At 46.3% G+C, this 56,719-nt stretch carries 53 protein-coding genes (2 of these 53 running past the window's edge); 24 read left to right on the forward strand and 29 right to left on the reverse strand.

Annotated features, from left to right (window positions below; genetic code table 11):
- From glnK to IEW88_RS06890, 3 genes are all read left to right on the forward strand, one after another.
- A protein-coding gene (gene glnK, locus IEW88_RS06880) for a P-II family nitrogen regulator (RefSeq protein WP_008899672.1) crosses the window boundary here: on the forward strand, positions 1-195 show its 3' portion. 144 nt of this gene lie to the left of the window's left edge; only the last 195 of its 339 coding nucleotides appear in the window; its start codon lies off the left edge, out of view; the stop codon is at positions 193-195.
- 11 nt (positions 196-206) lie between these two features.
- Entirely contained in the window at positions 207-1,478 is a 1,272-nt protein-coding gene (locus tag IEW88_RS06885; protein WP_147903598.1) for an ammonium transporter AmtB, read from the forward strand.
- Between the two features lie 1,035 nt (positions 1,479-2,513).
- A complete protein-coding gene (locus tag IEW88_RS06890) occupies positions 2,514-3,437 on the forward strand; it encodes a Dyp-type peroxidase (RefSeq protein WP_147903599.1) in 924 nt (307 codons plus the stop codon).
- On the opposite strand, the gene argR is transcribed toward IEW88_RS06890, so the two are convergent.
- Positions 3,420-3,890, reverse strand: coding sequence for a transcriptional regulator ArgR (argR, locus tag IEW88_RS06895; protein ID WP_008899669.1), 471 nt, complete (start codon positions 3,888-3,890; stop codon positions 3,420-3,422). The genes IEW88_RS06890 and argR overlap by 18 nt on opposite strands.
- Before the next feature lie 185 nt (positions 3,891-4,075).
- Between argR and mdh the strand changes: the two genes are divergently transcribed.
- Positions 4,076-5,017, forward strand: a complete 942-nt coding sequence (gene mdh, locus IEW88_RS06900; RefSeq protein ID WP_053424169.1) for a malate dehydrogenase — start codon at positions 4,076-4,078, stop codon at positions 5,015-5,017.
- 64 nt (positions 5,018-5,081) lie between these two features.
- Here the strand turns inward: mdh and ispB are convergent, their stop codons facing one another.
- Complete coding sequence (gene ispB, locus IEW88_RS06905; RefSeq protein ID WP_053424170.1) at positions 5,082-6,053, reverse strand: octaprenyl diphosphate synthase; 972 nt, start codon at positions 6,051-6,053, stop codon at positions 5,082-5,084.
- 207 nt (positions 6,054-6,260) lie between these two features.
- Here ispB and rplU point away from each other — a divergent pair, with 207 nt between their 5' ends.
- The 5 genes from rplU to IEW88_RS06930 all read left to right on the forward strand — a co-directional run bounded on the left by rplU (position 6,261) and on the right by IEW88_RS06930 (position 9,144).
- On the forward strand, positions 6,261-6,569 hold the full coding sequence (gene rplU, locus IEW88_RS06910) for a 50S ribosomal protein L21 (RefSeq protein ID WP_008899666.1): 309 nt from the start codon (positions 6,261-6,263) through the stop codon (positions 6,567-6,569).
- A gap of 18 nt (positions 6,570-6,587) precedes the next feature.
- Positions 6,588-6,845 (forward strand): 50S ribosomal protein L27, encoded by a 258-nt coding sequence (gene rpmA / locus IEW88_RS06915; protein ID WP_008899665.1) that lies wholly within the window; start codon positions 6,588-6,590, stop codon positions 6,843-6,845.
- Positions 6,846-7,035: 190 nt separating this feature from the next.
- A complete protein-coding gene (gene cgtA, locus IEW88_RS06920) occupies positions 7,036-8,190 on the forward strand; it encodes an Obg family GTPase CgtA (RefSeq protein WP_147903600.1) in 1,155 nt (384 codons plus the stop codon).
- Between the two features lie 7 nt (positions 8,191-8,197).
- Positions 8,198-8,686 (forward strand): type 3 dihydrofolate reductase, encoded by a 489-nt coding sequence (folA, locus tag IEW88_RS06925; RefSeq protein ID WP_147903601.1) that lies wholly within the window; start codon positions 8,198-8,200, stop codon positions 8,684-8,686.
- A 77-nt stretch (positions 8,687-8,763) separates the two neighbouring features.
- Entirely contained in the window at positions 8,764-9,144 is a 381-nt protein-coding gene (locus IEW88_RS06930) for a DUF3718 domain-containing protein (protein ID WP_053424172.1), read from the forward strand.
- 69 nt (positions 9,145-9,213) lie between these two features.
- Here the strand turns inward: IEW88_RS06930 and IEW88_RS06935 are convergent, their stop codons facing one another.
- The 7 genes from IEW88_RS06935 to IEW88_RS06965 all read right to left on the reverse strand — a co-directional run bounded on the left by IEW88_RS06935 (position 9,214) and on the right by IEW88_RS06965 (position 17,888).
- Positions 9,214-11,226, reverse strand: a complete 2,013-nt coding sequence (locus tag IEW88_RS06935; protein WP_147903602.1) for a HAMP domain-containing methyl-accepting chemotaxis protein — start codon at positions 11,224-11,226, stop codon at positions 9,214-9,216.
- A 108-nt stretch (positions 11,227-11,334) separates the two neighbouring features.
- Positions 11,335-12,132: a symmetrical bis(5'-nucleosyl)-tetraphosphatase gene (locus IEW88_RS06940; protein WP_147903603.1), complete on the reverse strand. Its 798-nt coding sequence runs from the start codon at positions 12,130-12,132 to the stop codon at positions 11,335-11,337.
- A 4-nt stretch (positions 12,133-12,136) separates the two neighbouring features.
- A complete protein-coding gene (apaG, locus tag IEW88_RS06945; RefSeq protein WP_147903604.1) occupies positions 12,137-12,514 on the reverse strand; it encodes a Co2+/Mg2+ efflux facilitator ApaG/CorD in 378 nt (125 codons plus the stop codon).
- Positions 12,511-13,326, reverse strand: coding sequence for a 16S rRNA (adenine(1518)-N(6)/adenine(1519)-N(6))-dimethyltransferase RsmA (gene rsmA, locus IEW88_RS06950; RefSeq protein WP_147903605.1), 816 nt, complete (start codon positions 13,324-13,326; stop codon positions 12,511-12,513). The genes apaG and rsmA overlap by 4 nt, the downstream gene beginning before the upstream one ends.
- The gene (gene pdxA, locus IEW88_RS06955) at positions 13,316-14,314 is read right to left on the reverse strand and encodes a 4-hydroxythreonine-4-phosphate dehydrogenase PdxA (protein ID WP_147903606.1); all 999 of its coding nucleotides are present in this window, start codon (positions 14,312-14,314) and stop codon (positions 13,316-13,318) included. The genes rsmA and pdxA overlap by 11 nt, the downstream gene beginning before the upstream one ends.
- Positions 14,311-15,603 carry a peptidylprolyl isomerase SurA gene (gene surA / locus IEW88_RS06960; RefSeq protein ID WP_053424178.1) on the reverse strand — a complete coding sequence of 431 codons (1,293 nt, stop codon included), beginning with the start codon at positions 15,601-15,603 and terminating at the stop codon, positions 14,311-14,313. Before surA ends, pdxA begins: the two co-directional genes overlap by 4 nt.
- An 11-nt stretch (positions 15,604-15,614) precedes the next feature.
- Positions 15,615-17,888, reverse strand: coding sequence for an LPS-assembly protein LptD (locus tag IEW88_RS06965; protein ID WP_147903607.1), 2,274 nt, complete (start codon positions 17,886-17,888; stop codon positions 15,615-15,617).
- 142 nt (positions 17,889-18,030) lie between these two features.
- On the opposite strand from IEW88_RS06965, the gene IEW88_RS06970 reads away from it, so the two are divergent.
- The 3 genes from IEW88_RS06970 to djlA are packed head-to-tail and all read left to right on the forward strand — an operon-like array spanning position 18,031 to position 20,495.
- The gene (locus tag IEW88_RS06970) at positions 18,031-19,020 is read left to right on the forward strand and encodes an aminoglycoside phosphotransferase family protein (protein WP_147903608.1); all 990 of its coding nucleotides are present in this window, start codon (positions 18,031-18,033) and stop codon (positions 19,018-19,020) included.
- A 1-nt stretch (position 19,021) separates the two neighbouring features.
- Complete coding sequence (gene murU, locus IEW88_RS06975) at positions 19,022-19,705, forward strand: N-acetylmuramate alpha-1-phosphate uridylyltransferase MurU (RefSeq protein ID WP_053424180.1); 684 nt, start codon at positions 19,022-19,024, stop codon at positions 19,703-19,705.
- A complete protein-coding gene (djlA, locus tag IEW88_RS06980; protein WP_147903609.1) occupies positions 19,695-20,495 on the forward strand; it encodes a co-chaperone DjlA in 801 nt (266 codons plus the stop codon). The genes murU and djlA overlap by 11 nt, the downstream gene beginning before the upstream one ends.
- Here djlA and IEW88_RS06985 read toward each other — a convergent pair.
- The 5 genes from IEW88_RS06985 to rapA all read right to left on the reverse strand — a co-directional run bounded on the left by IEW88_RS06985 (position 20,492) and on the right by rapA (position 26,643).
- The gene (locus IEW88_RS06985) at positions 20,492-20,836 is read right to left on the reverse strand and encodes a DMT family protein (protein ID WP_053424181.1); all 345 of its coding nucleotides are present in this window, start codon (positions 20,834-20,836) and stop codon (positions 20,492-20,494) included. The two genes, djlA and IEW88_RS06985, sit on opposite strands and share 4 nt — an antisense overlap.
- 81 nt (positions 20,837-20,917) lie before the next feature.
- Complete coding sequence (locus IEW88_RS06990) at positions 20,918-21,685, reverse strand: DUF3530 family protein (protein WP_147903610.1); 768 nt, start codon at positions 21,683-21,685, stop codon at positions 20,918-20,920.
- 127 nt (positions 21,686-21,812) lie between these two features.
- Entirely contained in the window at positions 21,813-22,877 is a 1,065-nt protein-coding gene (locus IEW88_RS06995; protein WP_147903611.1) for an OmpA family protein, read from the reverse strand.
- 185 nt (positions 22,878-23,062) lie between these two features.
- Complete coding sequence (locus IEW88_RS07000) at positions 23,063-23,716, reverse strand: RluA family pseudouridine synthase (RefSeq protein ID WP_147903612.1); 654 nt, start codon at positions 23,714-23,716, stop codon at positions 23,063-23,065.
- An 11-nt stretch (positions 23,717-23,727) separates the two neighbouring features.
- Positions 23,728-26,643: an RNA polymerase-associated protein RapA gene (rapA, locus tag IEW88_RS07005; protein WP_221411374.1), complete on the reverse strand. Its 2,916-nt coding sequence runs from the start codon at positions 26,641-26,643 to the stop codon at positions 23,728-23,730.
- A 291-nt stretch (positions 26,644-26,934) separates the two neighbouring features.
- Here rapA and IEW88_RS07010 point away from each other — a divergent pair, with 291 nt between their 5' ends.
- Positions 26,935-28,326: a PhoH family protein gene (locus tag IEW88_RS07010; protein ID WP_147903613.1), complete on the forward strand. Its 1,392-nt coding sequence runs from the start codon at positions 26,935-26,937 to the stop codon at positions 28,324-28,326.
- Between the two features lie 40 nt (positions 28,327-28,366).
- Here the strand turns inward: IEW88_RS07010 and IEW88_RS07015 are convergent, their stop codons facing one another.
- Positions 28,367-29,035, reverse strand: a complete 669-nt coding sequence (locus tag IEW88_RS07015; protein WP_053424186.1) for a choice-of-anchor H family protein — start codon at positions 29,033-29,035, stop codon at positions 28,367-28,369.
- Positions 29,036-29,119: 84 nt separating this feature from the next.
- Here IEW88_RS07015 and IEW88_RS07020 point away from each other — a divergent pair, with 84 nt between their 5' ends.
- The gene (locus IEW88_RS07020; protein WP_053424187.1) at positions 29,120-29,959 is read left to right on the forward strand and encodes an RluA family pseudouridine synthase; all 840 of its coding nucleotides are present in this window, start codon (positions 29,120-29,122) and stop codon (positions 29,957-29,959) included.
- On the opposite strand, the gene IEW88_RS07025 is transcribed toward IEW88_RS07020, so the two are convergent.
- Entirely contained in the window at positions 29,950-31,929 is a 1,980-nt protein-coding gene (locus tag IEW88_RS07025) for a tetratricopeptide repeat protein (protein ID WP_147903614.1), read from the reverse strand. The two genes, IEW88_RS07020 and IEW88_RS07025, sit on opposite strands and share 10 nt — an antisense overlap.
- A gap of 79 nt (positions 31,930-32,008) precedes the next feature.
- On the opposite strand from IEW88_RS07025, the gene IEW88_RS18670 reads away from it, so the two are divergent.
- Positions 32,009-32,596: a hypothetical protein gene (locus IEW88_RS18670; RefSeq protein ID WP_229670338.1), complete on the forward strand. Its 588-nt coding sequence runs from the start codon at positions 32,009-32,011 to the stop codon at positions 32,594-32,596.
- The gene (locus tag IEW88_RS18675; protein WP_229670339.1) at positions 32,560-32,832 is read left to right on the forward strand and encodes a hypothetical protein; all 273 of its coding nucleotides are present in this window, start codon (positions 32,560-32,562) and stop codon (positions 32,830-32,832) included. The genes IEW88_RS18670 and IEW88_RS18675 overlap by 37 nt, the downstream gene beginning before the upstream one ends.
- Here IEW88_RS18675 and IEW88_RS07035 read toward each other — a convergent pair.
- The 4 genes from IEW88_RS07035 to IEW88_RS07050 are packed head-to-tail and all read right to left on the reverse strand — an operon-like array spanning position 32,816 to position 37,333.
- Positions 32,816-33,769, reverse strand: a complete 954-nt coding sequence (locus IEW88_RS07035; RefSeq protein WP_147903615.1) for a D-2-hydroxyacid dehydrogenase — start codon at positions 33,767-33,769, stop codon at positions 32,816-32,818. The genes IEW88_RS18675 and IEW88_RS07035 overlap by 17 nt on opposite strands.
- Positions 33,769-34,185 carry a group I truncated hemoglobin gene (locus tag IEW88_RS07040; protein ID WP_147903616.1) on the reverse strand — a complete coding sequence of 139 codons (417 nt, stop codon included), beginning with the start codon at positions 34,183-34,185 and terminating at the stop codon, positions 33,769-33,771. The genes IEW88_RS07035 and IEW88_RS07040 overlap by 1 nt, the downstream gene beginning before the upstream one ends.
- Complete coding sequence (locus IEW88_RS07045) at positions 34,179-35,006, reverse strand: DUF3034 family protein (protein WP_147903617.1); 828 nt, start codon at positions 35,004-35,006, stop codon at positions 34,179-34,181. Before IEW88_RS07045 ends, IEW88_RS07040 begins: the two co-directional genes overlap by 7 nt.
- Entirely contained in the window at positions 35,003-37,333 is a 2,331-nt protein-coding gene (locus IEW88_RS07050) for an EAL domain-containing protein (RefSeq protein WP_147903618.1), read from the reverse strand. Before IEW88_RS07050 ends, IEW88_RS07045 begins: the two co-directional genes overlap by 4 nt.
- Before the next feature lie 240 nt (positions 37,334-37,573).
- Between IEW88_RS07050 and IEW88_RS07055 the strand changes: the two genes are divergently transcribed.
- Positions 37,574-39,850, forward strand: a complete 2,277-nt coding sequence (locus tag IEW88_RS07055; protein WP_147903619.1) for a patatin-like phospholipase family protein — start codon at positions 37,574-37,576, stop codon at positions 39,848-39,850.
- A 14-nt stretch (positions 39,851-39,864) separates the two neighbouring features.
- The gene (locus IEW88_RS07060) at positions 39,865-40,605 is read left to right on the forward strand and encodes a substrate-binding periplasmic protein (RefSeq protein ID WP_147903620.1); all 741 of its coding nucleotides are present in this window, start codon (positions 39,865-39,867) and stop codon (positions 40,603-40,605) included.
- Here IEW88_RS07060 and IEW88_RS07065 read toward each other — a convergent pair.
- Both IEW88_RS07065 and IEW88_RS07070 read right to left on the reverse strand, forming a co-directional pair.
- Positions 40,602-41,045, reverse strand: coding sequence for a hypothetical protein (locus IEW88_RS07065; RefSeq protein WP_147903621.1), 444 nt, complete (start codon positions 41,043-41,045; stop codon positions 40,602-40,604). The two genes, IEW88_RS07060 and IEW88_RS07065, sit on opposite strands and share 4 nt — an antisense overlap.
- A gap of 171 nt (positions 41,046-41,216) precedes the next feature.
- The gene (locus IEW88_RS07070; RefSeq protein ID WP_147903622.1) at positions 41,217-42,179 is read right to left on the reverse strand and encodes a helix-turn-helix domain-containing protein; all 963 of its coding nucleotides are present in this window, start codon (positions 42,177-42,179) and stop codon (positions 41,217-41,219) included.
- 149 nt (positions 42,180-42,328) lie between these two features.
- Here IEW88_RS07070 and IEW88_RS07075 point away from each other — a divergent pair, with 149 nt between their 5' ends.
- Positions 42,329-42,721, forward strand: a complete 393-nt coding sequence (locus IEW88_RS07075; RefSeq protein WP_147903623.1) for a rhodanese-like domain-containing protein — start codon at positions 42,329-42,331, stop codon at positions 42,719-42,721.
- On the opposite strand, the gene IEW88_RS07080 is transcribed toward IEW88_RS07075, so the two are convergent.
- Entirely contained in the window at positions 42,718-43,128 is a 411-nt protein-coding gene (locus IEW88_RS07080) for a DUF3429 domain-containing protein (RefSeq protein ID WP_147903624.1), read from the reverse strand. The two genes, IEW88_RS07075 and IEW88_RS07080, sit on opposite strands and share 4 nt — an antisense overlap.
- A gap of 405 nt (positions 43,129-43,533) precedes the next feature.
- Here IEW88_RS07080 and IEW88_RS07085 point away from each other — a divergent pair, with 405 nt between their 5' ends.
- From IEW88_RS07085 to IEW88_RS07095, 3 genes are all read left to right on the forward strand, one after another.
- Complete coding sequence (locus IEW88_RS07085) at positions 43,534-44,319, forward strand: hypothetical protein (protein WP_147903625.1); 786 nt, start codon at positions 43,534-43,536, stop codon at positions 44,317-44,319.
- 142 nt (positions 44,320-44,461) lie between these two features.
- On the forward strand, positions 44,462-44,821 hold the full coding sequence (locus IEW88_RS07090) for a DUF4189 domain-containing protein (protein WP_221411376.1): 360 nt from the start codon (positions 44,462-44,464) through the stop codon (positions 44,819-44,821).
- Positions 44,822-44,850: 29 nt separating this feature from the next.
- On the forward strand, positions 44,851-45,132 hold the full coding sequence (locus IEW88_RS07095) for a Ca2+-dependent phosphoinositide-specific phospholipase C (protein ID WP_147903626.1): 282 nt from the start codon (positions 44,851-44,853) through the stop codon (positions 45,130-45,132).
- A 56-nt stretch (positions 45,133-45,188) separates the two neighbouring features.
- Here IEW88_RS07095 and IEW88_RS07100 read toward each other — a convergent pair whose 3' ends face one another.
- Together IEW88_RS07100 and IEW88_RS07105 are read right to left on the reverse strand one after the other, a co-directional pair.
- Positions 45,189-47,762 (reverse strand): DUF2339 domain-containing protein, encoded by a 2,574-nt coding sequence (locus tag IEW88_RS07100; RefSeq protein WP_147903627.1) that lies wholly within the window; start codon positions 47,760-47,762, stop codon positions 45,189-45,191.
- Between the two features lie 134 nt (positions 47,763-47,896).
- A complete protein-coding gene (locus IEW88_RS07105) occupies positions 47,897-48,721 on the reverse strand; it encodes an ion transporter (protein WP_185148558.1) in 825 nt (274 codons plus the stop codon).
- A 149-nt stretch (positions 48,722-48,870) separates the two neighbouring features.
- Between IEW88_RS07105 and IEW88_RS07110 the strand changes: the two genes are divergently transcribed.
- Entirely contained in the window at positions 48,871-49,317 is a 447-nt protein-coding gene (locus IEW88_RS07110) for a hypothetical protein (protein WP_147903629.1), read from the forward strand.
- 29 nt (positions 49,318-49,346) lie between these two features.
- On the opposite strand, the gene IEW88_RS07115 is transcribed toward IEW88_RS07110, so the two are convergent.
- Genes IEW88_RS07115 through IEW88_RS07130 form a run of 4 tightly spaced genes read right to left on the reverse strand, consistent with a single transcriptional unit; the run spans position 49,347 to position 55,736 of the window.
- Positions 49,347-49,967, reverse strand: a complete 621-nt coding sequence (locus IEW88_RS07115; RefSeq protein ID WP_147903630.1) for a TetR/AcrR family transcriptional regulator — start codon at positions 49,965-49,967, stop codon at positions 49,347-49,349.
- A gap of 43 nt (positions 49,968-50,010) precedes the next feature.
- Positions 50,011-51,426, reverse strand: a complete 1,416-nt coding sequence (locus tag IEW88_RS07120) for an efflux transporter outer membrane subunit (protein WP_147903631.1) — start codon at positions 51,424-51,426, stop codon at positions 50,011-50,013.
- Entirely contained in the window at positions 51,423-54,554 is a 3,132-nt protein-coding gene (locus IEW88_RS07125; protein WP_147903632.1) for an efflux RND transporter permease subunit, read from the reverse strand. Before IEW88_RS07125 ends, IEW88_RS07120 begins: the two co-directional genes overlap by 4 nt.
- Positions 54,555-54,572: 18 nt before the next feature.
- The gene (locus tag IEW88_RS07130) at positions 54,573-55,736 is read right to left on the reverse strand and encodes an efflux RND transporter periplasmic adaptor subunit (RefSeq protein ID WP_053424210.1); all 1,164 of its coding nucleotides are present in this window, start codon (positions 55,734-55,736) and stop codon (positions 54,573-54,575) included.
- Between the two features lie 203 nt (positions 55,737-55,939).
- On the opposite strand from IEW88_RS07130, the gene hemN reads away from it, so the two are divergent.
- A protein-coding gene (hemN, locus tag IEW88_RS07135; RefSeq protein WP_147903633.1) for an oxygen-independent coproporphyrinogen III oxidase crosses the window boundary here: on the forward strand, positions 55,940-56,719 show its 5' portion. The gene runs 582 nt beyond the window's last position; 780 of the gene's 1,362 nt are visible here — the first part of the coding sequence; it begins with the start codon at positions 55,940-55,942; its stop codon lies beyond the right edge, outside the window.

Below are 56,719 nucleotides of genomic sequence, written 5' to 3' on the forward strand. Positions count from 1 at the left end.
GCGGAATATCAGGTCGATTTTTTACCTAAGGTAAAATTGGAGATCGCGGTATTGGATGAAAACGTCGAGCGTTTGTTGGAAGTGATCCAAAAAGCTGCACACACAGGCCGGATCGGGGACGGAAAAATCTTCGTTTACGATCTGGAGCAAGTGGTGCGGATCCGCACAGGTGAAATGGACTCAGAAGCCATCTAAAGGGGTAAATCATGCAGGAACAAATTTATCATTTACAGTTTGCGATGGACACCTTTTACTTTTTGGTGTGTGGCGCTTTAGTGATGTGGATGGCCGCTGGCTTCTCCATGCTGGAAGCTGGTCTGGTCCGTGCTAAAAATACCACGGAAATACTGACAAAAAATATCGTTCTGTATTCAGTGGCTTGTGTTATGTATCTGATCTGTGGCTACCAGCTGATGTATGGTGGTGGTTATTTCTTAACAGGTATAGGTGAAGTCGATGTTGCACAAACCTTAACCAGTTTTGCTGAACGTGAAAATGGTTTTGAAGGGAAAGCGATTTATTCTAAAGCCTCAGATTTCTTCTTTCAGGTGGTATTCGTAGCAACAGCTATGTCTATCGTCTCTGGTGCAGTAGCTGAGCGCATGAAGTTATGGGCGTTCCTGACTTTCGCTGTGGTGATGACAGGTGTGATTTACCCAATGGAAGGCTCGTGGACATGGGGTGGTCAGTCTGTGTTTGGTTTATACAGCTTAGGTGACTTAGGTTTCTCTGACTTCGCTGGTTCAGGCATAGTGCACTTGGCTGGTGCGGCTGCGGCTTTGGCTGGTGTATTACTGTTAGGTGCCCGTAAAGGTAAATATGGTAAAGATGGCAAAGCACATGCTTTCCCTGGTTCTAACATGCCACTGGCTGCTTTAGGTACCTTAATTTTGTGGTTAGGTTGGTTTGGCTTTAACGGTGGTTCTGTACTGAAATTAGGCGATATTACCAACGCTAATTCGGTTGCCGTGGTGTTCTTAAATACCAATGCTGCCGCTGCTGCCGGAACTATTGCTGCAATAGGCTTGTCTATGCTGTTGTTCAAAAAGGCTGATTTAACCATGGCGTTAAATGGTGCTTTGGCTGGTCTGGTGGCTATTACCGCAGAACCTTCAACGCCAACGCCTTTAGAAGCGTCTATCTTCGGTGCTATTGCTGGTGTCTTAGTGGTTGGTTCTATTCTGGCCTTAGATAAGTTAAAAATTGATGACCCTGTAGGTGCGATTTCTGTGCACGGTACTGTAGGTTTATTTGGATTATTAATTGTTCCTCTGACCAAACCGTCTGCCTCATTAGTGGGTCAACTGGCTGGTGCTGCTACTATTTTCGTCTGGGTTTTTGCGGCGAGTTTAATAGTGTGGTTTGCTTTAAAAATGACAGTGGGTATCCGTGTCACAGAGCAGGAAGAATATGAAGGTGTCGATCGTTCTGAGTGTGGTGTAGAAGCCTATCCTGAATTTGTATCGACAGTAAAGTAGGCAGCCTGGGAAGAGCCGGTGGGGCTTCTCAGGAGCTGGTTGCCAAGCCAGCAGCTACGCAAGTAGCAGTTGGTCTTGGCAACTAAACCCGTACCACCAAATTCGTCTATCCTTGTCCTTTGTCTTTATCAGACAACCCCGGCGGCGTAAGCTTCCGGGGTTTTTTCTTGTGGTCTTAGCCACGGACCTGTGCGCTGTTTTAGTGCAGTCGCCAAATCATTTTGCAAAGAACGGATGTAATCTAACAGCTGTTTTCAAACAGGAAAAGGGCCCTGTTGAAAAAAACAACATTATTGTTAGTGCGAAAACTCTAAATTGCTTCAGGGTGACGCAAGAGGTGCATTAATATGGTGCATTTGTGAGGCAGCTGACTAGAACGGGGGAGAAAATAAAAACCGGTGCTCTGAAAACAAGACGGGCCGCGAACTTCGCGGCCCCTAAAACTTGGTGGCGTCCTTCCAACCACTATCCCTGATGGATCATCCCTGTGCTCGTCCTGAACATTCCAACTGCAATCCTGCAGCATCCCTTTCCATTTAACTCTCTATCCTGAGAGTACCTTCTGCCTCCGGCAGAGTCCCTATCCTTGAATCTTCATCCTGAAGATGTATGCTCACTCCGGAGCCTGTCCTGTTCATCCTTGTGCAGCCCTGCACAATCCTTTGATATCCCAGCTTCCTGCGGCTACTTCATGTAGCTTGTCCTGTTAAACATCTTGTTTAACTGTCACATCCAGCGACGAAATAATTATCCTACATTTAGCGTCGGAAAAGGACCTTCTTTGTTAAATACTTGTAGTGAAATATTATTGTAATCTTGGTGTTTTTTGAGTTTTTCTATTATGAATCATATGTTTGTGAATTTGTTATAGGAGTGTTTCTTGCAGTAAAAGCTATATTAGCTTACTGATTTGTGAGATATATCTCACAAAGAAATAGGGCGATTGTCTGCCTGAACTTTGGCTTGCGTGAAAACTACTGACCGGGAGCAGCCAAATTGATATGATCATTCTTTCTTGATTCTGATGAGATAGATATGGCCCGGGAACAATCTGGCATTTGTGCCGAAGCAAACTTGCACTGTTGTTATTTATTGTTAAATGCCCTGGATGGTCATGAACAGTATTTGCGCTTGCAGTTGGCTAAAGTTCCCCTATTAGCAGAGCGTTTATCCGAGCAGTTTTCAGAGGCGATGCTTAATGTTGTAGTTGCTGTAGGTCAAAATTACTGGCTTCATTTGTATCCTGAGCAGCGACCTGACCCCTGGCCTGACTTTTCCGATAATCTGGCAGATATAGCTGTGGTTGCTTCGGATTTATTGATCCAAATTCGGGCTGACCGTTTTGATGTGATTCATATCGCGACTCAGCAAATTTATCATGTGTTACAGCAGCATGTGGATCTGTACGAACAGTGCCATGCATTTCGTTATCTGGATGGTCGTAATTTGACTGGATTCCATGACAGCCCGGATAATCCAAAAGGCAAATTACGGCGCTCCTGTGCTTTGATCAGTAACGAGCCGAAAAGCGCTATGAGTGCAGGCAGTTATGTCTACATGTTACGTTATCAATATGATTTACAACGTTGGCAACAACTGACGATGCCAGAGCAGGAAGCTGTGATGGGGCGTAATAAGCTGGATGGTCAACTGTTGCCATCAGCACAACGTTTGGCAAATTCTCATGCGGATAAAACAGCACTGGAAAATACAACAGGCCGCAAACAGATCCTCTGGCAAAACATGCCTGTAGCTAATGTTCGTGCTCAGGGTATGATTTCCGTCGGGTTTTCAGCTAACGCCACAGAGGTGCCTTTGTGGTTGTCGAATCGTTTAGGGCATAACAGCGAAGATGCAGATTTATTGTTAGAGTATTGCCAAATTGAGGCGGGGGCTGCATTTTTTGCCCCCTCCATCAGTTTTCTTGAAGAGCAGGCCGGATCAGACCTTTTCAAATAACTCTGTCACCTTATTCAAGGTGAAGTTAATGTTTTTGACACTGGTCGGCGCGATAAAAATAGTGTCATCGCCAGCTATGGTGCCCAACACGCCTTCGGCTTTACCAACAGAATCCAGCAAACGAGCTATCAACTGAGCTGCACCAGGACTGGTGCGGATAATGATCATCACATCGTTATGTTCGATATCCAGTACTAATTGCCGTAATGGGCTTTTAGTGGTGGGCACACCTAGCTCAGGAGGCAAACAATACACCATCTCCTGCTTGGCATTACGGGTACGTACAGCACCATATTTGCTTAGCATGCGGGACACTTTAGACTGACTTATATTATCAAAGCCTTCCGCTTTCAGCGCATCCACAATATCGCTTTGGGAACCAAAACGCTCTTCTTTTAATAAAGACTTAAAGGCTTGGATCAAAGCTTCTTGTTTCGATTGTTTAGTCATCATTTTTATTTAAACTTTTTATTTTTTAGGCCGAATTAACTGAACTTGGACTAATACTGTGGTTCAGCAAGTAAATTACACCAAAATCGGATAAAATGCTTAGACTTTAGGCGTAAGTGATTTGTATTTTGTGCCACATTTCAGTATTGTTGGCGCGTTTCTTTTGAACCGTAAATTGGGAGAATAGCATGAAAGTTGCCGTATTAGGTGCTGCTGGTGGTATAGGTCAGGCGCTGTCTTTATTATTAAAGTTAAACTTACCGGCTGGTACTGATTTAGCTCTGTACGATTTAGCCCCAGTGACTCCAGGTGTAGCTGTTGATTTAAGTCATATCCCTACAGCGGTAAAAATTACAGGTTTTGGTAAAGAAGACCTGGATAAAGCGCTGATCGGTGCAGATATCGTGATGATCCCTGCCGGTATGCCACGCAAGCCAGGCATGGACCGCTCTGATTTATTCAACATCAACGCTGGTGTTGTAAAAACTCTGGCTGAAGCCATAGTAGTGAACTGCCCTAAAGCCTTGGTTGGTGTAATCACTAACCCTGTGAACACCACTGTTGCTATCGCAGCTGAAGTGTTCAAAAAAGCCGGTACTTATGATCCTAAGCGTTTATTCGGTGTAACTACGTTGGACGTGATCCGTGCTGAGACTTTTGTTGCTGAATTAAAAGGCAAAAACCCTGCTGAAATTACTGTTCCAGTGATCGGTGGTCACAGCGGTACTACTATTCTGCCTCTGTTGTCTCAAGTCAAAGATGTCACTTTCACAGATGAAGAAGTATCTTCATTAACTTACCGTATCCAGAATGCCGGTACTGAAGTTGTGGAAGCTAAAGCTGGTGGCGGATCTGCCACTCTGTCTATGGGTCAGGCGGCTGCTCGTTTCTGTGTGTCTTTAGTCAAAGGCTTACAAGGCGAAAAAGTAACTGAGTATGCTTATGTTGAAGGTCAGGGTGAACATGCCCGTTTCTTCGCTCAGCCAATCGTATTAGGCAAAAACGGCGTTGAAGCGCTATTACCTATTGGTGCATTAAGTGCATACGAGCAAAAAGCGATGAACGATATGTTAGGCACGTTAAAAGCTGACATCACCTTAGGCGAAGACTTTGTTGCTAAAGCAAACTAAGATTGTTTTTATAGAGAAAAGCCAGCATTAGCTGGCTTTTGTTTTTTTGAAGTGTATCTGCTTTTTAGTGATTGCGTTGCACAGCTATATCGGCCAAGGTTAATAAAGCGTCTTTGTAACCAGACTCTGGTAAGAAGGCGATGCACTGGCGGGCTTTTTCAGCTTCCAGTTCAGCCATAGAACGGGTGTATTCAAAAGCTTTAGTGTGCTCCAGAATCGCCATAATGCGCTCCAGATGCTGCATACCGTTGGCATGTTCAATCGCATCTTTCAGCAGTTGCTGGTCATCACCGCTGGTGTGGCGCAGTGCATAAATCAGTGGCAGTGTCGGTTTCCCTTCTGCCAAATCGTCACCGATGTTTTTGCCCAATTCATCCGCATCTGCCTGATAATCCAGCACATCGTCAATCAGTTGGAAGGCCGTGCCCAGATGCATGCCATAGAGTTTCATGGCGTTCACCACAGATTCAGGCTGATTTGCCAGAATAGCGGCAAGCTGGGTAGCTGCTTCAAATAATTTAGCGGTTTTGCAGTAAATCACCTGCATATAGTTCTGTTCGGAGGTTTGTGGGTCGTTGACGTTCATCAACTGCAACACTTCACCCTCAGCGATGATATTGGTCGCATCAGCCAGAATTTGCATGATTTGCATTTTATCCAGCGACACCATCAGCTGAAAAGCTCGTGTATAAAGAAAGTCACCGACTAGCACACTGGCTTGGTTACCAAACACAGCGTTGGCGGTTTCCTTACCACGGCGTAGCATGGATTCATCCACTACGTCGTCGTGCAACAAGGTCGCGGTGTGAATAAACTCCACTATAGTGGCAAGCGTAATATGCTGCTGGCCTTCATAACCCAGCGCACGAGCTGCCAACACAGCTAATAGCGGGCGTAAGCGTTTACCACCACTATTGACTATGTAGATGCCAAGCTGATTAATCAGCGCCACCTCAGAACTAAGCTGAGAGAATATATGTTGGTTCACGGCCGTCATGTCGTTAAGACTGAGCTGGCGGATCTCTTCGAGCGTCATCTGGTAAAACAACTGCTTAGGTATAGAATGTGGCTGATTCTACACCATTGCAGCTGATCAGCTAAAGTAAAACCCGATCCTTTTTGTGGCTCACTGATCTTTTTAATAATTGTGCTTGCGAGGGTAGGGGAAATTGCGTACAATTCGCGCCCTGTGATTATAATTAACACGCCCTTAAAAGTCGGCGTGCTTTGTACGGAGTTAACTATGTACGCGGTTTTCCAAAGTGGTGGTAAACAGCACCGTGTAACGGAAGGGCAAACCCTTCGTCTAGAAAAACTAGACTTAGAAACCGGCGCAACTATTGAATTTTCAGCTCTGATGATCGCTAACGGCGAAGACATCAAGATCGGTACTCCTTTAGTTGAAGGCAGTAAAGTAACAGCGGAAGTGGTCAACCATGGCCGTGGCGATAAAGTTAAAATCGTCAAATTCCGTCGTCGTAAGCACTACCGTAAACAAGCTGGTCACCGCCAGTGGTTTACTGAAGTGAAAATTACCGGCATCAGCGCGTAATCGAAGGAGTAACTACTCATGGCAAGTAAAAAAGGTGTAGGTAGCACTCGTAACGGTCGCGATTCAGAAGCGAAACGCTTAGGTGTGAAACGTTTTGGTGGTGAGTCAGTATTAGCTGGTAACATCATCGTTCGTCAACGTGGTACTAAGTTCCACGCTGGTAGTAATGTAGGTATCGGTAAAGACCACACATTATTCGCCTTAACTGACGGTAAAGTGCAATTCGAAACGAAAGGCGAGCACAATCGCAAATTCGTAAGCATCGTTAGCGAATAACGACGCATTGATTCGAAAAGCCCCGCCTAGTGCGGGGCTTTTTTATTAAGAATCATCAAAGGCTGATACTTCAGTCTACTGAAGGTTAGTTTTGTTGCTTTCAATTCATCAGAGCCTTGCTATGCATTCATGCTGGGGCTGAATTGATAGTATAATGAGCCCATAGTTTTTTTAGATCAGGATAGTCCAGATGAAATTCGTAGATGAAGCGGAAATTCGGGTTGAAGCCGGCGATGGCGGCAACGGTATTGTCAGTTTCCGTCGCGAAAAGTTTGTCGCCAAAGGTGGCCCAAATGGTGGTGACGGTGGTGATGGTGGTGATGTTTATTTAATGGCTGACACCAACCTGAACACCCTGGTGGACTATCAGTTCGAAAAGTATCACCAGGCAGAACGTGGTCAGAATGGTATGAGTACCAACTGCACAGGTAAGCGTGGTGATGACCTGATTTTACGTGTCCCGGTTGGAACTCGTGCTGTAGATATTGATACTGCTGAAGTGATAGGTGATTTAACCAAAAACGGCCAAAAGCTGATGATCGCGAAAGGCGGCTGGCATGGTTTGGGTAACGCCCGTTTTACCAGCAGTACCAACAGAGCTCCACGCAAGAAAACTAATGGTACGCCAGGTGAAGTACGTAACATCCGTTTAGAATTGCTGTTATTGGCTGATGTGGGCCTATTAGGCCTGCCAAATGCCGGTAAATCGACTCTTATACGCGCAGTATCTTCTGCCAAGCCAAAAGTAGCTGATTATCCTTTTACGACTCTGGTTCCTAATCTGGGTGTGGTGCGGGTTGAAAGTCACCGCTCTTTTGTGATTGCAGATATTCCGGGTTTAATTGAAGGCGCAGCCGAAGGTGCGGGCTTAGGTATTCAGTTTTTAAAACACTTAGAACGTTGCCGCTTGTTATTGCACGTTGTCGATGTATTACCTGCTGATGGCTCAGATCCGGCTGAAAACGCTGTGACCATATTAAAAGAATTAGACAAATACAGTGAAAAGTTAGCCAATAAACCTCGTTGGTTGGTCTTTAACAAGCTGGATTTAGTGCTCGAAGATGAACTGGAAGAAATCATTGAGCGCGTCACTAAAGCTATCAACTGGCAAGGTGAAGTTCATAAAATTGCTGCTGCAAGTCGGACTAATACTGAGCGTTTAGCTGCAGACATTTTAAATTACATAGAATTATTGCCGGTTGAAAAACCGCGAGAGCAAGTCGAAGACGCCGTAAACTTTAAGTGGGATGATTATCATCAGGACGTACTATCTGTTGAAGACGACCTGGATGATGATGATTTTGATGAAGACGATTACGACGTTGAAGTAATTTATAAGCGCTGAGGTGACAATGCGGATTGCAATGATAGCGGCTATGGCCAATAACAGAGTGATTGGCAAAGACAATCAGATGCCCTGGCATTTACCGGCAGATCTAAAGCATTTCAAGAAAGTGACTTTAGGTAAGCCGGTGATCATGGGTCGCAAGACTTACCAATCTATTGGTAAAGCCTTACCGGGACGCCGTAATATTGTCATCAGCAGGCAAGGTGTGGCTCTAAGTGCAGATGCAGATTGGGTACGAAGCATAGAGCAGGCGCTGGCTTTAGTACAAGATGAAGCAGAAGTGATGATCATAGGTGGTGCAGAGATATACCGTCAGGTGCTGCCTTTAGCTGATACCTTATATATCACTGATATTGAATTGACCGTAGAAGGCGATGCCTTTTTCCCTGACTATCAGGCTGCAGCTCGCTGGCATGAAGCAGCATCAGAATCCCATCAAGCTGATCCACAAAATCCCCATTCCTATCATTTCCGTATCCTGAACAGAGAATGAACAGGACTTCATTGCACCTGTTGCTACATGTTGTTACTATACTTTTGTCTGTTTTTTGACTGCTTCAGGAGTAATGTATGAAATTGTTGCCAGCAGTGTTCTGTGGTGTAGTGGTGGCCGGTGCAGTATTGGTGTCCCCGGTAGTGCATGCTGACGACCAGTTAGCGGCTTCGATGTGCGATTATGTCAAGGCTGACGATAAAAATAGATTACGCAAAGTTCTGAGTGATTACCGTCTGCGCTTACGTAATATTTATGAAGGCGTTACTTGTAATGGCGATAGCTTAGTTCGGTTTGCGATAAAAAATAATGCAGCTGATGTAGGTGAGTTTATAGTGAAGCAGTTACCTGCAGCTCAGGTTGCAGCATCTGGTGATGTTGCATGGGCTGAGGGTAATGGTTTTGCATCTTCCCCTTTGATAGCTGTTATCAAAGAGCGAGCCGGTGGTGGTGAGTAAGTCGCTATCCTGACCCAATAAAAAATCCGCCATCTGGCGGATTTTTTTTAGTATGAACTAGCGATCAGTTCAGACTTTGAACTGATCGACAGACTGACGTAACTCTTCCGCTAAACGAGCTACTTCATGACTGGACTGAGAGGTCTGCTCAGCGCCAGAAGCAGTTTGCTCAGCGATGGTCACAATAGACTCTAACAAGTGGCTGATTTCGTTAGACACTTGGTTTTGCTCTTTAGCGGCATGGGAGATTTGCTCACTCATATCATGGGCCAAGTGGACGGCGTTAGTGATAGATTCCAGAGCCTGGGCAGCTACTTCAGTTTGAGTCACACAATTTTCAGCCTGCTTTTTACCCTTGTTCATCGCTTCTACAGCTGCATGAGCACCGGTTTGCAGCACTTGGATCATGGCTTGAATTTCCTGAGTGGATGCTTGAGTTTTGCTTGCCAGAGAACGAACTTCATCTGCTACCACTGCGAAACCACGACCTTGTTCACCAGCACGTGCTGCTTCAATAGCGGCGTTTAATGCCAACAGGTTCGTCTGTTCAGCGATGCCACGGATAACATCAAGAATGCTGCCGATTGAGGCGCTATCTTTATGTAGTTTATTAATCACAGCAGAGGCCTGATCAACTTCTGTAGATAATTGCAGTATGGTTTGTTTGTTATTTTCAGAAATCACTTTCACACGTTCAGCTTCGCTGTCAGCATTTTTGATTTCAGCCAACGCGTCGTTTGAACTTTGCATGACGCCTTGTGAAGTACTGCTCATCTCAGTTGTCGCTGTAGCTGCCTGAGTGACCTGAGACTTCTGTTCACGAATAGCTGTAGTAGTTTCTACCGTAATAGCTGAAGTTTGTTCTGAAGCCGCGGCAAGCTGTGTAGAGCGGGAAATAATGCCTTGGATCAACTGACGTAAGTTAGTGATTACCTGATTACAGTTACGAGCCAGATCGCCAAATTCGTCATGAGCCTTGTCATCCAGGCGTTTCGTTAAATCACCTGAGGCGACTACACCTAAAATTTCGTTCACTTTAGCTAATGGGACTGTGATGCTGCGCACCGTAACCATGGCTATACCTACAGCCAAACCTATAGAAATCAATACGACAAGGAAGATAGTCGTAATGGCACCTGATACGTCAGATTGAGCTTCAGCCTGAATTTCACCTGCAGCTGTACGCGCTCTGGACAATAAACGATTTAATCCATCTAACGCAGTTTTGTTGTGAGCTTCCGCTTGTGTCAGTTGTTTTTGTGCTTCTGCAGAGGCTGCTAACATTTGTGCTTTTAACGTCAGTATACCTTCATCACCCACTAACAAATCATTGATTGCTGTGATTTTTTCATCTAAATCAGCAACCATATCAACACTGGCTCCTGCTTCAGTTTTGATGGTGGTCATTTGCTGATTGACACCTTCTAAACGTGAAGTGACTTCATTCGAAATAGTCTCTGCTGTGCTGGCTGATGTTGTACGGGTTAAATCAACGACGATACTGACTAAGGTATTTAATCCGGTCTCCAGCTCAGCAGCGGCTTTGCTAGCCTGTGGGAAACGACGAGTCACGTCTCTGACATCGCTGAAATCCAGTAACAAAGATGCCGAGTCATCTGAATTTAACTCCACATCTGATAATTGAGAGGCAATTTGGTCGCGCAGCGTCAGGCTTTTGCTAAGCTCTGAGAATAGTTTTTTACTGACTGGGGTAAATTCGGTATAGGCAGCGGATACATCCTTAAAAGAATTTGCCAGCGTTTCTTCTTCTGCTACTACTACTTGCAGTGCTTTAGCGGCAGTGTCGTACAAATCTTGTTCAATAGCGAACTGAGTTTCTAATTCTTTAACCTGCTTCACTTCAGTCGCATAAAAAGCCTGCAGACTGACTTTGCTCATTTTGACAAATTCACTTTGCAGTACGGCACTATTTTCTAATGCTGGGATCGAGATTTCGTTTACTTGCGTGGTTGAGGCATTGATACTATTCAAGCTCATGTACGAGGTAATACCGATCACCAGCAGTAGCAGTGAAATAACACCAAAACCACCAATAATCCGAAGTGCTACCGTTAACTTCATAACCTTACTCCCAGTATCCAGGTTAAAAGGGCATTGTTACCCCTGTCACCACACAATATCAATCAAAAATATATTATTTTGAAACAGCGCCGCATTATAGCGTTATTTTTAGTCAGAAACACTATAACGCCGTGCCGTCTCAATACAATAGGCCGTTAAATAATTTCCCCAGACACATCCGGTATCTAAAGCGTGAATACCCGCTACCGGGCTATGTCCCATTAAGGCCGCCCAGTGACCAAAAAAAATCTCCGGATGAGATTCTTGTTGCCAAAATGCATACCATGGAAGCAGCGTACTCACTTTTTCAGGATGACGCTTTTCTTTGAGTTCAAGTGCTCCATTTGCCAGACAAAATCGCATTCTGGTGCAGCTGTTAATAGTAAAACGCCAACGCTCCTGCTCAGAGTGTGCTTCTGACCATAAAGCCGGGGTATTGCCATACATGACAGAAAATAGTCTCTCTGGAGAGCCCTTGAGTACAGAGCTGACTTCTGCGGCCGCCTTTAATGCGATATCTACTGGCCAGTTTGGGGCTAACCCGGCATGAACCAGCAACAAGTTACGCTCTGGTTCAAAATGCATCAAAGGTTGCTGCTGTAGCCAATGGACGAGCTCAGCTAAATCCGGAGCGTGCAGCAAGTCGTCTAACAGATCTTTTGGATCAGCTTTAGCGAAACCAAAAGCGCAGGCCAGAAAATGCAAATCATGATTTCCCAGTACTACCTTGGCTCTATCACCCAAAGAGCGGATAAACCTTAGTGTCGCCAGCGAATCTGGGCCTCTGGCGACTAGATCTCCGCAAAACCACAAATAGTCTTTATTGGCATCAAACTGGATTTTAGCCAAGAGCGACTGTAGTTGTTGAAAACAACCTTGCACATCGCCTATCACATAGCCTGGCATAACATCAGTTCAGAATATTTGGAATGGCCAAACGGAACAGAGGAATAGCTGCTTTAAAGCTTAACTGGCTCTGGCTGGTCATTTCGTAGTGACCTTGCATAGTTCCTACTGGAGTCTCCAGCACTGCGCCACTGGTATAGCTATAACTGGAACCAGGTGCCAGTTGCGGCTGTTCACCAACGACTCCGTCACCATGGACTTCGGTTTCTTTACCATTAGCATCGGTAATCAACCAGTAACGCTTTAACAGTTGTACCGTCTCTACACTGTGGTTTTTTATGGTAATGGTATACGCAAAAACATAGCGGTTATTAGCCGGGTCTGATTGCGCTGCGACATAAAATGTTTCAACTGAGACAGGAATTTCAAAACTCAGACTCATAACTGGTGTTGCTCTTGTTGATGTAACCAGCGAGCTATACCGATAAACTGCTCGACACTTAATTGTTCCGGACGCAAGGTTGGATCTATCCCCATTGCTACAATCTGCTCTGCTGTTGCAAAGTTGCTGAAACAGTTGCGTAAGGTTTTTCGACGTTGATTAAAGGCTTCCAGACACACTCTGTTTAATACAGCGACAGGCACATCCTGACGCTCTGATACAGGTTTGGGAATAAGCCGAACTACGGCTGAGTCAACTTTAGGGGCCGGTTTAAAGGCGCCTGGTCCAACTTCTACCACTGGCATGGCATGACAGAAAAACTGAGTCATAACAGATAAGCGGCCATAAGTTTTAGAGCCATGGCCTGCGGTCATTCGCTCAACCACTTCCTTTTGCAGCATAAAATGCATGTTCTCAATATCGTCAGCATAATCGAATAAATGAAACAACAAAGGAGTCGAGATGTTGTAAGGTAAATTGCCAAAGACTTTGAGTTTTTTTCCAGGTTGCACTAACTGACGGAAATCAAATTTCATTGCATCGGCCTGATAAATAGTTAATTTATCTGCCAGCACAGGATGTTCCTGTAAACGTTGTGCTAAATCTCTGTCTAGTTCAACGACGGTGAGGTGGCCTGATTTTTCTGCCACAGGTTCTGTAATAGCGCCTAAACCAGGACCAATTTCTACCAGTATGTCTGTTGGTTTCGGATTGATGGCTTTGACTATGCGTTCGATCACAACTGGATCGTGCAGGAAGTTCTGACCAAAACGTTTTCGGGCTGTATGTCCTTGGTGTACTTTATCTGTCATGTGTTAACTTGGCTCTTTGCGCTAAATAAATGGCTTGTTCCAGGGCATGGAATAAACTTCCGGGGTCGGCTTTGCCTGTACCTGCTAAATCCAGTGCAGTGCCATGATCAACTGATGTTCTTATTAAAGGTAAACCAAGGCTAATATTGACTGAACGTCCAAAACCTTTGTATTTCAGCACAGGCAGGCCTTGGTCGTGGTACATGGCCAGAACTGCGTCAGCATGTTCCAGATATTTGGGCTGAAACAAGGTATCTGCAGGCAATGGGCCGACTAAATCCATACCTTGCGATCGCAGCTCGTCTAAGGTGGGGCTGATCACGTCGATTTCTTCACGGCCTAAATGTCCGTCTTCTCCTGCATGTGGATTTAATCCACAGACATAAATAACCGGAGCTTCAATAGCAAATTTGTGCTGTAAGTCGTGATGTAAGACGGAGATGACTTTATGCAGACGCTCTTTCGTAATAGCTTTTGCAACATAAGCAAGTGGGATATGTGTGGTGGCCAGGGCCACCCTTAGTCCTTCAGTGGCCAGCATCATTACTACATAAGGAGTGTTTGATAACTGGGCAAAAAATTCGGTGTGACCGCTAAAAGGAACTCCTGCTTTATTAATAATCCCTTTGTGCACTGGACCAGTCACTATGGCATCGAATTCACCAGAGATGGATTTTTCGCCTACATACCTTAAGGTGTCGACCACATAACGTCCGTTGGCTTCATTCAACTGGCCCGTCATGACAGGGGCTTCTAATGCAAAGTCAACGCAGGTTAAGGTTCCTGCCTGTTGTGGTGAAGCAGGTTGATTTGGCTCATAAGGTAAAAGCTGAAGCGGCAGGTTTAACGCCGCCGCTCTTTGCTTTAACAGGTCTGCGTTGGCGCAAACAATCAACTGGGCTGGCCAGTTTTTTTGCGCCAACATCACCACGAGATCAGGTCCTATACCAGCTGGCTCTCCTGGGGTGATTGCTATCCTTAATGTCATTCAGTCTCCGTCAGTACTTCAATAAAAGCCTGATCACGAAGCTCACGCAGGAAGTTAGCTTGTTCTTCATTAAAGCGGCGATTAAATAACATACGGTAAACTTGGTCTTGTTTTTTCTCTGCGGTCATGTCAACAACACGTTTATCCAGCAGTTGCACTACATGCCAGCCATGCTCAGTGCGGAAAGGCTGACTAATTTCCTCGATCTGCAGATTATTCAGTGTATCGCGAAATGCAGGGACATACATGGCCGGATCGGCCCAACCTAAGTCACCACCTTTTAATTTAGAGCCCGGATCTTCAGAGTTGGCTGACGCAAATTCGGCAAAGTCTGCTTTGCCTGCTTTAAAGTCAGCGACAAATTGCTTTAAGGTGTCACGGGCTTTTTCTTCGCTCATAATAATGGAGGGTTTGATCAAAACGTGACGTGATTTGACTTCATTCAGTTCAGCCACATTCGCGCCACGAATATCAAAAATAGTCAGGATGTGAAAACCGGCACCAGAACGTAAAGGTCCAATTATATCGGTTTTTTTCTTGCCGCGAATGGCATCAGAGAACAGCGTTGGCATTTCGTTAATATTCATCCAGCCCATGTCACCGCCATCCAGAGCTGTAGTGTCAGACGAGGAAGCAATAGCAATTTTCTTAAAGTCGCTACCTTCACGCAACAGCTTCATCACTTTGTCAGCGCGATCTTTGGCTTCGGTAATTTCCTCAGTACTGGCCTGATTTGGAATGGAAATCAGAATGTGCCCTATATTGTATTGCTCATTCGAGGAACCTTGTTCTTCCATCACTTTCATCAGCGTATCTATTTCCTGCGGGCTGATATAAATGCGGCGTTGTACGTTGGCTCTTAACACTTCGCCCGTGGTAATTTCTTCACGGAAGCGTTCACGAAACTGTTGGTAGTCGCCTTCTTCCTGCACTATACGCTGACGAAATTGCTCCATAGTCAGGTTTTCACTGCGTGCAACGTTTTCCAGCGCCTGGTCCAATTGAGGGTCTGTGATCTGTAAACCCATACGTTTAGCCATTTGCATTTGCAAGCTGTTGCTGATTAAACGTTCAAGGGCCTGAGTGCGTAAAGCGCGATCGGAAGGCAAGGTTTGCCCCTGACTTTGCGCGTTACGTTTTACTTTATTGACCATATCCGTCACTTCAGTGTCCAGTACTACACTGTTGTTGACGATAGCTGCAACACCGTCGATCTTTTGTTCTGCCGCCTGGCCCGAAAAGGCCAGAAATGCGGCCACAGAGCTGGCAATCAAAAGTTGTAACTTCATAGGTTCCTACATTAATTATTTAGTAAATATGGGCGTCTATAACCAAAAATACCATTCGACAACATGTCGCTGACTGAGAAGCCAGCTCCTTCACCAAAACCTTTCAAGACAAATTGTACGGCGATTCCATTATCGAAGGTTGGAGGTTGTGACAAATCATCCAGCGCCAATTCAAGGTTGGTATTGATTTGGCGCTTGGCAACCACACGTATAGCCCAACAACAGGACTCATATTGCAAACCAAAGTTAGCTTCTATCATATGATGCTTGTTGATGTCACGATAATAACTGGCAATCAGTTTCCATTTATCATCTATAGGTGTGGTACCTAAAAAACCGACCTGTTCAATTTCGTAGTCTGAGACCTCACGACTGTAGCGGTGGTTCAACTGCAGCAAACTTTTATCATCAGCCACGTAATCTAAAGTCACGTTACTTTTTACCATCCGCTCATTGCTTGCATCATACTGCAATGCCGTATTTAAGTACCAGCCCTTGCTCCAGTTCCATAAAAGCTCAGAAGCAAGTACCGAGTCTGCGGTCTGTTCTGTGTCCTGCAAGGAATTATCTATAGGCTTGGGGTCATCAAGGAAAACGATTTGGCCTAAACTGAAACGAAACAACTCTGTATCTTGCGAGTCATAAAGCCGGGTTGTCCAGCCTACCGTCAGTTGGTTGGTGTCGGCTATTCGGTCCAGACCTGAATATCTATTTTCACGGAACAAACCATAATAATCGTCCTGCAGCCTGGCTGTATCGTAAAGTCCAATATCTGATTGGTCACGATAAGGAATATAAAGATACTGCAACTGGGGCTCGAACGTTTGTAATGACCCCGAATCTTCCCAAGCCAGTTCTCTTTCCATATTCAATTTGGCATTAATCTGCACTTTAGGTACAGTTCTGGTCGTTTCTTCTTGCACCAGCAGGGTGGTTTGATCGGTATTTTGTTGATAGCGCGTGTGCAACAGGCTGGTTTCTGCAACCAGTTCCATGGCTGGCGTGATTAAAGGCCAGCGAATACTGGGTTCCAGGTGTAAACGGTCAGCATTGTTAATGATAGCTGCATCATTGCGAAAATGGGCATATTGGCTGTGCCAGTTAAACTCAAAACCTGCAGCTAAATCCAAAGGTGCAGCTGAGCTCAGATCAATCTGAGGCAAAGCAGCATAAGAAGGGGAATAATTCCCAAGGATTTCAAAACCCTGCAGACGAATTTCTGAGTTCAGATAATCGCCGAAATAATTCAGGCTAGCTTGACGGTATAACTGCGTATCGCTTTGATTGCTGTAATCTGAACCTAATTCAGACAAGTAGGCGTCGTCGCTGACATCGGTGAAATCGACACTGGCTCGCCAGCGGTCCGACAGATCACCGGTGTGGCTAAAATGAGTTAAATAACGACTGCCAAAGTCTGCAGGTTTGTCATTATCATCAGGCAACACTTCTACTTGCAGTTGACCAGCATGGGCCTCTGTCAGATAACGGAATTCAGTATTGAGCTGTGCGCCCCTTTTACTCATCATACGTGGACTGATGGTCGCATCGTAATTCTCTGCCAGATTCAGGTAATAAGGAGTTTCAAGTTCTAGCCCCAACTTTTGCGAGCTGCCAATTTTTGGAAACAATAAACCACTTTTACGTTTGTCACTGACCGGGAAGGTCATATAAGGTAAATAAAAAACCGGGACATCCTGAATTTTGATCACCGAATGCCAGGCTTCGCCCCAACCATCCTCTGAGTTGATATTAATTTTATCTGCATGCAAGGCCCAGCTACTGTCGTTTGCAGGGCAAGTGGTGAAACTCGCCTCTGACAAATTGATCTGTTGCTTTACAGCACTCATTTCTTTGGCATAACCACGCCCAGACTGGCTGACCAGTTGATAATCAGCGTCGTTTAACACGGCCTTGTCTTCTTTGAGCTGCGCACTAAACTGGCTGCTGCTGACTTTTAAATCAGGGCTGTAGTACTGGATCCCTCCAGTGGCAAGCAAGGTTTGTTCTTTTTGGCTGAGCTGCGCATTTGCAGCATGGAGCATGGTATTGCGGTAAATAATTTCTATATTGCCGTCAAATAATGCAGTTTGGTCTTGCATCATTCGGATCCGGTCAGACAAAATCTGTAGTCTGCTGTCTTTTGCTGATAAAGAACTAAGCTTGGCTGGCATTTCAACCGCACTGTAACATTGCTCAATAGGTTGAGATGTTTGCTCTTCTGCATGGACTATATAGGGGATACCAAGTGCCATGATAATGAGGCGATAGATCAGAGAATGAGTCATGCAACCTACTTAGTACAATACCTGAAATGGGTGAAAACGACCGGAACACCGAGCGAGCTATAATAAATCAATTTTCCAGATCCTGCTAATCCGTTATAGTGCTGGCTTTGACCTGTAGGGGAAGAGTGAAGTGCCAGAGCGAATGCAGTTAATTCAAAGTTTTTTAGCCGCTTGTTTTCCTGGCGAAACAATTCAGTTGGATCCCATCACAGGCGACGCAAGTTTCAGACGCTATTTCCGTTTTTCCAGAGCTCTTCAGCACTATATTTTGATGGACGCTCCAACGCCTGCAGAGGATTGTGGCCGTTTTGTTGCTACTCAGCAGGCCTTTGCCAACGCAGGTTTGCAAGTTCCGCAAATTATTGCGCAGGATATCCAGCAAGGATTTTTATTGCTCAGTGATTTAGGTGACACTTTATTGTTATCCAAACTGACTGAAGATACAGCCAGCTCCTTCTATCGTCAGGCTTTGGCGCAATTAGCTCAGATCCGGAAGATCAGCGCAACCAGTGCAGGGCCTCTCCCTGTATTTGATCAGGCCTTTTTGATGCGGGAAATGCAGATTTTCATCGATTGGTGTGTACTTCAACACTTGCAGGTATCACTCAGTGAACAAGAACAAGGTATGTTGCAGCGGTACTTTCTGCGGTTGGCAGACTCTGCACTACAGCAACCGCAGGCTGGAATGCATAGAGACTACCACAGCCGTAATTTGATGCTGCAACCCGATGGTTCTCTGGCTGTGATCGATTTTCAGGATGCGGTGACAGGGCCAATCAGCTACGACGCAGTATCGCTGTTAAAAGACTGTTATATCAAGTGGCCGACAGAGTTGGTCCAGACGCTCAGCCAGGAGTTTTATCAAAACCTGGTGGCTCAGGAGGAATTGTCGGCAGAAGTCAGCCCTGACCAGTTTCAGCAATGGTTTGATTGGATGGGACTACAGCGGCATATTAAGGTCTGTGGTATTTTCTGCCGCTTATACCATCGAGACGGAAAGTCTGGCTATCTTACTGATTTACCTCGGGTCTTTGACTATGTGCTTGAGGTCACATCGCGCTATCCAGAGCTACAGGAGCTCGACTTGTGGTTAAACACCAAAGTGAAACCAGCATTGGAGGCCAAAGACTGACATGAAAGCAATGATACTGGCGGCAGGTCGTGGCGAGCGTATGCGTCCTTTGACTGATCATTTACCTAAACCACTGTTAGCTGTGGCTGGCAAACCATTGATCCAGTATCACCTTGAAGCGTTATGTGCTGCGGGTATCAGAAATATTGTGATCAACCATGCCTGGTTAGGACATTTGTTACCCCAGCATTTAGGGGCTGGTGGGCAGTTTGGTGTCAGCATCCATTACTCAGATGAAGGCGCTGAAGGACTTGAAACTGCTGGAGGTATTAAAAAAGCGCTACCTTTGTTAGGTGATGCTCCTTTTGTTGTGGTAAACGGCGATGTGTTCACGGATTATCCTTATCAATTATTGACTACCAGGTTGGCATCAGACAGCTTAGCGCACTTAGTTCTTGTTCCTAACCCTGTACAGCATCCCCGTGGTGATTTTGGCATCAGTGAGCAAGGTTATGCTTTAGCTGAAGCCACAGACTGCTTTACCTTCAGCGGTATTGCAGTATACCGGCCGGAATTTTTCAGGGATATCGCTGCAGGTAAACAAAAACTGGCTCCCTATTTGCGTCAGGCCATGCAGAAAAACAAAGTCACGGCGGAGCTGTATCAGGGCGTCTGGCACGATATTGGTACTGTGCAACGACTGACAGAATTATCGGCACAGTTGGAGTCAGAGCATGTGGGGTAAAATTCTTGGCGCCTTATTTGGTATGGCGCTGCTCAAAATTCCTGGTTTATTGCTCGGTTTATTAGTAGGACATTGGTTTGACAAGTCCTATGGCGGGGCTTTTGCCAGCCGCGGTGGTTTTAATGGTTTTTCTCGTGACAAATCAGAAGCACAAGGCATTTTCCGCTATAACACTTTTGCGGTAATGGGGCATATCGCCAAATCAAATGGGGTAGTGACTAAGTCACATATTCAGCAAGCCACTGTCTTTATGGACCAGTTAGGTCTGAGCGCTATGCAAAAACAAGAAGCTCAAGCGGCTTTCCGTCACGGTAAGCAGGCTGATTTTCCTTTGTTAGAGCAATTAGCCGAATTTAAGTCTGCATACAGAACCAGGCCTGATCTGCTACTGATGTTTCTCGAAATTCAAATCAGTACCGCTTATGTCGACCTGAATCTGAGCAGCGCAGAGCAAAGGATCCTGACTCAGGTCGCATCAGCTTTGGGGATCAGTGCTAGTCAATTAGAACAAATGATTAGCCGCTACGAAGCCGAAGCCCGTTTTGCCAAAAGCAGTCAAAACGGCGCTGCTGATACGATAGATCGTCTTGCTGATGCCTACAAAATTTTAGGGATCAGTGCCGAAAGTTCTGAAGCAACTGTTAAAAAAGCCTACAAAAAACTGATGGCACAGCATCATCCGGACAAACTGATGTCACAAGGATTACCGCCTGAGTTGATGGATGTGGCCAAACAAAAAACTCAGGATATTCAAGCCGCTTATGAGTTGATCCGCAAGCAAAAAGCTTAATCGCGGAAAAACATAAAATAGACAGCTCCCATCAGACACAAACCGGCGTAGACATAATTCCATTTGAAGGGCTCTTTCATATAGAGCACCGCGAATGGGATAAATACGCTCAAGGTAATAACTTCCTGCAGAATTTTTAGCTGAGCCAGACTCAGTACCTGATGACCTATCCGATTGGCAGGTACCATTAACATGTATTCAAACAAAGCTATCCCCCAGGATACGGCAATCGCAATGTACAACGCTGAGCTCTTAAAATGCTTTAGGTGCCCATACCAGGCAAAGGTCATAAAGATATTACTGGCGGTGAGCAATAAGACGGTTTGGATCAAGGGCGACATAGTCCAGCTTTTCCGGTATGTGGTGACAAAATGATGAATGCTGCACAGTGTAATAGTTTTTTATCCGAGGCAAAGTGATTTTTAGTAGCCCTGATAGCTCAGCCAGCCGTATATTTCTTTCAGTACCCGTTGCTGAGTTTCAGCTTGTGCACTAAGTCCACTGATTTCACGTTGGCGATAGAGTAATTTTTGTTGTTGCCTTGCCAATTGTTTTCTTAATTGCCACTGGGCTGCGACTTGCCGATTTCCTTGTTCTTGCATCAGATCTAAAGTGGGAACCTGTTGCTTAGCTATGGCTAAGGGCAAGCTGCGTTGCTGTTCTGCTAACGGCAAATAAGCTTCCAGCAAAATAAGAGATTGAGGCTCTTGTAATTTTTTATCTGCATACAGCTGGCTGAGTAGTGCGGCGCTGCTGCCCTGAGCTACAACTATGATGGCATTGTTCTCTGGCTGCACACTGGCCATTGCTGCCGCGACACGTTGTTGCAGCTGCATTTTGTAGCTGTCTAACGCTGCAATATCATCCTCAAAAGGAGCATCTGGTACAGCTATAGCTAAAGTGTCCCAGCCATAATCATTAAATTCTTTACGAAGTAAATTCAGATATTTAGGACTTGCAGCGTGTTGAGACCAGTCGGGAATAAATAAAATAGTGCCTTTTACTTTTGCAGTAAATGCGGCTCGTTTTAATGCCAGAAAACTTTGGTCGCCAGCCAATAATTCGGTGATTTCATCTGTAGGTAATTGCCAGCTTAAATCGGATTGATTCCATTGCTCCATCGACATAGGTTCTGAAGTTGCGGTGCAGCAGCTTAAAAGCAGCAGAACAACTAAACTTTTTGGTAGCATTAGCTCGACTCTGAAGTATGAAAATCTGTATAGGCTATATCGGCAGCCTATTGCGAAACTTTATCGATGAGTATGAATGAAAGGAATAAAAAAACCGCCTTGCGGCGGTTTTTTCTCAAAGCAGAGATTAACGCTCTACTTTCTCTTTTACTGTAGCAGTAACAATAGCTTCGATGCGGCGGTTAGCAGCATGAGCAGCTGCAGTATTGCCTTCTACTTTTGGACGGTTCACACCGTAGCCAGTAGCAGTAACGCGGCTTGCACTGATACCGTGTTCATTGGTCAGAACCTGAGCAACAGCGTCAGCACGACGTTGAGATAACTTCATGTTATAAGCTGCAGAGCCTACGTTTGAAGCATGACCACCGATTTCAACATCAGTACCAGGGAAACGTTTCAGGAAGGCTGCTAATTCAGCGATTTCTGTTCTGTACTCTGGTTTGATTTCAGCTGAGTCGTTAGCAAACTGAGCTTTTAAAGTGAAGTTCACTTCTTTTTCTGTGAAGATTGAACAACCTGTTGCGTCTACTTTATCAGTAGAAGGAGTGCCTGGGCACAGGTCGTTTGCATCAGGTACACCGTCGTTGTCGCTGTCGGCGACTACAACAACAGGAGCTGCTACTGGCTCTGGAGCCGGAGTTGGTTCAGCTACAACAGGAGCATCACCAAACAGCACTGACATACCTAATTTAATGCCTGCATCACCAAAGCCATCATCCAGACTTTGGTAGCGGTTCATTTCACCGAATAAAGACACGCGATCCGTTGCATAGTAGCGGTAACCAACACCAGCGTTCACTGCATAACCGTCATCACCGCCTTTGAATTGTAAATGCTTCAGACCACCAGCAATATACATGCCTGTGGTACCTACATTATACAAAGCGTCAAGACCTGTGCGTTCAGCGCTCAATTTTTCGTCAGTGTTTAACTGTTCTAAACGTTGTTTGCTGTGCTCAAGACGCATACCCCAGGTTTCGTTGAAGTAATAGCCTAATTCAAAACCAAAACCTAAACCTTTGTCTTGGAAAGACCAGTCAGCAGATTCAGTTTTTTCGCCATCTGGCAGGTAGTATTCGGCGAATAAAGAGCCAAAAGCACGATCAGTCAATACTGGTTTTGAGCTATCAGCTAAAACAGTAGTGGATAATAAAGCTGCCGTAATGGCAATTGCGCTAGTACTTAGTTTCATCCATATCTCCTAAGAGGTAAATTGCGGCTGCTATTCTATTTCACTAAAACATTTAGTCAAATTTAGCGGCTCGTTATTACAAATGTTAGTCAGATATCCACCTGACTCCTTACCCTGATGCTAAGTTTACCTTAAATAACTGAACCTTAGGTTAACAAAGCAATCAATTACAGCTGTTCCTTTGATCAGAACGGACATTGCACTTCAAAATATAGCTCAATTCCTGAAGTTGGGTGTCTGAATGCCAAAGAGCCAGCATGCAACTGAAGTCGATCTACTGAACGTCGTCCACATTCAGTACCATAAAACTTGTCTCCGAGGATCGGATGACCAAGCCACAACATATGTACTCTCAGCTGATGCGATCGCCCTGTAACAGGCGTTAACTCAACTCTGGTCTGGTGTTGGTTTCGCTCCAGTACCCGGAAGTACGTGAGCGATGGCTTACCGGATCTAAAATGCACCATTTGTTTTGGTCTGTTGGGCCAATCACACAATAAAGGCAAATCAACAGTCCCGGAGTCCACAGGGACTTGTCCTTCCAGTAAAGCGAAGTAGCGCTTTTTAGTCTGGCGCAGCTCAAACTGTTTATTCAAAGCCCGCTGACTCTGGGCGTGCATCGCCATGATAACCAGCCCGGATGTCGCCATATCCAACCTGTGTACTATACGGGCTTGCGGCCATACCAAACGGACCCTATAGTCCAGGCTGTCTTTGTGCTCCGGAGCTTTGCCAGGAACAGTAAGGAGTCCACTTGGTTTATTCAGGATCACAATATCCTCATCCTGAAAAACTATATCCAGATATGGGGTCGTCGGTGGCCTATATTCAAGTAGCATTTTATTAACTTTTAATCATGACTGACAACAACGACCCGCAGCGCATCAAATTTTAACCTGGCTTTACTGATGTAATCCGTTAATTCTTGTTGCTGTTGTTGTAAATATGCAATTTCTTCCGGACGTACCGAAGGATTTAGTTTTTGTAGCGCCTGCAGACGTTCGATTTGAGCGTTCAATTTTTGTTGCATCAATTCTTGTGCTTGTTGTTGTACTTCGACAAGACGCGCAGTCGCCAATTCCTGAGCTTTGCCTATCAACGGATGGATGAAGCTTTGTAAGGCTTTCACCATTTTTGCAGCAGGTTGACGCCCAACAGGTTTTAATTGTTTATTAAACTGCTCAAAACCCACGTTTGCAGCCAGATTTTTCCCATTTTTTTCCAGCAATAAACGCACAGGAGTCACAGGTAAATAACGACCCAGCTGCAATTCTTTTGGTGCACTGGCTTCTACAATAAATACAAATTCTACAAAGTAGGTGCCGGCGGGGAGGGCTTTATTCGGCAACAATGCGACAGAACTATTGCCCATTTGTTCATTGGTCAGAATATCCAGTGTGCCTTGTACCATCGGATGATCCCAGCTTAAGAACTGGATATCTTCCTGTGCTAAAGCCGTTGCTCTGTCAAAAGTGACACTGATGCCATCGTCGTCCAGCATCGGGTAATGGCTGTGCAGATGCTCGGACATCGTCAGCACCATGCTATTTTCACCCCGGTCGTCTTGGTTGACACCCAACACATCCCAGGCTCTTAGCATAAACATAGGTAACTTCGTCTCGTCATCCAAAGCAGCGATAGCTTCAGCAAGTTCACGGGCCTTGCCTTGGCCTGAACTATTGATTTCCAGCAGTTTATCGCGGCCTTGCTCCAGTTTTTGTTTCAGTTGCTGGTTGAGTTCTGCGCTTTTGGTAATCAGCGACTGAACGGCTTCTTGATCCACAGTAGTAGCGGCCAGCAATTCAAACAGCTCTGTGCAGACCTGTTCAAATACCGAGCGTCCGGTCTGGCAAGTCTGGCTCAGTGCCTGTAAACCCTGTTGATACCAATCCAGCAGTACCTGCTGTGGATGAGCGGCAAAATACGGTATATGAATTTGAATATCCTGAGTCTGACCTATACGGTCCAGACGACCGATACGCTGTTCCAGCAAGTCAGGGTTTAAAGGTAAATCAAATAACACCAGATGATGAGCAAACTGGAAGTTGCGGCCTTCACTGCCTATTTCTGAACAGATCAGCATTTGAGCGCTGTTGTCTTCCTGAGCAAAATAAGCGGCAGCCATATCCCGTTCAACAATAGTCATGCCTTCGTGGAAGACTGACGCTCGAATACCCTCACGCACACGCACAGCTTCTTCTAGTGCGATCGCTGTGTCGGCATGAGCACAGATCAGTAAAAACTTGCTGCGTTTATGTTGTTTCAGTAAGGCAATCAGGTGATCGACTCTAGGGTCAAACTGCCACCAACTGCTGGCTTTGCCTTCGAACTCCTGAAACACCCGCTCAGGGAATAAACTGGCTTTGGCTTTTTGCTCCAAACTTTGTTGTTTATTAAAGGCTTGTTGCACTTTTAACGCATTTTTATATTGTTCAGGCAGTTCTAAAGCCACGACTTGTGGCTGGCGTTGGGGGAAACCTGAAATAGCACTACGGCTATTACGGAATAAAATCCTGCCTGTACCGTGACGGTCCAGTAATTGATTTAACAGCTGCTGTTTTGCTTGATCAATATCATCATCACTGCTGTTAGTCTGTTGCAAAGTGGCCAGAGCAGTTTTGATGTCGCTTTCGGCTAACAGCTTGCTTAAAGCTTGTGCGGACGCCGAACTTAAAGGTGTTTGATCCAAAACCGCACCAGCTAAATCAGCGATCTGTTTATAGCTTTGTTCTTCTGCAATAAAAGCCTGATAGTCGTGGAAACGGTTGGGATCTAATAAACGCAAACGGGCGAAATGGCTCTGATGACCTAATTGATCAGGAGTGGCCGTTAGTAAAATTAAACCAGCTGTGCCTTCAGCCAGTTCTTCAATACGCTGATATTCAGTGCTGGCCGCTTCTTCGCTCCACTGCAAATGGTGAGCTTCATCCACCACTAATAAGTCCCAGTCGGCTTCAACTGCTTTTTGGTGATGGCTACGTTTTTTTACCAGGAATTCAAGGCTGGTTAACACCAGCTGTTCAGTTTCAAACGGATTGCCACCATCCAATGAGGATTCCACACAACGTTCGTCATCAAAAATAGAAAACTTCAGGTTGAAACGACGTAACATTTCCACCAGCCACTGATGCTGCAGCGACTCGGGCACGACCACCAATACGCGTTTTGCTAAACCTGCCAGCACTTGTTGATGAATAATTAAACCGGCTTCAATAGTTTTACCTAAACCTACTTCGTCGGCCAGCAACACGCGCGGTGCGTGGCGTTTGGCTACCTCTTCTGCAATATAGAGCTGATGTGGGATCAAACTCATACGGCCACCAACCAGACCTTGCAATGGACTTTGTTGCTGGCGGTGCAAATGCTGCCAGCTCTGATAACGCAGCGGGAAGGTTTCAAAACGATCCACCTGACCGGCAAATAAGCGGTCCTGTGGCTGGCTAAAACTAATAAAGTGATCGAGGAATAATTCGCGTAAGGCTACAGTTTCGTTGGTGTCTGTACGGGTGCCATGATAAATAAAACAGTCGTTTTTGCTTTCGACTTCGCTGATTAATAGAGAAAAACCTTCAGCGCTTTTGACTGTATCGCCCGGGTTAAACTGAACACGGGTCAGCGGTGCTTCCAAAATAGAGTACAGACGGTTTTCACCACTGGCTGGAAACAGTAAAGTCAGCATTCTGCCTTCCTGCCCAATTACAGTACCTAAACCTAAATCCGACTCACTGTCGCTGATCCAACGTTGGCCCAAAGCAAATTTTATCATCTTGTCCTCACTGCAGAAAATGGCGCGCTATGGTACAGCTAAATGCCTGATACCGCATCAGCTCAACGAACGTATTTTTTTGTAATAGATTAAAAATCGTCATCTATTGGTCATACAGGCAGTGCATTTTTGCTCTAAGCTTAGATCAAATGAATAAAAGTACTGCGGGTTCTGTCTTTGCTGAACCAAACAGCATCCTATAAGTCAGACGCTGTATACCGAAAATAAATAAAGATTGTTGTATTTTTGCCATGGACTTTCATGGTTTTTATTGACGCTAAGGAGCTGCTTATGGCGCGAAGAAGAGCTAAAGATAAAAAAATATACGTTCTGGACACCAACATTCTACTGCATGAACCTTTCGCCTTCTTAAACTTTCAGGAACACGACGTTGTCATCCCGATGACAGTGCTCGAAGAATTGGATCACATCAAAGACAAGCATAAAGACGTCAGTCGTGAAGCCCGTATTGCGATTCGAGCTTTGGAGGATGTGCTTAAAGACGCAACACCGGAACAGATGCTACAGGGTGTCGCTTTACCCAGTCATGCAGAGGAAAAAAATGCCGGTCATTTATTTATTATTAATGACCATCATATCAGTGATCAGATACCAGGTTTACCTGGTGGGGAAAACGATCATTTGATTATTAATACTGCGTTGTTTTTACAGAGGGAAAAAGCGCCGACCAAAGTGATACTCGTCACTAAAGATATTAATATGCGACTTAAAGCTAAAGGCGCAGGACTGAAACTGGTTGAAGATTACCGTACCGACCAGTTGATTGACGATGTACGATTTTTATATAAAGGCTATTACAAGTTTTCGGGTGATTTTTGGTCCGTCGTCAAAGACTGCCGCACCCACAATGAAGGCCGTGAAACCTACCATTTTGTACCCCGTTCCGTTTTACCTAATGCTTATATCAACGAATACCTGATTGACGAAGCTGAAACTTTTGCTGGCCGGGTGCTGGAAATCAATGAACAGGAAATCAAAATTCTTGATTTAGGTTTTGAGCGCCTGATGCACAAACACGCCTGGGGTATCCACCCGAAAAATATTTATCAGGCAATGGCGTTAAACGCCTTGCTTGACCCGGATATGGATTTAGTGATCCTGACTGGCCCCGCCGGTTGCGGTAAAACTCTGATTGCGTTGGCCGCGGCGCTGGAGCTGGTGATTGAAAAGGGCATGTACGACAAAGTAATAGTCACCCGCAACACGCCGGAAATTGCTGAGTCTATCGGCTTTTTACCTGGCACAGAAGAAGAGAAAATGGCGCCATGGCTGGCGGCCATTACCGACTCGCTGGAAGTGTTACATAAAACCGACGAACATCCGCATGCCAGCGTGCAATATATTATGGATAAAGCCAATATCCAGTTTAAGTCAGTCAATTTTATGCGCGGCCGCAGCATTCAGAATGCAATAGTGCTGCTGGATGAATGTCAGAACTTAAGTGCAGCTCAGCTGAAAACCATCATCACCCGTTGTGGTGAAGGCACCAAGCTGATCTGTTCAGGCAACCTGTCGCAAATTGACAGTAACTATCTGACCGCTGTTACTTCAGGTTTGACTTACATCGTAGAGCGTTTTAAAAACTTTGAAGGCAGTACCACCATCAATCTCAATGGAGTAGTACGTAGCAGATTAGCGTCTTTTGCTGAGGCTAATTTATAAATGCAATAAAAAGCCCCGCAGCAGAGCGGGGCTTTTTTAGTTAAGAAATATTCACTTTGCGTCTGTACCAGGCTATCCCTGCCAATCCCAGCAGACCAAACCAACTAAAACTACCGCTATCCTCTTCCACTATCACAACCTGTGGTTCGTCGTATGACAAATCTTCCAATGGCAGTTCCGCTAATGCTGGTTCGTCAAAGCCGGAAATTTCGGCCAGTAAGTCGTTGTAATCGGCGTCATAAATCCGGATCACCAAGTCATAGTAAGCGGGGGGTAAGCTATGCAGCAGTTCGCTTTCTATTGAAAACCAATCTTCTGCACTAGTACCGTACAGAGTAAATACGGAACTGGTATGAATGATGACTTCAGGGGCTCCGGCACGTTTGAGCGCAAAATGGGCGTATACAGGTACTGAACTGTAGTTGGTATCTGCGTCAAAACGGACATATACGTTGTGATAAAAGCCGTTATTGTTTAAATCGGACTCAAATGAGATATCAATAGTGTCAAACCAGACGTTATTTTCGACGCTCTGGATCAGGATACCGCTGCTACGAAGTGCTGTTTTGGGTTTCGCAGTTTTTGCAATGTCCGAAGGTAACTTAAATGACTCTTTAGTGGATGCAATTTCTGCAGGCGCGGCTATCGAAACAAGGGGTAAAATAGCAGAAGTTATAACAAATACACTGACCAACCAGAATTTACGCATACACAGAGCCTCCTTAGCTTTGGTATCATTACAGGCTAATGGCCATGAATACTGGCTGAACTTATTTTTAAGTGAAGAATTATTTTGAAACTATCAAAAAAGCTGCAGATCACCACAGCACAACAGGCCATTGATGCTTTAGTTACAGCGGCACCACAGCTCAGCAAAGGTCGGCTGAAAGATGCGATGAATAAAGGGGCTGTGTTGTGGCGGCGTGGCAAGCAAAATAAAAGATTGCGCCGTGCTCAGGCGGATCTATTGCCTGGCGATAGTCTGGAGCTGAATTACGACGAACAGCTGCTGCAACGCAGTTGTGAGCCCGCTGTTCTTATCCACGAAGCCCGTGGCTACAGCGTCTGGTTCAAACCTGCAGGTATGCTGTCGCAAGGCAATGAATGGGGCGATCATCTCTCTTTATTACGCTTTGCGGAATTGTACTGGCAAGGTAAACGTCAGGTCTTTTTGTTGCACCGTCTGGACCGTGAAGCCAGTGGTTTGGTGTTGATTGCTCATACTAAACAAGCTGCCGCAGCTTTTAGTCTGATGTTACAGCAGCACAAAATAGAAAAAGAATACCGTATTGAAGTGAAAGGCCAGTTGTCCGCTGAGCTGATTACAAAAGCTGTGCTGAATTCTCCGTTAGACGATAAGGCGTGCGCCACTGAGTTTGAATTGGAGTCTTATTCTGAACAGCGTCGCAGCAGTGTAGTTAGGGTAAGGTTAATCACCGGCCGTAAACATCAGATCCGTCGTCATTTTGCACAAGCAGGACACCCGGTGATGGGCGATCCAGCCTATGGCTCAGGCAATAAAAATGAACAGGGCTTAATGTTACAGGCGGTAAAACTGAAGTTTATATGTCCTTTTCGCAAAACCGTGATGACATTTGAACTGCCAGAATCCTTGTTGCAGCTTCAGATATGAGCCAGTTGGCTCTGTAGTTTTGCGCTTAGCGAAACGCCGTTGGCCTGAACCTCTAATAAACCCAGACTAATGGCGTTAAATAAATCCTGACGTAGTTGTTCAGCCTGCCAGGCACAAGGTCGACTCTGATGACACTGATAACCCAGGTGTAATGCGCCTTTCAAACCTTGTTGCTCCGCCAGATACAAGCTGTACCACACCAGCTCTCGCAGCGCATCTAAATCCTGTTCGCAAATACGCTCTGAAAGAAGTGCATGCAGAGGCAGGACTGCAGAGTGAGCCTGATAGTCTTCAGGCAAGCTTTGTACGAGTTGATGTTGCAATTCCACAGCCTGTTGTTCTGAAGCACAGTACAACCAGAATTCCTGATCCTGTTCAACCCAGAATAACGATTGATCCAATATCAGCCTGAACCCCTCTAAATCAGTACTGACTTGTTGTATACCTTTGTTCAATAGCGCAGGCGTTTGTTGTGGCATCACCAGCAGCAAGTGTCCCTGAGTTTTGGTTCTGTGATGATGCAGCAATAACTCGGTAAAACTGCGCCATTGTGGCATTTGGACCAGTGGGCCAGAACGATTTTTTTTCTGTTTGCTCAACAGCAGTAGTAGTGTCAGGACGGCAATAGTCAGTAGAACCAGACTAATCCGCAACCAGTATTTCAGTTGAGTTTGCTGACTGAAGTGCAGCTCTTGTTGTTTTTCCTGTTGCAGCTGTAATTCAAGACTGCTTTGCAGGTTGTCCAGTTGCAGCTTGCTGGTATCGTTTAGCTCTGCCACCTCCATTTGGTTGGCTGTTTTTTCCAGTTGATAAGCTTGTTGCCATTGTTGCTCAAGCGCCGCGAGTTCTGCGCTTAATGCAAGATGCTTACGCTTTAGAAAGGCCGCCAGCTTATCCGGTTCTGGAGCTGCTTCATCCAGCATTATTTTGGCTGCACTATAGTTTTGTTTTTTGATAAATACGTTCGCCAGAAATAAAGCGGTTTCTGCTTTAATCGATTGTGCTGAAAGCTGGCTGGCCAACTGATGTGCTTTGGTCAATAACTGCTCAGATTGGTCTAAGTCAACTTGTTCCAATGCCAATTCAGATAAGCTGACATAGGCAGAGATCAACATGTAAGGATCTTCACTCTCCACTGCCAGTTTCAGTGCTTTGTTGTAGGTTGTTTTGGCGTTGTCTAATTGTTTTAAAACTAATTGACTGTCACCGCTATTAATCAGTGCATTGACCTGAGCACTTAAGCTATTTAATTGCTGATACAGCCGCGCAGCCTCGTTAAAGTACTGTAACGCCAGCTCGTGTTGTTCCAGTTTTTGATAGGCCATCCCCAAGCGCATACTAATGGACGCTATCGCTTGCTGATCACCCATTTCACTGGCAAGTGGCAACGAAGATTTAAAATATTGATAGGCCTTGCTCAGGTTGTTGTTTTGTAGATGCAGGCGTCCAAGCATGATCATGGAATTCAACTGGCGCTGTTTATCTGCAGCTTGTGTTGCCAGGGTCAGGCTTTGGGTCGCGGCTTTCATCGCAAGTTCTACATTTCCCTGTTGATTATAAGCCTGAGCAAAACTTTCCAGAATATCCATACGCAAACTACGTATCGCTGTCGTGTCCTGTTCCGGCAAAATAGCTTCTGCCAGTTTTAACTTTTCGATGGCCATCGCGGTGTCACGATAAAATACGCCATAGCTTAAAGCTTGCATCAATAAGATGCGGCCAGCCAGTTCAGCGTCAGGTTCCAAAGTCATAGCTTTATTGCTGAATTCCAATGCCGCTTCTTTATTCTTCAGGACATAATGACTGTAAGCCAATAAAAAATGCTCTTCGGCTGTTTTGGCTGGGTGCTTTAATTGTGTGTCAAGTTGTCCTTGTGGGTTGGCTTTGACTTGCTGCATTAATTGAGACAAATCTGCTGCATGAACCGAAAAAGTAACCAGTACTAAAAGAATGCTTAACGCGTGGCGCATGCAGAAGTTCTCCAAAAATAGACAACGCAGTGTAACTGAAAGAAAATCAGACAGCCAGATGAAAACGATGAGGTGCTTAGTGACTGATAATTCAGGATATTTATGGCTTCGGCAATGGCTTTTTTATAGCCTAAAAGTGCAGTTATCCAATCAGAGCGTTTGGAATGAGCAACTAAGGCGTTTAAGCGAGGAGCAGCCCTCGCAGTCATTTATTATCGGCATCAGCGGGGCGCAAGGCAGTGGAAAAAGTACACTCGCAGCCAGTTTACAACAACTATGGCTTGAGCAAGGGGTGCGCTCTGATGTGATCTCGCTGGATGATTATTATCTGGAACCAGCACAGCGGTTGGAGCTGGCACGTCTTTGGCACCCGCTCTTTGCTGAGCGTGGGGTCCCAGGGACTCATGAGACAGGCTTACTGCTTTCACAGCTTCGGGCATTTCTTCGTGGCGATGCTCAGAGTTGGCGCCGTTACGACAAAGGCAGAGACTGTATTTCAGCTTACTCTGAAAAAACAGATGCCCGTTTGCTGATCCTCGAAGGATGGTGTGTTGGGGTGGCGGCTCAAGCGGATGCAGCCTTGCTTACCAGTCTGAATATGCTGGAACAACAGCAAGACCCTGACGTGATATGGCGGCGCAAAGTGAATCAGTCTGGCAATTATTAAACCATCTGCTATGGCTCAATGCACCGGACTGGGACGCAGTATGCCGTTGGCGAGCTTTGCAAGAACTCCCTTTACAGCAGCAAGGGCTTGGCAAAAGCCCGGCTGAACTGACGCAGTTTATGTTGTATTTTGAGCGTTTGACTCGTGAGAGCTGGCAACAACTGCCGCACTGCGCCGATTTTACTCTGACGCTGGGGCAAGATCACAGCCTGCTGAACCTCATACCTGACGAATAGGTTGTTGTGCCAGAAATGCCTGCAGGTTTTCAGCCAGTTGTGCCACCAGACGTTGCATGGCTTGACGACTAGCCCAGGCTACATGAGGAGTGATGATCAGGTTGGGTATGGCGCTTTGAAGCAGAGGATGATCGGCAGCCGGAGGCTCGGTACTTAGCACATCCAAAGCAGCTCCAGCCAGAGTACCTTTTAATAAGGCTTCTGCTAAAGCCACTTCATCAATCAGTCCCCCTCTGGCGGTATTGATCAGCAGCGCCTTCGGTTTCATAAAGCTTAGGGTTTTGGTATTGATCAGTTGTGCCGTGTCTTCTGTCAAAGGACAATGCAAAGATAAGACGTCGGCCTGACGTAATGCATCTTCGAACGAGGTTCTGCCAGTACGGATCTCTTTAGCGTCCGGCCGTTCTGCAACAAGAACTCTCATGCCAAAAGCTTCAGCCAGACGAGCAGTAGCCTGACCTAAATCACCATAACCCAGCACAGCCATGGTTTTACCCGCCAGCTCTTCTATCGGCTGCAAGTGCAAACAAAATTGCGAGCTTTGACTCCAAGCGCCTTGTTGTACCGCCTGATGATAAGTCTGAATATGGTTGGTCAGTTGCAGCAACAAGGCAAACACCTGCTGTGGCACTGCAGTACCGGCATAACCCTGCGCATTGCAAACGACTATACCAGCCGCCTTGGCTGCGGCTAAATCCACCATATTGACGCCAGTTGCCGCCACCAGAATGCAGCGCAGCTCTGGCAGCGCCGCTATGGCTTTGGCATCTAATGCAACTTTATTGCTGATCAGCACTTGTGCGCCGCTGGCGTGATGCTGTAGCTGCTCAGCAGAGGTAGATGGATACAAAGTTAAACTAACGTCAGCCAGATGCAGCGGGCTTAAATCAGTGTCAGCCAAAGTGGCTGCATCGAGAAAAACAACCTTTGCAGCCATTAGCGATACACCACGTCTTTGTACATCGGGGCCAGCATAGCCAAAAATTCGTTTTGCGCTTCTATCGGCACTTGTTGTTGTTGCATGGCGCTGATGAGATGGTTCACCAGAGCGTCAAAATGGGCTTGAGTAATTTGGAATCCTGTATGGCTCTCCTGCATCGATGCGCCGGTATATTTACAGGGGCCACCAGCGAGTTCACAAAACTGTTCTATTAATAAACGGCGAAATCTGGGGATATCGGTATCAGCAAAATGATGCACTATGCTGGAATCGTGTTCTATACCAGATAAAACACCATCCACAATATTTTCGACTCCTGTTTCGCCGCCTAAACGCTGATATAAGCTGGCTTCAGGATGGTGTTGGCATGCAGTTAATACTAAGGTCGTTACGAACAACAGGTATTTCACCATGTGCCCTCCACTGATAAATAAAAGCCCGTTTGTTCGGTGAGACCGGCAATATCACCTAAATCAACATAACCGAGCACCACAGATGCATTTTTATTAATAAACCAGGCGGCAAAGACGTCACGCCAGTGTTGTTCATCAGCAAACCCCAGCTGATTAGGTTTTTGTTTAAATTCTGTCCCCAGCGCCAGATTATAATTGAGCAACAACACTGCTGAGCTTTCAAACATCAGTTTGTGGCTAACGCCTGCGCCACCAAAGCCTAATAAGCCGGCTTGATGAGCATCGGTGGAGCGAACAGTGGCATTGAGCAGCAGATTGCGGCCTGCTATGGCATCAAAAAATACTTTGCTGGCAGCCAGATACAGCTCATAACCTGAATCATCTCCGGCTCCGACCGCTGCAGGTAAAGCAAAATCACGGTTTTTCTTAAACTGAGCCCCGAGGCTTATTTGCGGCATACCAGAGTATAAAAGTTCGCCCGCGATTTTGTACTTGATCCCCAGAATGTCCTGACGCAGTTCACCACCTATGGTATCCAAGGTAAATTTTTGCCGGGCAAAGGACAGTTCCCACTGATTATTAAAACTGGCTCCTATCCCCACACTGTCCAGCGTAAAATCATCGACGCCAACCCGCCCAGCAAAGGTGTTTACCGACCACTCATCGCTACTGCTGTAGCCGTTGATCGTAGCCCAAGGCACTATGCCGCCCCCTGAATTACCTTCAACAGTGGTTGCGCCACCTGTGGCTATTACTTTTGAGCCTGCCATCAGGCTGCCACTGGCCATCAGTAAACAAAGACTGCAGAGGAGTATTTTCATTGATTGCTCTCTTGTTCAAACCAGTCAGGGCTTTTTTCAGAAAACTGTTGAAGCCATTCGCCGAAAACTTCTGAGGTTAAAGGTTTTGAAAAAAAGTAACCTTGTACTTTATCGCATTGATACTGTTGTAATTTTGCCAGTCCTGCCAGATTTTCCAGGCCTTCAGCCGTTACTTTGAGGCCTAAACTATGGGCTAGTTGAGTGGTGGCGCTGACGATCAGGGCGTCATCCTGATTGTGTTCGATGTCTTTAATAAAAGCCCGGTCAATTTTGACTTCGTGTACGGGTAATTGTTTTAAGTAAGCTAATGACGACTGACCCGTACCAAAATCATCAATGGCTAACTCAATCCCCATGTCACGCAGTTGGGTTAAAATCTGGATCACTTGTTTAGGGTCCTGCATCACAGCACCTTCAGTGACCTCTAAAGCCAGCACTGAAGAGGGCAGGTGATAGCATTGCAACAGTGCAGCTATATCTGCAGGCAGTTGCGGGTTGGTGAGATCGTGAGCGGACAAGTTCACGGCCACTTTGATCCTTTTTCCTTGCTGATACCAGAGCGCTAGTTGTGCAATAACGGTATTGAGCATCCATTCGGTCACCAGCGCTATATTGCCGGCGTGTTCTGCTAATTTTATAAATTCATCCGGTGGTACAAAACCTAGTTCCGGATGTACCCAGCGGATCAGCGCTTCTGCTGAATGGCAGGACTGTTGTTGCAGATCGACTTTAGGTTGGTATACCACAAAAAGCTGGTTTTGCTGCAAAGCGGCAGGTAAATCACGCAAAATGGTCAGCTCACGCTGGTGGCTTTCATCCTGGCCTTGTTGATAAAACGCGACTAAGCCGGGCTGATCTTTAGCATGATTAAGTGCAATATCCAGCCGTCGTATTGCATCATTGGCATGAACACTGCCGGGACTGATGTTATAAGCTCCAATGGTTACCTTCAGGCTCAATGGCGAGTCGGCCAGTAAGTACCCCGAGTGTAGTTGTAGTTTTAATTGTTCTAGCTGTTCCGCAGAAAAATAGTGGGTGTAGAGCAGTAAAAACTCATCACCGCCTAGTCGGGCCGCTAAGACAGGAGTTGGATTGAGTTGGTGTAAACGTTGGGCCATTTGTTGTAGCAAAGAGTCGCCATTGGCAAAACCTAGAGCGTCATTGATATGCCTAAAGTTTTTGATATTCAGTAGTAACAAGCCCACATTTGCCGACGGCAGTAGTTCTGCCAGTCTACGTTCGGCTGCACCTCTGTTTTTTAACCCAGTCAATGAATCATGTTCGGCCTGATACAGCAATTCAGCTTCACGACTACGAATGTCCTGCTGCATCTTATATAAAGTGTTGCCTAACACGCCAATTTCACCTTTGGCTTCGGGCAAATCTGCAGTGGTCTGGCCCTGGCCAATCTGGCTGGCGAAATTGGATAATAAACGCAGAGGTTGTGTGATGCTTCGGGCTATCACAAACGCTAGCAACAAGGCCAAGGTTAAACTGAAACCAAAAATTCCCAGTAGTTGTTGGCGGATGTCCTGGTAACTTTCCTGCCAGCGAGAACTTGGATAATGCAATACAGCCCACAGAAGTTGCTGCTTGTCTAAGGCCAGCGCCAAGGATAAAAATTTATCCTCATTGCTGCTAAAAGGTTGCTGCCTGGTTTCAACCAGACTGGGTAACAATGGCAACAAACTTTGTTGAGTGTCGGTATCTAAAGTGGAATGCAGCGTCTGATTGCCTCTGTCGCCATTGGTGGTGAAACTGATGTCCAGATCCGTGATGCCTTTGATTTGTTCTGCAAGCTGCTTATTTAAACTAAAGCCCATACCAACCCAGGCTATAGTTTGAGGTGCTTTAACTGGTACTAAAACAAACTGATAGGAGTTGCCTGCTAATACAAGTATGTCGTTGACTGTGCCTGACTGATTGCCTTTGCTTTGCAAAAACACGGATTTTACATCTTCATTATTCAGGTCCGGGCTGGTGCTGGCGAGCAGATCTCCAGCAGGTGACAATAACAACACTAAATCTGCATTGACTCTACTGCCATGATTTTCCAGTACAGATAAAATAGTTTCCTGCTCAGCAGTGGCTACAGCCCGTCTAAAGCCAAAATCACTGGCTAAGATACTGACAGAACTGCTGAGCTGGCTGGCCCTATTGTCCAAAGCCTGCAGAAACACATTCGCTGCAACTTTCAATACTTGCTGTGCCTGCTGCTCGCTGTCTTTTTTCATGGTACTTAACGTGGCGAGGCCGCTGGCTAAAGCCAGAATAGTCAATAAGCTGATAAGGGAAACTACCAATCTGCTGCGTAATGAATCGAACATTTGACCTCGTTGTGGCAGCCCAACTTGAATGCTGTCATAGTAGATAAAAAAATTCCGGGTAGCGCAACACTGCGCGCTCAACTAAGCATAAGTGAAAAGCAAAGGTCTGGAAATGTGTTTTAAAACCTTAGCAATAACTCGGTTTGCACTCAACTCTAAAGCGTCAGAACCAAAGAAAAACCTGATTATTCAATTTAGTAGTTTTACGGATAACGAAAAACAGCTCAAGAGGAGCCGTGTATGAAGGCAAAGTGGCTGCTGTGGTTATTGCCCATACTATTGAGTGAACTATCTTTTGCCGCCCAAACGGAGCATCAGCAACAGTTACCTTGCGACAAAGTCAAAAACCGTCCTTGTATTGCTTTAGTACTGGGAGGTGGCGGAGCCCGGGGCGGTGCTCATTTGGGGGTGATCCGTCAGTTAGAGCAGCAGTCAATCCCTATTGACTTGATTGTAGGGACCAGCATTGGTGCTTTTATCGGCGGGCTTTATGCAACAGGCCATAGCCCGGATGAAATTCAGCATATTCTGAATCACTTAGAATGGAGCACAGGATTTCGCGATAAAGTGCACCGGGATGAAATGCCGGTAAGGCGTAAACAGCAGCAAGATGACTATCCTATCCGTTTGGGCTTAGGTTTAGATAGTTCTGGTATCAAAATTCCAAAAGGAGTGCTGTTAGGTCAGGCCATGGCCGAGTTAATTTTAGAAGCCTATGGACCCGTATTAAATCACAGCCATTTTGATCAGTTACCCATTCCTTTTCGCGCTGTCGCGGCCGATCTGACCAACAGAGAAACGGTAGTGATGAGTCAGGGCAGCTTATTACAAGCCGTGCAGGCCTCAATGTCTATCCCGGGTGTTGTCAGACCTATGGAGATGAATGGTCGTGTTCTTGTTGATGGCGGAGTTGCCAATAACTTACCTGTCAGTATTGCGAAAGAGTTAGGCGCTGACAGAGTGATCGCAGTAGCAATCGACGCGCCGCTGCTCAATAAAGACCAATTAGATTCTGCCTTTGCGGTCACGGATCAGCTGACTAATTTTTTAGTGCGTCAGGTGGTGGATCAGCAGATTGCTCTATTGGGGACGCAGGACTTGTTACTGGTTCCGGACGTTGCGCAGATAGGGACTCTGGATTTTGAGCTGTTACCTCAATCTATTGAGGCGGGCAAAGTCAGCGCTTTGCAACAAAGTAAAGCCCTCGCCAGCTTTGCTTACCCCGAGCACTATTCACAGTGGCTGGCGGCGCACAGAGCACAACAAGAGCAAAGTATCGAGGTGGATAGCATAGAATTGGATAACCAAAGTTTATTGTCTGATCAGGTGCTGCTACAACGGCTTGCGTTAAAAGAAAACAAAATTTATGACAGCAAAAAACTCAAAGAAGGCCTGCGCCAGGTCTACGGAGTGGATACGCTGGAGAGAGCATCCTTGCAACTAGAAAAAAGTGAACAGGGAAAAGACACTCTGCTAAAGGTGCGGGCCGTAGAGAAAAGCTGGGGGCCTGGTTATCTGAATTTTCGTTTCGTCATGGAGGATGACTTCCGGAACAATAGATACTACCAGCTGGCAGGTTCTTATACGTACACCAATATCACCGATCTCGGCGCCGAACTGCACAATGAACTGGCACTGGGCACTGATAAATTTATTAGTTCAGAGTTGTATTGGCCTGTGTTTTCACCTGCCACTTTTATTAGTGCCCAAGTCCAGCGGGAAAACACTATTTTGTCGCTGGAGGATACGCAAGGGTTATCTTTAGGAGATTTATCCAACAGAGAAACAGCACTGACAGCTAAGGCAGGCTGGAACCTATCGGATCATGCAAGACTAAGCTCCGGCTGGACGAACAGAGACGGCTATTTCCGTATTCCGGGTGCTGGAGTGGAGGATTTGGGATTGACCAGACTGGGTTATGATCGTGAAGGTCCGTTACTGGATTTTGTCTGGGACAGAATGGATAACCCGGTATTTGCCAGTCGTGGCTTTCGTGTCAGTGCAAACTGGCAATGGTTGGATGACACAGCCTTTGGCCGAACTTATCGTAGCCGCAGTCACTCGATTGAAGTGCAGGCTGCCCGCAGCTTTTTTGAACGCCATATTCTGCGTACCCGCTGGCGTTTTGAAGATTACACGCCAGGCGATCCAGAGGTTGCTGTTGAGCAGTTTTCATTGGGAGGCTTATTAAATCTGTCTGGTTATCCAAAAAATTATTTATTTGGCAGTGAAGTAAAATTTGGCAGTCTGGTGTATTTATACAAAATGAGTGAAAACAGATTCAGTGTTTTTAATTCACCATTTTATCTGGGAATGTCTCTGGAAAAAGGTCAGGTTAAGGGCAATATGATCCAACTGGATAGTCTTGCCAACGAAACAGACTGGATATGGGCCAGCAGTCTGTTTGCTGGCTGGGATAGTCCTTTCGGTCCTGTGTATATGGGATATGGCAGAGCTGAAGACGATATCAATGGCACTGCCTACAGGTATTATTTATCCCTTGGGCAGAATTTTTAACTTCAGGCGCTCTTATGCACACTTTACCTGGTTTACTGCTGCTCCTGTGTTGTAGTTTTACTTCTGTAGCATCAGAGGGCGAAGCACCTTTGCTGGTGGGGTTGAGTCAGAATTCAGCACCAGAAAAACAAGGTAAAACCATTCAGTTTGAAACGGAGTTATTCCGTCAATTGCTGACAGAACTCGGGTACAAGGCAGAGTTTATCGCTGCGCCTCACGCCAGGTTGACCCGCATGTTACAAAATAAGCAGTTGGATATGGCGGCAAGACAAGGTGGGGAACCTGTTGCCGGCTTATTTTATAGCCAGCCTTATCTTGAATTTCATAATCTGGTTTTTGCCTTGTCAGACTTTCCGGATCAATTGCACAGCATACAGGATATGAGCCGTTATTCTGTCGCCAGTTTTCAGAATGCCAGCAAAATTCTGGGTACTGAATTTACGCAGGCAATGAAAATGGCAGCTTCGTTCCGCGAGGTGGTCGATCATGATCAGGCGATTGAGATGCTGCAGCAGCGGCGAATAGAATTGCTGGTGCTGGATAAGATCACTTTTTACAGGCGCTGGGCTGACAAAGGATTAAAGCCCCATCAGGTCCGTACATTTGATTTGTTTCCAACTGCTCAGCACCATATTGGCTTTACCGATGCCAAGCTGCAGCAGCAGGTGAGTCGACTTTTACAGCAATGGCAGGATTCCGGCCGGGTTGCAGAATTACAGAAACAAACCCGGCAGCATAATCAGTCGCTGAACTAGCTTTCTTCTACCAGTTTTTTAGCGGCTTCTTTAATCAGCTGTTCTTTTTGTTTTTGCAGCATTTCTAATTGCGATTTCTCCGCATCGCTCAGCTCGCCCTTTTTGTTGGTAAGGGCTTCAATTTTCTCTTCTATTTCTTCCAGCTTTTTCCTGTCTATACCCAGTTTACCGTCCAACACTTGCTGCATCAGCGTTGCTAACCTATCGGGTTGTTGCAGTGATTCGTTTTTATCCTGGTTTTGTATGCCCGATTCAGTTGAAGCCGTATTGTGTTTAGCTAAATGCTGATAGGTCAAAGCCGGCTCTTGTAAGCCGCTGGATAAACTAACTTTGTCGGCATAAGGATCGTCAATAAATACTTTATCTTTGCCAAAAGACGGTGATTGAACCAGTTGAACTTCCGGTCCCAGTGCCGGAGCCAGACCTGAAATACTGAACATATTTATCTCCAGAGCTTTAGGTTGTGGCCATAGTACTGGCCTTTTGCTTGAACAACAGCAAATTTGATGCCAAAGCGAGAGCACTGGATCTTCAGCAAAATAGCGGGGCAGTAGCTGGGCTGCGGCAAAAGCTGGCCGCTTTTGACATTTTTTTACATCTACTTTGCCACTTTACACCATTGTTCGCTGCGCTGGCTGACTGCAGCTGAACTGACGTTGATACTGGCGTGGACTTATTCCTAATTGTTTCTGAAATTGCTGGCGCAGATTCAGAGTCGAACCAAAACCTGTCAGATCTGTGATCTGCTCTATCGAATGCAGGCCTTGCTCCAGATAGTGTTGTACCAGTTGCAAACGTTGTTGTAACAGCCATTGCAGAGGGCTTAGACCTGTACTGGCTTTAAAATGCCGGTCAAAGCTACGCCTGGACATACCCGCCTTATTTGCGAGTTGTTCCACAGCTAAAGGCTGATGTAGATGCAATAAAGCCCAGTCCATGGTTGCGCTGAGTAAATTGGTTTTTTTCTGCAGCGGCTGAGCGACAAATTGAGCCTGGCCACCCTGACGGTGCGCTGAAATCACGGCTCTTTTGGCCACTTGATTGGCGATTTCAAACCCAAAGTCCCGCCGTATCACGGCCAGTCCTAAATCCAAAGCTGCGGCACTGCCAGCAGAGCAGCCAATCTGACCATCAAAACAATAAAGGACATTTTGTTGATAGCGACTATCTGGATAACGGCGCTGAAACTCATCGGCATAACGCCAGTGCGTTGTTGCTGCTTTATCTTTTAGCAGACCAAGTTCCGCTAATAAAAAAGCGCCAGAACAGAAAGAAATCAACCGGACTCCGCGCTGATAAGCGGCCAGCAATTGTTGGCGTAATGTGTCGGTTGGCTGTGGCACTGAGACAGACCAGTTTGGGATCAGAATCGTATCGTAAGGGCTTAAATCCTCAATCTGCGGCACTAATAATTGCAGACCACCAGTGGCCATTAAAGGCCCGGGAGCAAAGCTGACTATATCGGTCTGATACCAGTTAGGGTATTCAGGCCGGTTTAAAGCAAATAATTCAGAAGCACAACCGAGCTCAAAGGTTGCTACTGAAGGGCCTAATAAAATCGCAACTTTATGCATGCCTGTGCGCCGGTTTGCTTTGATACTCAGATTTGGCTTAATACTAATCTATTGTGTCTTTTAAGCCAATGGTGTGAGTTGTGTAAGCAAAGTACAGTGCTGCTGAACCTGATTTGCTTTGAACAACCATCTAGTTAGGAGCGGCCCTTATGTCATCTATGGTATCCAGACCTGCAGCAGCGGGATCAGCCCAAGCCATTGCTCACTTTAGCGCTTTATTACAATTTGAAACGGACTGCTGGGATGTACAGCATGCTATCAGCAATAAAAGACAGGATTTTGTACTGTTGGATGTGCGGGGAGAAACTGCTTATGCCCAGGGCCATCTGCCGGAAGCTGTATGTTTTCCTCACAGCCGAATTTCAGCAGACACTGTGGCCGGATACCCGGCGGACACTTTATTTGTTGTGTACTGTGCCGGACCTCATTGTAATGGTGCTGATAAAGCGGCGCTAAAACTGGCGCAACTGCAAAGACCTGTGAAGAAAATGATAGGTGGAGTCACAGGTTGGCTGGATGAGGACTTCAGGTTAATTCGTTAAAGAGACATCCAGTACACCAGGTGACAAATAACCACTACAGTGGTCAGATGATTTCTTAATCTGTTATAGGCTGGTGAATAATTGAGTTGGCTTTGCTGTGTGTATTCAAACAGCCGCAATGCGGCAAAAGCTGCTGCCAGCACAAGCAGTTGCTGCTTAGGTAACAGCAGACTGCTAAACCAGCCTGCTAAGGCAAAACTGACCACCCAGAGCGGAAAAAGCTTTCCAGAGTGTCGATAAAGCACAGGCCATAGGACCCCTGCCATAAAGGCCAGAATAATCTGACTGTAGCTTTGAAACGCGATAAAGGAAGCAGGAAAAGTTGCAAGCTGTTGCCAGAGCTGCAGGCAGGTCAGGCCGATAAAGGGCAGTAAGCCAGCGTAACCTAAAATCTGGATAAGGGACATAACAGTATTTCTTTAAGCAAATTAATTACTAATACGCAGTCAATCAGGTTCTGGATGAACAGTAAAAAAAGAGGGAGAACCACAAGGGTTTCCCTCACAAAAATCCAGGACAATCCAGAGAGTTAAAGCAACAGTTCTATCCTAATTAATTGGAATTGCGGCAAGGCGACAAGCTATAAAGTCCCCATGAGCATAGTAAAACTATGTGATTGAGGCTTTAGAGCGCAGGCAACACAGCTGCAGCTTCAATTAAGACGGATATAGACAGGGTTCGCGCTTAACTGGGGCTTATTATCCGGCTGGTCCGTGGCAAATTTATGACAAGTTGATAAAGCTTTCGCGACACTTGCCAATTGAGTCGCTTTGCGGTTGACTGTGCAGGAGCCGTTTGGTCTGGAGCAGTAGATGTTAAAAAAATACCTGCAGCAAATCCGTCAGGGTAAGCCTGTGCATTACGGCCGTATGCTGGAGTTGTTGCCACCGCTGTTTTATCAGAAAAAGTCCGAGATGTTTAAGGTGCGGCAGTTAGGCTCGGGTCGTTGGCAGGTTAATATCTTATCTGAAGCTTTGTTTAGTCAGCTTGAGCAGCAAGCGCTTAAGCCGGCATCACGCAAAGAGGCGGCTCAGATTGGTGACTCGCATCAGGTCAATACCTCTTTTGGTTACCAACTGGTGTATCACCAGTCATGTCTGAATCGACAACCTGAAGTGGTGGTGTTGGACGGCACCAATAAATTCCAGAGTTATCAAGCGAAACCTACCTTGTTACTGATTGAAAACGAAGAATGTTTTTTCCGTTATGCGGATCTCTTGCCTGTCTGTGGTCAGATGCTGGCGCTGGATTTTTCTTTGCACACTACCGACATTGGGTTTGCCTCTGGCAGTAAAGCCAGTTCAGCCTTGCTGATGCCGTTTTACCAGCAGTACCAGCAAATTTATTGCGCCTTTGATTTTGATGCTGCAGCGTTAGAGCTGTTTGATTTGTTAAAGCAGCGCTTAGGCGACAAACTAAAATTTGTTACACCAGCAGATTTCAGCCCATGGCAGGCGTTGTTTAACAACAAACCCAAGCACCCTAATCAGTTGGAAAAAGCCCTGGAGTTAGCAGAAAAACATCATTTTTATGGTTTGTTGGATGCGTTGCAGCAAAAGGGCTGCTTTTTGGAGCAAGAGGCGCTGTTAGAAATATAACGGCTTTAGTGGTGAGATCTGTCGTAAGCAACTACAGTGTTCAGGACGCAACAGGCAGATTAAATTCGCTGTAAATCAATAAGCTGTGTCTGTTATTGGGCTTTGTGGTTACTAGGTATAACTATTAAGGGGAAATCTGGTTATGTATAAAAATATGCTGTTTGTTTTTGTAGTGATGATGTTTAGCTCTTTGGCTCAGGCCGCCGGTGCTTTAGCTATTGATGAAAATCAGGGCGATCAATATGGTTTTGCCTATGACTATGCTTCAATTTCAGAAGCTTCAGAGAGAGCTTTAGCAGAATGTGGTGGAAACTGCAGTGTAGTGCAGGTATTTGAATCTGGTTGTGCGGCTTATGCTGCTGACCAAACTGCAGGCAGCACCATTTATGGTTGGGCGACCAGCAGTGATGGTGGCGATGCTCAATCTCAGGCGTTGCAGTACTGTTCAAGTTATGGCGGTAGTCAGTGTATGGTACGCAGCTGGGGCTGCAATTCACAGTAAATCGGGCGCCAGACAGTCCAGAGGCCGCTATGCTGCTGCAAAATCAGCCAGAGCAACAGTGTGATGCCATAGAAAAGCTGGTGCAACAGGGCTATATAGTGCGCATCCGCAGTGATGAATTTCATCCAACAGCCTATTCTATTGCAAGACGGGATACGGCTTTGCGAAGTGCTGCTCAGATTGTTTCCACCGACTTTTATCCACAAGCGCCACAACAAACACCTGATGGCAAAGCGGTGCAATTTCCGGATCAAAGCCTATGGCGTTGTCACCCTAAATTAACCGATAGCCCTTGCGTGGTCTCAGAATAATCTGCAGAGCCTGAGCACAACTTTTTTGTTTGCTCAGGCTCTGCTTAGGTTTACCGCTATGAAGATACAGTATCGACGTCTGATTTTTGTAAACGCTGAAACAACCAGCCAAGCATGACCAGGCTTAAACCTAAACCAATAAAAGATAAGGCTCTAAGGACCCCGGTTAAGTCGTTTAAATCCACCACAAAAACTTTCAGCACCACAACACTTAACAATACAAACCCTGCTTTACGCGGTCCACTTTTGTTTTGCCATTGTGAGAGCAACACTGTAGTGATGGCGATGGTTAAAAACACCAACGAATAGCTGTATTGCTCCGCCACTGACGTCGGCAAGCTCAGCAGTAGTTGCCCTTGTTGCCAAAAATGTCGGATAGCGCCAGTCAGGTACAAAGTGCCACTGCCTAAAGCCAGATAAAGGGCTGCTTTTTTTAAGCGAAGCTTTAATGGCAAGCGGCTAAACCCCCAAAAAATAACGGCAGGTAAACCCCATAACAGCAGCAACAGATTTAGCACAGGCACAGAACCTAAAGACTGAGTATGCCAGAACGGGTTTTCTTCAAGGCTAAGTTCTAAATGCGCCAGACCGACCAGTATCACTAAAACAGCGGCTGCCGCCCGGTAAAGTGGTGCTGTGCTGCCTGCTTTACCGCTGCGCCACTGATAAATCCATGCCATCAGTAGCCAGTTAAAGGCCTGAATAGTCAGGGTGTTAAAGTTCATATCAGTAAAATCAACGACACCGTTATTGAGCCAGTACTGGGTTTGCACTGTGATAAATACAGCCACCAAATGCAGTAACGCTCCCTCCAGATAGCTTCGAAGTGTGGTGCTAAACCACAAGTACCAGCTCAGTGCAAAACAGAGCAGAGCCACAGGGTAAACCACAAAAGACCAGTGCACCCCCAATAACAGCTCGGTTTCATAGTGTCCAATCAGAGGGGCCGTTGTTAAACGTACCAGTACGGCAGCCACTATCAGTTTGATGAGCCAGTGCGGCACAGGCATGTTTAATCGGATACCTAGCAGCGTCAGCAGCACCAGTTGAACGGCGATAGCTAAAGTTAAAGCTGCATCGGAAAGCCACAAGGTAAAACATAAAGTCAGTGCAAAGTTAGCTCCTGCCATCTGAATAAAGGCAGCAGCTTTGTGGCTGGTTTTCAGCGCCATCGCACTTTGAGCCGCAACCAGAAGCAGCGCTAAAAAAGTCCAGAACAGTTGCAACTGTTGCTGTATTTCAAGGCTGGCCTGGGCATGACTCACTCCCAGTATCAGCACAGGCAATAGGGCCAATGCACTGCTCCATTGCAAACGCTGTGGCCACTTCAGTGCTACAGAGCAAAATGGCACTGCAAATACAGCCAATAACAGCAGATGTTGTTTTAGGCTGGCACTGCTGGTGGCATAAGGGTCTGCGGATAATCCCAAAGGTTCTAGTATCAGCCAGCAAAGGGCCGGCAGAAAGCTCAGCCAGATCAGTAGTTCTGACTTACTGTCTGTAGCTGCGCAGCACAGCATCAGTAGGATAAGCACAACCAGGCCTGTGAAACTGACGATATCTGCAGTGTCGAACAATGAACAGCATGCCACCACCAAAAGCGCCAGGCTCAATATCAGCGTCCGGTTCAATGGCCACCAACTGCGCATGGGCTGATGGGTAAACTGCATATGTTGGGCTTTAACACCAATACGGGGTAACCAGACCAGCATCGCAAAACTGCCACAAAGTACCAGCCAAAACGCCCACAACTGATGTGAACTAGCTAGCCAAATCGCGGCAAAAAGCCATAACAGATGGGCAGACATGGGCAGCCACCATAGCCAGGGGCGTTTCACTTTTTGTTCGACCAGTACTGAAGATGCGGTGACCAGTGAAATATAAGCCAATAAGGCTGGCACATTGCCTGAGTCCGTGGACACCAGCACTGGCACTGCATAAGCACCCACAATGCCAATCAGTGCTAATAATGGGCCTTGTCGCAAGGACATCCAGGACGCAGACAACGCAACAATGGCAAGGAGTGGAAAAGCAACAGCAGGGCTAATCAGTTGATACCAATCCAGCGCTACCAGCACAGCTGCATAAAGGCTGATAAAACCACCACTGGACAATGCCGCTGGTGCATAGTTGTTCAGTGCATGGCCCTGACTACGTCTATGCAGCCATTCACTACCGATAATCAAAGCCAGACCAAAGATTGCTCCGGACGCGCTGCGTAAGGCCGGAGATAACCAACCAGCGTCCAGTGAATGTTTGACTAAAAAGATGCCTCCCAAAGCCAATGCCAAAGCGCCTACCCAGACCATGCCTCTTTTAATCAGCTGTTGTTCTATCCAGCCAGATAGAGCAGAAAATAAATCGACAGGGGCAGCTTTAGTCTCTGTGCCTGCTGAATAAGTAGGTTGGGGTTGAGGTAGAACGGCTAATGGGTTGAGTGGATTCAGCTCCGAAGTGCGCTGTTCTGCCATAACTGGCACGGCTTTAACAGAGGCAGGAGCTGAGCTTTTTAGTTGTTTTTTCAGCTCAGCCAGTTCTGATTTTACTTTTTGTAACTGTACTAAGGCGGTGATGCCACAGGCTGCACCAAGCAGCACAGCAAACAGAGCTAAAAATGCCAGAGCTGTCATAAGTCTGGCCTTTTAGTTCGGGTCATCAGAGAAACAGCAAACAACATCCGGGCACTCCATTGTATAGATAGGCAACTTCACAATAGCCTCAGCTGAAATAGGCCGCAACCTCAATGTGCAGCCCGTGACGATGCTTAGTGGTTGCGTTGTTTTAGTTCTGATCGCAAGGCCTGTAATTCCTGCTGGATCTCTTTGAGTTGCTGGTGCATAAGCTGTTGTTCTGCCTGCTCTGCTTTTTTATCTTCAGCCCGCTCTGCCGCATGCTCCTGCTCGGTAAAAGTTTGCATGGTGTTAACGATAATGGCGATAAAAAGGTTCAGCATGGTAAAAGTAGCGATCAGGATAAAAGGCACAAAAAAGGCCCAGGCATAAGGATACTGTTCCATCACAGGGCGAGAAATCCCCATGGACCAGCTTTCTAATGTCATCACCTGAAACAGAGTATAAAAAGATGCACCAAGAGAGCCAAACCATTCAGGGAAGGCACTACCAAATAGCTTAGTGGCGATGACAGCGAAGACGTAATAAATCAGCACTAAAACCATAGCTATAGAGCCCAAACCAGGTAAAGACCCCAGCAAGGCCGAGACCACGCGGCGCATCGAAGGCACAATAGATAATAAACGCAATACCCGCAGTACCCGTAAAGCCCGCAGCACCGAAAATTGTCCTGTGGCTGGCATCAGGGCTATAGCGACTACAGCAAAATCAAACAAACTCCAGGGATCTTTAAAAAAGCGCAAGCGATAGGCGAAAATCCGTAGCAGTAGTTCCAGCACAAAAACCGACAACAGGATCTTGTCTGCAACTAGGATCACGGTACCAAAGTTTTGCATCAGTGCAGCTGAAGTTTCCAGGCCAAGTAAAACCGCGTTAATTAATATCAGCACTAAGATACTGTGACTAAACCAGTTTTTCTCCACCAGTTGTTGCACCTTATGTTGCATCTGTTGTTTCATTTTTCCCTCTGAGTATGCAAAATTATGCCGCATTGTATCTGTCGCTTTGTGAACTTGGTAGCTGGCGTTGAAGCTCGGTTGTCAAAAGAATGTCTCTCATACTGGCTTGTATTTTGCTTGGTCAGCCTGAGCTAGGTAAGGACATTTTTATGAAACTGGACAACAGCAATCTTTTTGAAACCTTAAGTCAAATCCGCTCTGGTCAATATTCTGCTCTGTATGCAGCTGTCGCGAAAAGGGAGCAACAATCTGTCGCTGCTCCAACTGATCAGACTGTGGACAAGGGGCAAGTAGGGGATGGTAAGACCCTGACCTTTGATCAGATGAGCCGCAAGCAATTATCCGACTGGCTGACCAAGGGCCTGGAAAGCGGAAAAATTCCGGCTGATCAGGAACAGGCATTTCGGGTTTTGCTGTATTCAGGGAAAACTGAAAGTTCTGCTGAGCAAAGCGCTGCAGATACTACTGCAGTCGATTTTATGGCCAAAGCCAAAGAAGCATTACAAAGTGCGGTGCAGCGCAACGATACCCGCTCTATCCGGTTTTGGGCCAGTGCTATGGCTACTATGAATCAGGATCAGGGCAAAACAGCCTAAGGCAGTACCAGACTGCCCTAGTAAAACTGTTATTCAAAAGGTGACAATAAAGTCCGTAGCGCAGGGCGCAACGCCAGTAAGATCGTATCTTTTTGTAGTTCAGGATACAAAGTACGGCGTATCGACAAGCCACCTATCATGGCAAAAATCACGTTAATACGGGCATCCAGTTCTTTGTCTGTTGCATCTTTGACCAGACTGCGTTCACCAGTTAACAAGCGGCGCATCCTGGCTCTGGCATGGGTATCGGATTGTTGCATCAAAAACGCCACTTTTTGATTACGGGCTGCTTCTGCCAGCATCTCCAACTCTAGTGCATTTTTTTCTTTATCTATATGCCGTTCAACACCATGATCTGCACCATCGAGCATAATGGTCAGCAGATCACCAGGATCGTCTTCGAACTGCTGGAATATAGAAAACATCTCTTCCATATCACGCTGAATAATAGCTTCGATAATGGCTTCTTTGCTGTCGAAATAGTTGTAAATGTGACCTGCGCTCATCCCTGCGGTTTTTGAGATCTCCGCCATACCAGCACCATGGTACCCCTTGCGGCGAAAACACTCCGCTGCCGCTGTCAGTACCTGATTTCTCCGCGCCGCTGCCAGCGCAGGATCTGTATGTCTTTTTGTGATTTTTTCTGTCATAGGGAACTCCGACACCGGGCCCAAAAGCCCGGTGAGCACGCATTTATTCGGCTGACGTATTACTTTGCTGCCAGCCACCGCCGAGCACTTTATACAAACTAATCTGACTGGCAAGTAAAGCTTGCTGGCCACTGATTAATTGTTGTTGTGCGCTGTACCAGGACCGCTGCGCGTCCAGTACCTGCAGATAACTGTCAGCCCCTTGTTTAAAGCGGGCTTCGGATAATAGAAAGCTTTGCTGGTTGCTGTTGGCCAAATCTTGCTGTGCCTGCAGCTGAGCCGCATAACCTTCACGATCGGCTAAACTGTCAGACACTTCACGAAAAGCCTGCTGGATTTTTTGCTGATAGGTTGCTAATGCTACTTGCTGCTGTGCTTCGGCCACTTCTAAATTGGCCTGAGTACGGCCCATGTTAAAGATCGGCAGGTTGATGGACGGAATAAAACTCCAATTGCCTGAACCGCCTTTAAACAGATTATCCAGCTCAGCTGAAGCAGAACCCGCATTAGCCGTTAAGCTGATGCTGGGGAAAAAGGCCGCTTTGGCTATGCCAATATTAGCGTTTGCTGCCAGTAAGTCATGTTCTGCTGCTTTTAAATCAGGCCGTTGTTGCAACAAATCTGATGGGAGGCCGGCTGGTAATTCCGGCAATTGTAGCAATTTGCTCAGTGGCTGATCCGGCAACAAGTCTGTGGACACTTGAGTTCCTGTAAGTAAGTCCAGCGCGTTTTTATCGCGGGCGACTAAACGCTGATACCGCGCTATATCTACTTTGGCGGTTGCAACTGTACTTTTCACCTGCTGCAGTGTTAAAGCTGAAGTGGCGCCTAAGTTGTAGCTTTGCTCTGTCAGTTCCAGGGTTTTCTGCTGGCTATGCAAGGTATGGGCTGCCAGTTCCAGCAACTGCTGATCGGCGGCATAGGTCAGCCAGGCATTGGCAAGCTCGGCTACCAGACTGATTTGGCTGCTTAATTGCGCCTGCTCTGTTGAATAGAGCTGCTGCAAAGCTTGTTCTGACTGATTCCGCACTTTGCCCCAGAAATCCAGCTCGTAGGAGGTAATACCTACAGTCGCACTGTATTGCTGATTGATTTGCGCGTTGCCTGTACCTGTTAAATCAGCCGGCAGACGCTGGCGTGTGCCGGATGCGTTTAAGTCCAGAGAAGGATACAAGGCCGAGTCTTCAATCTGATACAAAGCTCTGACCCGCTGCACATTCAGTGCAGCGATTTGTAAGTCTTTGTTGTTGGCAAGACTAAGCTCGATCAGCTGTTGCAGTTTCGGATTATTGAAAAACTGCTGCCAATGCAGCTCTGCTGCTGCGGTGCCTGAGCCTTGTGCTGCTGAGGCATAAGCATTTGGCACTGGCAACTCAATAGCCTGCTGTTCTGGTGCCAACTGGCAAGCGCTTAATACCAGCATGGCCAGAGCGCTTACACTTAAGGTTTTTAATTTCATTCTGCGTTCTCCTGCGCTGCTGGGTGTTTAACCGGGAAGACACGGCGAACCAGCACAAAAAACATCGGCACAAAAATCACGGCCAGAATAGACGAAGCTAAAGTGCCGCCTATCACTGAAATACCCAGAGCATTCTGAGCACCTGAACCTGCGCTTGAGGCAATAGCCAGCGGCAAGACACCACAAATAAAGGCCATAGACGTCATTAAGATTGGGCGCAGACGTAAACGCACAGCTTCAATGGCGGCTTCGACTAAACCTAAACCTTGTTCCATACGGTGGATGGCAAATTCCACAATCAGGATAGCGTTTTTCGAGGCTAAACCTATGGTGGTTAATAAGCCCACCTGCAGATAGATATCGTTCGACAAGTTGGCAATAAGAGCAGCCAATGCAGCACCAAAGACACCTAATGGCACTATCATCATCACAGCAGCAGGCACAGACCAACTTTCATACAAGGCAGCTAAACAGAGGAATACCACCAGCAAGGATAAAGCGTATAGCAGAGGAGCCTGACCACCGCTTAAACGTTCCTCATAAGAGATGCCTGTCCACTCATAAGCAAAACCCGGCGGTAACTGTTTAGCCAGTTTTTCCATTTCATCCATGGCCTGACCTGTACTGTAACCAGGAGCAGCTGCGCCCTGAATTTCCATAGACGAGAAGCCGTTATAACGTTCCAGACGAGGAGAACCATAAGTCCAGTGAGAGCTGGCAAAGGCGGAGAATGGCACCATGTCACCTTGGCTGTTACGCACATACCATTTGGTTAAATCTTCCGGCACCATACGACTGTCTGGAGCGCCTTGCAGGAAGACTTTTTTCACCCGGCCACGGTCAATAAAGTCATTGACGTAACTGCTACCCCAGGCTGTGGCCAGCGTACTGTTGATATCGGCCTGACTGACATTTAATGCTTCGGCTTTAGCCAGGTCTATGTCCAGTTTCAGTTCTGGCATATCTTCCTGACCATTAGGACGCACACCAGCTAATACCGGGCTCTGGCCTGCCAGACCTAACAACTGGTTACGTGCAGCCAATAACTGGTCATGACCTAAGCCAGCTCTGTCCTGCAAGTGCAGGTTAAAGCCGTTGGCTGTGCCAAGCTCTACCACTGCTGGCGGCGGGAAAGCAAATACAAAAGCTTCTTTGATGGTGGAGAAATAGCCCATGGCTTTGCCAGCCACAGCACCTACAGATAAGTCTTCGCGCTGACGCTCGTCCCAGTGCTTTAAATTAACGAAACCTAAGGCAGCGTTTTGACCTGAACCGGCGAAACTAAAACCTGTCACTGTGAAAATAGACTTCACAGCTTCGCTTTGATCGTTCAGGAAATGGTTTTCCATTTTCTCTACGACTTTCAGGGTTTGTTCTGTGGTTGAACCTGCGGGCAAGACCACCTGGTTAAACATAATGCCCTGATCTTCATCCGGTAAAAATGCCGAAGGCAACTGGCTGAAAATAAACACCATACCGCCAACAATCAGCGCATAACCTAACAGGTATCTTTTACTTTGTTTAATCATACGACTGACAAAGTTTTGTGTACCTTTGTTGGTTTTATCAAAACCACGGTTAAAGCCAGAGAAGAATTTACCTAAAACAGAGCTGTCATCATGTACATGGCTTGGTTTTAATAAAGTGGCACACAAAGCTGGAGTCAAAATTAAAGCTACCAATACAGACAGGCCCATAGCAGACACCAGTGTGATAGAAAACTGACGGTAAATTACACCGGTAGAGCCACCGAAGAATGCCATAGGTACAAACACTGCAGACAGCACCATGGCGATACCTACTAAAGCACCTTTAATTTCATCCATCGACTTACGGGTCGCATCCAGGGCTGACAAACCTTCTTCGGTCATCACCCGTTCGACGTTTTCGACCACAACAATGGCGTCATCCACCAACAGACCTATGGCCAGTACCATAGCAAACATAGTCAGGGTATTAATGGAGTAACCAAAGGCCGATAAAATAGCGAAAGTACCCAGTAAAACCACAGGCACAGCTATGGTTGGGATTAAAGTAGCGCGGAAATTCTGCAGGAACAGATACATCACCACAAACACCAGCACAACAGCCTCAATTAAGGTATGTACTACTTTTTCAATCGACAAAGACACAAAAGGTGTGGTGTCGTAAGGCACTACAGACTTTAAACCAGTCGGGAAAAATGGTTCTAAATCAGCCAAGGCTTTTTTCACACCAGCTGCAGTGTCCAACGCATTGGCGCCGCTGGCCAGTTTAACGCCTATACCTGATGCAGGTTTGCCGTTAAAACGGGCTACAACACCATAGTTTTCACCACCTAACTCTACTTTAGCCACGTCAGCTAAACGCACAACGGAGCCGTCGCTGTTGGTTTTCACCAGAATTGCACGGAACTGCTCCGGAGTTTGCAGGCGGCTTTGTGCTGTAACGGTAGCATTCAGTTGCTGGCCTTCAATCGCAGGCATACCCCCTAATTGGCCGGCAGAGACCTGGGCATTTTGTGCACTGATAGCAGCGCTGATATCTGCTGTAGTCAGTTCATAGTTTTGCAGTTTGGCCGGGTCTAACCAAATTCGCATGGCGTACTGGGAACCAAACAGCTGCACTTCGCCTACACCGTCCACACGAGAAATAATGTCCTGCACATTAGATGCGACATAGTCGCCTATGTCGATGTTGCTCATGCTGCCGTCTTCAGAGACAAAACCTGCCACTAACAGGAAGTTACGGGCAGATTTAGCTACAGAGACGCCCTGACGTTGTACTTCCTGCGGTAACAGCGGAGTAGCTAAGGCCAGTTTATTTTGCACCTGAACCTGAGCTATGTCCGGGTTAGTATCAGCGCTAAAGGTTAAAGTTAAAGTCACAGAACCATTGGACTCAGAAGTGGATGACATATACATCAGGCCATCCAGCCCCTTCATTTTCTGTTCTATCACCTGGGTAACTGTATCTTCCAAAGTGCGAGCAGAAGCACCGGGATAACTGGCGCTGATGCTGATAGCAGGCGGTGCTATCGATGGATATTGTGCTATTGGCAGAGTATTGATGGCTAACACACCTGCGAGCATCACCACTATCGCCAATACCCAGGCAAAAATCGGCCTGTCGATAAAAAATCGTGACATCAGAATTCTCCGTTGGCTTTACTGGGATTTAGTTTGAGCAGCAGCTTCCGCTGGTACTGCCTGCACTGGCGCACCAGGACGTATTTTCTGCAAGCCTTCAATAATCAGTTGATCACCGGCATTTAAACCGCTGCTGACCAGCCAGTCTGAGCCTATTGTGCGGTCAGCTTGTAAAATACGTGCTTCTACTTTGCCTTCTTTGCCAATCACCATGGCGGTGGCTTCGCCTTTGCTGTTGCGACTGATACCACGTTGTGGTGCCAGAATAGCGTTAGCCTTAACGCCCTCTACTACCTCAGCGCGTACATACATACCTGGCAGCAGTAACTTTTCAGGGTTAGGAAATTGAGCTCTTAAGGTCACTGAACCTGTGCCCGGATCTACTGTCACTTCTGAAAATTGCAAAGTACCTTTGTGTGGATACGCAGAGCCGTCTTCCATCTTCAGTTCAACTTGTGTCTGAATGGCAGCATCTGAACCTAAAGCACCGGAGGCCAGCGCTTTTTTCAGTTGCAGTAACTCGTTGCTCGACTGAGTCAGGTCGACATAAATAGGATCCAGCGAAGTCACAGTGGCTAAAGCCGTAGCTTGATTAGCGCTGACCAAAGCGCCGGCAGTGACAGCTGACTTGCTGATTTGGCCGCTGATAGGAGACAACACTTTGCTGTAATTTAAATTAATCTGCGCTGTTTTTAGCTGAGCCTGGGCTGTTAATAAATCAGCCTGAGCTTGTTTATAGGCCGCATCTGCCTCATCAAATTCCTGTTGGCTAACGGCTTTAATTTTTAACAGTTCGGTATAACGGCTGGCTTTTGCTTTGCTGCTGGCAATACTGGCCTGAGCACGGGCTACAGCTGCTTTAGCGCTTGAAAGCTGTGCTTCAAAAGTAGCTGGGTCAATTTGATACAAAGCCTGACCCGCTTTAACTTCACCACCTTCGGTAAATAAACGTTGCAGCACTATGCCGTCCACCTGAGGGCGGATTTCGGCAATTTGTGAGGCGGTAACACGACCCGGTAATTCTTTAGTCAGGGTAATGGCCTGACTTTTCAGAGTAACTACACCCACAGGCATGGCCTGAGCAGCGGGTGCTGAGGCTTGTTGAGCCTGGCCACAACCGGCCAAAGCAACAGAGCCCGCCAGGGCTGAAAGGGCAAAAAATACAATGCGGGAACGCTGCATATTTGAAATCTCCATTTAGAGTGAACGTTCATTCTAAGTTAATTGGCTGACTTTTTCTAGCTTTATTTGTCGTCGTTTTTCCGGCTTTGGTCGATACTAGAGCTGAAAAATGGCTGTCACCGACTTTGTTTCAGATCAACACAAGGGAAAAACTGCTGCTTTACACTGTAGCCACCTTTGACGGGACAACAGAGAAAAGTTCAATGCAGGTATTATGGTCGGCTGAATTAATACAGAAATACTCGGTGAATGGTCCCCGCTATACTTCGTATCCGACGGCTTTATCTTTACAGCCTGACTTTCCGGCTTCCGCGGTACGTGCTGCTTTGGCGGGCTCCGCCGATGAGCTGTGTTTGTATCTGCATATCCCATTTTGTCAGCAGCTGTGTTACTACTGCGGCTGCAACAAAATAGTAACCCGCCATAGTGAAAAAGCGGATTTGTATCTGCAAAGCCTGGCGACAGAGATGGCCTTGTACCAGCCTTTAATCGCAGACAAAACCATAGCTCAGCTGCATTTGGGCGGCGGAACTCCAACCTTTTTAACACAAGAACAGTTATCCAAACTTATGCAGTTGCTCAGGCAACATTTTGTCTTTAAAGCGGACCCAGAGCTTTCGATCGAAATAGATCCACGCAGCTGTAGTCTGGAAAAACTGGCTCATTTACGCCAGTTGGGTTTTAGCCGTGTTAGCTTTGGTGTGCAGGATTTTGACGAGCAAGTACAAATCACGATCAACAGAGTGCAAAGCGAAGATCTGGTACGCGCTTTGGTTACTGAAGCTAAACGTTTAGGCTTTAGCTCTATTAATCTGGATTTGGTGTATGGTTTGCCTTACCAAAAACCTGAGAGTTTTTTACTAACACTGCAAAGCGTATTGCTGCTGGACCCGGATCGGGTGTCTTTGTTCAGTTATGCCCATTTGCCGACTCGTTTTGCCGCTCAGCGCAAAATTCCGACTCAAAGTTTGCCGCAAGCTGAA

Origin of the sequence: Rheinheimera tangshanensis, from assembly GCF_014645135.1 — a bacterium.
GTDB lineage: Bacteria > Pseudomonadota > Gammaproteobacteria > Enterobacterales > Alteromonadaceae > Pararheinheimera > Pararheinheimera tangshanensis.

What these genes read in the sequence shown, in the direction of transcription:
- apaG (WP_147903604.1), bottom strand. Translation starts at nt 12,514, where the DNA reads ATGAGTCTGAGTTTTGAAATTCCTGTCTCAGTTGAAACATTTTATGTC.
- IEW88_RS06965 (WP_147903607.1), bottom strand. Translation starts at nt 17,888, where the DNA reads ATGACTCATTCTCTGATCTATCGCCTCATTATCATGGCACTTGGTATC.
- surA (WP_053424178.1), bottom strand. Translation starts at nt 15,603, where the DNA reads ATGAAGTTACAACTTTTGATTGCCAGCTCTGTGGCCGCATTTCTGGCC.
- IEW88_RS07025 (WP_147903614.1), bottom strand. Translation starts at nt 31,929, where the DNA reads ATGCGCCACGCGTTAAGCATTCTTTTAGTACTGGTTACTTTTTCGGTT.
- IEW88_RS07065 (WP_147903621.1), bottom strand. Translation starts at nt 41,045, where the DNA reads ATGTTCAGTATTTCAGGTCTGGCTCCGGCACTGGGACCGGAAGTTCAA.
- rplU (WP_008899666.1), top strand. Translation starts at nt 6,261, where the DNA reads ATGTACGCGGTTTTCCAAAGTGGTGGTAAACAGCACCGTGTAACGGAA.
- IEW88_RS07090 (WP_221411376.1), top strand. Translation starts at nt 44,462, where the DNA reads ATGTATAAAAATATGCTGTTTGTTTTTGTAGTGATGATGTTTAGCTCT.
- IEW88_RS07130 (WP_053424210.1), bottom strand. Translation starts at nt 55,736, where the DNA reads ATGCAGCGTTCCCGCATTGTATTTTTTGCCCTTTCAGCCCTGGCGGGC.
- IEW88_RS07095 (WP_147903626.1), top strand. Translation starts at nt 44,851, where the DNA reads ATGCTGCTGCAAAATCAGCCAGAGCAACAGTGTGATGCCATAGAAAAG.
- IEW88_RS06935 (WP_147903602.1), bottom strand. Translation starts at nt 11,226, where the DNA reads ATGAAGTTAACGGTAGCACTTCGGATTATTGGTGGTTTTGGTGTTATT.
- IEW88_RS07075 (WP_147903623.1), top strand. Translation starts at nt 42,329, where the DNA reads ATGTCATCTATGGTATCCAGACCTGCAGCAGCGGGATCAGCCCAAGCC.
- IEW88_RS07100 (WP_147903627.1), bottom strand. Translation starts at nt 47,762, where the DNA reads ATGACAGCTCTGGCATTTTTAGCTCTGTTTGCTGTGCTGCTTGGTGCA.
- IEW88_RS06940 (WP_147903603.1), bottom strand. Translation starts at nt 12,132, where the DNA reads ATGCCAGGCTATGTGATAGGCGATGTGCAAGGTTGTTTTCAACAACTA.
- IEW88_RS06970 (WP_147903608.1), top strand. Translation starts at nt 18,031, where the DNA reads ATGCAGTTAATTCAAAGTTTTTTAGCCGCTTGTTTTCCTGGCGAAACA.
- IEW88_RS07035 (WP_147903615.1), bottom strand. Translation starts at nt 33,769, where the DNA reads ATGGCTGCAAAGGTTGTTTTTCTCGATGCAGCCACTTTGGCTGACACT.
- IEW88_RS07085 (WP_147903625.1), top strand. Translation starts at nt 43,534, where the DNA reads ATGTTAAAAAAATACCTGCAGCAAATCCGTCAGGGTAAGCCTGTGCAT.
- IEW88_RS07115 (WP_147903630.1), bottom strand. Translation starts at nt 49,967, where the DNA reads ATGACAGAAAAAATCACAAAAAGACATACAGATCCTGCGCTGGCAGCG.
- IEW88_RS06890 (WP_147903599.1), top strand. Translation starts at nt 2,514, where the DNA reads ATGGCCCGGGAACAATCTGGCATTTGTGCCGAAGCAAACTTGCACTGT.
- pdxA (WP_147903606.1), bottom strand. Translation starts at nt 14,314, where the DNA reads ATGACATTAAGGATAGCAATCACCCCAGGAGAGCCAGCTGGTATAGGA.
- djlA (WP_147903609.1), top strand. Translation starts at nt 19,695, where the DNA reads ATGTGGGGTAAAATTCTTGGCGCCTTATTTGGTATGGCGCTGCTCAAA.
- IEW88_RS06985 (WP_053424181.1), bottom strand. Translation starts at nt 20,836, where the DNA reads ATGTCGCCCTTGATCCAAACCGTCTTATTGCTCACCGCCAGTAATATC.
- IEW88_RS06995 (WP_147903611.1), bottom strand. Translation starts at nt 22,877, where the DNA reads ATGAAACTAAGTACTAGCGCAATTGCCATTACGGCAGCTTTATTATCC.
- IEW88_RS07060 (WP_147903620.1), top strand. Translation starts at nt 39,865, where the DNA reads ATGCACACTTTACCTGGTTTACTGCTGCTCCTGTGTTGTAGTTTTACT.
- IEW88_RS07015 (WP_053424186.1), bottom strand. Translation starts at nt 29,035, where the DNA reads ATGCGTAAATTCTGGTTGGTCAGTGTATTTGTTATAACTTCTGCTATT.
- rsmA (WP_147903605.1), bottom strand. Translation starts at nt 13,326, where the DNA reads ATGACAGATAAAGTACACCAAGGACATACAGCCCGAAAACGTTTTGGT.
- rapA (WP_221411374.1), bottom strand. Translation starts at nt 26,643, where the DNA reads ATGATAAAATTTGCTTTGGGCCAACGTTGGATCAGCGACAGTGAGTCG.
- IEW88_RS06885 (WP_147903598.1), top strand. Translation starts at nt 207, where the DNA reads ATGCAGGAACAAATTTATCATTTACAGTTTGCGATGGACACCTTTTAC.
- IEW88_RS07120 (WP_147903631.1), bottom strand. Translation starts at nt 51,426, where the DNA reads ATGAAATTAAAAACCTTAAGTGTAAGCGCTCTGGCCATGCTGGTATTA.
- IEW88_RS07070 (WP_147903622.1), bottom strand. Translation starts at nt 42,179, where the DNA reads ATGCATAAAGTTGCGATTTTATTAGGCCCTTCAGTAGCAACCTTTGAG.
- IEW88_RS07125 (WP_147903632.1), bottom strand. Translation starts at nt 54,554, where the DNA reads ATGTCACGATTTTTTATCGACAGGCCGATTTTTGCCTGGGTATTGGCG.
- IEW88_RS06930 (WP_053424172.1), top strand. Translation starts at nt 8,764, where the DNA reads ATGAAATTGTTGCCAGCAGTGTTCTGTGGTGTAGTGGTGGCCGGTGCA.
- cgtA (WP_147903600.1), top strand. Translation starts at nt 7,036, where the DNA reads ATGAAATTCGTAGATGAAGCGGAAATTCGGGTTGAAGCCGGCGATGGC.
- IEW88_RS07000 (WP_147903612.1), bottom strand. Translation starts at nt 23,716, where the DNA reads ATGCTACTTGAATATAGGCCACCGACGACCCCATATCTGGATATAGTT.
- argR (WP_008899669.1), bottom strand. Translation starts at nt 3,890, where the DNA reads ATGATGACTAAACAATCGAAACAAGAAGCTTTGATCCAAGCCTTTAAG.
- IEW88_RS07105 (WP_185148558.1), bottom strand. Translation starts at nt 48,721, where the DNA reads ATGAAACAACAGATGCAACATAAGGTGCAACAACTGGTGGAGAAAAAC.
- IEW88_RS07055 (WP_147903619.1), top strand. Translation starts at nt 37,574, where the DNA reads ATGAAGGCAAAGTGGCTGCTGTGGTTATTGCCCATACTATTGAGTGAA.
- IEW88_RS07050 (WP_147903618.1), bottom strand. Translation starts at nt 37,333, where the DNA reads ATGTTCGATTCATTACGCAGCAGATTGGTAGTTTCCCTTATCAGCTTA.
- IEW88_RS07045 (WP_147903617.1), bottom strand. Translation starts at nt 35,006, where the DNA reads ATGAAAATACTCCTCTGCAGTCTTTGTTTACTGATGGCCAGTGGCAGC.
- mdh (WP_053424169.1), top strand. Translation starts at nt 4,076, where the DNA reads ATGAAAGTTGCCGTATTAGGTGCTGCTGGTGGTATAGGTCAGGCGCTG.
- IEW88_RS07010 (WP_147903613.1), top strand. Translation starts at nt 26,935, where the DNA reads ATGGCGCGAAGAAGAGCTAAAGATAAAAAAATATACGTTCTGGACACC.
- folA (WP_147903601.1), top strand. Translation starts at nt 8,198, where the DNA reads ATGCGGATTGCAATGATAGCGGCTATGGCCAATAACAGAGTGATTGGC.
- rpmA (WP_008899665.1), top strand. Translation starts at nt 6,588, where the DNA reads ATGGCAAGTAAAAAAGGTGTAGGTAGCACTCGTAACGGTCGCGATTCA.
- murU (WP_053424180.1), top strand. Translation starts at nt 19,022, where the DNA reads ATGAAAGCAATGATACTGGCGGCAGGTCGTGGCGAGCGTATGCGTCCT.
- IEW88_RS18675 (WP_229670339.1), top strand. Translation starts at nt 32,560, where the DNA reads ATGGCGGCGCAAAGTGAATCAGTCTGGCAATTATTAAACCATCTGCTA.
- IEW88_RS07080 (WP_147903624.1), bottom strand. Translation starts at nt 43,128, where the DNA reads ATGTCCCTTATCCAGATTTTAGGTTACGCTGGCTTACTGCCCTTTATC.
- IEW88_RS07110 (WP_147903629.1), top strand. Translation starts at nt 48,871, where the DNA reads ATGAAACTGGACAACAGCAATCTTTTTGAAACCTTAAGTCAAATCCGC.
- IEW88_RS06990 (WP_147903610.1), bottom strand. Translation starts at nt 21,685, where the DNA reads ATGCTACCAAAAAGTTTAGTTGTTCTGCTGCTTTTAAGCTGCTGCACC.
- ispB (WP_053424170.1), bottom strand. Translation starts at nt 6,053, where the DNA reads ATGACGCTCGAAGAGATCCGCCAGCTCAGTCTTAACGACATGACGGCC.
- IEW88_RS07040 (WP_147903616.1), bottom strand. Translation starts at nt 34,185, where the DNA reads ATGGTGAAATACCTGTTGTTCGTAACGACCTTAGTATTAACTGCATGC.